The 53,710-nt window shown below is 65.2% G+C and carries 63 protein-coding genes, 1 tRNA gene and 1 pseudogene (1 of these 65 running past the window's edge); 14 read left to right on the top strand and 51 right to left on the bottom strand.

Annotation, left to right across the window (positions count from 1 at the left end; genetic code table 11):
* Window positions 1-505: the 5' portion of an aromatic ring-hydroxylating oxygenase subunit alpha gene (locus BN60_RS05785; RefSeq protein ID WP_020695055.1), read on the bottom strand. The gene continues 311 nt to the left of window position 1, outside the view; 505 of the gene's 816 nt are visible here — the first part of the coding sequence; the start codon lies at window positions 503-505; the stop codon falls past the left edge of the window.
* Window positions 506-601: 96 nt separating this feature from the next.
* On the opposite strand from BN60_RS05785, the gene BN60_RS05780 reads away from it, so the two are divergent.
* From BN60_RS05780 to BN60_RS05770, 3 genes are read left to right on the top strand one after another with little or no spacing between them, the layout of a single operon-like run.
* A complete protein-coding gene (locus BN60_RS05780) occupies window positions 602-1,339 on the top strand; it encodes an iron-containing redox enzyme family protein (RefSeq protein ID WP_020695054.1) in 738 nt (245 codons plus the stop codon).
* 27 nt (window positions 1,340-1,366) lie between these two features.
* Window positions 1,367-1,792 (top strand): GlcG/HbpS family heme-binding protein, encoded by a 426-nt coding sequence (locus BN60_RS05775; protein WP_020695053.1) that lies wholly within the window; start codon window positions 1,367-1,369, stop codon window positions 1,790-1,792.
* 2 nt (window positions 1,793-1,794) lie between these two features.
* Window positions 1,795-2,457 carry a GntR family transcriptional regulator gene (locus tag BN60_RS05770; protein ID WP_020695052.1) on the top strand — a complete coding sequence of 221 codons (663 nt, stop codon included), beginning with the start codon at window positions 1,795-1,797 and terminating at the stop codon, window positions 2,455-2,457.
* Window positions 2,458-2,471: 14 nt separating this feature from the next.
* On the opposite strand, the gene BN60_RS05765 is transcribed toward BN60_RS05770, so the two are convergent.
* Window positions 2,472-3,272 (bottom strand): SDR family NAD(P)-dependent oxidoreductase, encoded by an 801-nt coding sequence (locus tag BN60_RS05765; RefSeq protein ID WP_020695051.1) that lies wholly within the window; start codon window positions 3,270-3,272, stop codon window positions 2,472-2,474.
* Window positions 3,273-3,362: 90 nt separating this feature from the next.
* On the opposite strand from BN60_RS05765, the gene BN60_RS05760 reads away from it, so the two are divergent.
* Together BN60_RS05760 and BN60_RS05755 are read left to right on the top strand one after the other, a co-directional pair.
* The gene (locus tag BN60_RS05760) at window positions 3,363-4,127 is read left to right on the top strand and encodes an SDR family NAD(P)-dependent oxidoreductase (RefSeq protein WP_020695050.1); all 765 of its coding nucleotides are present in this window, start codon (window positions 3,363-3,365) and stop codon (window positions 4,125-4,127) included.
* A gap of 2 nt (window positions 4,128-4,129) precedes the next feature.
* A complete protein-coding gene (locus BN60_RS05755) occupies window positions 4,130-4,624 on the top strand; it encodes a hypothetical protein (RefSeq protein WP_020695049.1) in 495 nt (164 codons plus the stop codon).
* Window positions 4,625-4,630: 6 nt separating this feature from the next.
* Here the strand turns inward: BN60_RS05755 and BN60_RS05750 are convergent, their stop codons facing one another.
* Complete coding sequence (locus BN60_RS05750) at window positions 4,631-5,131, bottom strand: gluconokinase (protein ID WP_020695048.1); 501 nt, start codon at window positions 5,129-5,131, stop codon at window positions 4,631-4,633.
* 51 nt (window positions 5,132-5,182) lie between these two features.
* On the opposite strand from BN60_RS05750, the gene gnd reads away from it, so the two are divergent.
* Window positions 5,183-6,160 carry a phosphogluconate dehydrogenase (NAD(+)-dependent, decarboxylating) gene (gnd, locus tag BN60_RS05745; RefSeq protein WP_020695047.1) on the top strand — a complete coding sequence of 326 codons (978 nt, stop codon included), beginning with the start codon at window positions 5,183-5,185 and terminating at the stop codon, window positions 6,158-6,160.
* Here gnd and BN60_RS05740 read toward each other — a convergent pair whose 3' ends face one another.
* Window positions 6,161-6,892 carry an SDR family NAD(P)-dependent oxidoreductase gene (locus BN60_RS05740; RefSeq protein WP_043283657.1) on the bottom strand — a complete coding sequence of 244 codons (732 nt, stop codon included), beginning with the start codon at window positions 6,890-6,892 and terminating at the stop codon, window positions 6,161-6,163.
* Between the two features lie 2 nt (window positions 6,893-6,894).
* Window positions 6,895-7,740, bottom strand: a complete 846-nt coding sequence (locus BN60_RS05735) for an SDR family NAD(P)-dependent oxidoreductase (RefSeq protein ID WP_020695045.1) — start codon at window positions 7,738-7,740, stop codon at window positions 6,895-6,897.
* Window positions 7,741-7,798: 58 nt separating this feature from the next.
* On the opposite strand from BN60_RS05735, the gene BN60_RS05730 reads away from it, so the two are divergent.
* From BN60_RS05730 to BN60_RS05710, 5 genes are read left to right on the top strand one after another with little or no spacing between them, the layout of a single operon-like run.
* Window positions 7,799-8,671 (top strand): S-methyl-5'-thioadenosine phosphorylase, encoded by an 873-nt coding sequence (locus BN60_RS05730; protein ID WP_020695044.1) that lies wholly within the window; start codon window positions 7,799-7,801, stop codon window positions 8,669-8,671.
* Between the two features lie 4 nt (window positions 8,672-8,675).
* Complete coding sequence (cysQ, locus tag BN60_RS05725) at window positions 8,676-9,470, top strand: 3'(2'),5'-bisphosphate nucleotidase CysQ (protein WP_020695043.1); 795 nt, start codon at window positions 8,676-8,678, stop codon at window positions 9,468-9,470.
* A complete protein-coding gene (locus BN60_RS05720; protein ID WP_020695042.1) occupies window positions 9,467-10,444 on the top strand; it encodes an L-threonylcarbamoyladenylate synthase in 978 nt (325 codons plus the stop codon). Before cysQ ends, BN60_RS05720 begins: the two co-directional genes overlap by 4 nt.
* A 23-nt stretch (window positions 10,445-10,467) precedes the next feature.
* Window positions 10,468-11,937, top strand: a complete 1,470-nt coding sequence (locus tag BN60_RS05715; protein ID WP_020695041.1) for an FAD-binding oxidoreductase — start codon at window positions 10,468-10,470, stop codon at window positions 11,935-11,937.
* Entirely contained in the window at window positions 11,934-13,364 is a 1,431-nt protein-coding gene (locus tag BN60_RS05710) for an FAD-binding oxidoreductase (protein WP_020695040.1), read from the top strand. Before BN60_RS05715 ends, BN60_RS05710 begins: the two co-directional genes overlap by 4 nt.
* 29 nt (window positions 13,365-13,393) lie before the next feature.
* Here BN60_RS05710 and BN60_RS05705 read toward each other — a convergent pair whose 3' ends face one another.
* From BN60_RS05705 to BN60_RS05680, 6 genes are all read right to left on the bottom strand, one after another.
* A complete protein-coding gene (locus BN60_RS05705) occupies window positions 13,394-13,687 on the bottom strand; it encodes a hypothetical protein (protein WP_020695039.1) in 294 nt (97 codons plus the stop codon).
* A complete protein-coding gene (locus tag BN60_RS05700; protein WP_020695038.1) occupies window positions 13,684-14,550 on the bottom strand; it encodes an isocitrate lyase/PEP mutase family protein in 867 nt (288 codons plus the stop codon). The genes BN60_RS05705 and BN60_RS05700 overlap by 4 nt, the downstream gene beginning before the upstream one ends.
* Window positions 14,551-14,675: 125 nt before the next feature.
* Complete coding sequence (locus BN60_RS05695) at window positions 14,676-15,182, bottom strand: glycine zipper domain-containing protein (protein ID WP_177324766.1); 507 nt, start codon at window positions 15,180-15,182, stop codon at window positions 14,676-14,678.
* A gap of 44 nt (window positions 15,183-15,226) precedes the next feature.
* Window positions 15,227-17,113, bottom strand: a complete 1,887-nt coding sequence (locus tag BN60_RS28620; RefSeq protein WP_020695036.1) for a serine/threonine-protein kinase — start codon at window positions 17,111-17,113, stop codon at window positions 15,227-15,229.
* 15 nt (window positions 17,114-17,128) lie between these two features.
* Complete coding sequence (locus BN60_RS28615; RefSeq protein ID WP_051150091.1) at window positions 17,129-18,010, bottom strand: adenylate/guanylate cyclase domain-containing protein; 882 nt, start codon at window positions 18,008-18,010, stop codon at window positions 17,129-17,131.
* A 173-nt stretch (window positions 18,011-18,183) separates the two neighbouring features.
* Entirely contained in the window at window positions 18,184-18,954 is a 771-nt protein-coding gene (locus BN60_RS05680) for an enoyl-CoA hydratase/isomerase family protein (protein ID WP_043284889.1), read from the bottom strand.
* Between the two features lie 73 nt (window positions 18,955-19,027).
* On the opposite strand from BN60_RS05680, the gene BN60_RS05675 reads away from it, so the two are divergent.
* Window positions 19,028-20,818 carry an acyl-CoA dehydrogenase gene (locus BN60_RS05675; protein WP_020695033.1) on the top strand — a complete coding sequence of 597 codons (1,791 nt, stop codon included), beginning with the start codon at window positions 19,028-19,030 and terminating at the stop codon, window positions 20,816-20,818.
* 11 nt (window positions 20,819-20,829) lie between these two features.
* Window positions 20,830-22,089: a cytochrome P450 gene (locus BN60_RS05670; protein ID WP_051150232.1), complete on the top strand. Its 1,260-nt coding sequence runs from the start codon at window positions 20,830-20,832 to the stop codon at window positions 22,087-22,089.
* Between the two features lie 40 nt (window positions 22,090-22,129).
* Here BN60_RS05670 and rplQ read toward each other — a convergent pair whose 3' ends face one another.
* The 31 genes and pseudogenes from rplQ to rpsL form a co-directional block, all read right to left on the bottom strand.
* Window positions 22,130-22,552: a 50S ribosomal protein L17 gene (gene rplQ / locus BN60_RS05665; protein WP_020695031.1), complete on the bottom strand. Its 423-nt coding sequence runs from the start codon at window positions 22,550-22,552 to the stop codon at window positions 22,130-22,132.
* Window positions 22,553-22,574: 22 nt separating this feature from the next.
* Entirely contained in the window at window positions 22,575-23,591 is a 1,017-nt protein-coding gene (locus BN60_RS05660) for a DNA-directed RNA polymerase subunit alpha (protein ID WP_020695030.1), read from the bottom strand.
* Between the two features lie 107 nt (window positions 23,592-23,698).
* A complete protein-coding gene (rpsK, locus tag BN60_RS05655) occupies window positions 23,699-24,112 on the bottom strand; it encodes a 30S ribosomal protein S11 (RefSeq protein ID WP_020695029.1) in 414 nt (137 codons plus the stop codon).
* An 18-nt stretch (window positions 24,113-24,130) separates the two neighbouring features.
* Entirely contained in the window at window positions 24,131-24,508 is a 378-nt protein-coding gene (gene rpsM, locus BN60_RS05650; protein ID WP_043283654.1) for a 30S ribosomal protein S13, read from the bottom strand.
* A gap of 121 nt (window positions 24,509-24,629) precedes the next feature.
* Window positions 24,630-25,280, bottom strand: a complete 651-nt coding sequence (locus BN60_RS05645; RefSeq protein ID WP_020695027.1) for an adenylate kinase — start codon at window positions 25,278-25,280, stop codon at window positions 24,630-24,632.
* Window positions 25,277-26,623 (bottom strand): preprotein translocase subunit SecY, encoded by a 1,347-nt coding sequence (gene secY / locus BN60_RS05640; protein ID WP_020695026.1) that lies wholly within the window; start codon window positions 26,621-26,623, stop codon window positions 25,277-25,279. The genes BN60_RS05645 and secY overlap by 4 nt, the downstream gene beginning before the upstream one ends.
* A 59-nt stretch (window positions 26,624-26,682) precedes the next feature.
* Complete coding sequence (gene rplO / locus BN60_RS05635) at window positions 26,683-27,162, bottom strand: 50S ribosomal protein L15 (protein ID WP_020695025.1); 480 nt, start codon at window positions 27,160-27,162, stop codon at window positions 26,683-26,685.
* Window positions 27,163-27,193: 31 nt separating this feature from the next.
* Window positions 27,194-27,388, bottom strand: coding sequence for a 50S ribosomal protein L30 (gene rpmD / locus BN60_RS05630; RefSeq protein WP_020695024.1), 195 nt, complete (start codon window positions 27,386-27,388; stop codon window positions 27,194-27,196).
* Between the two features lie 11 nt (window positions 27,389-27,399).
* On the bottom strand, window positions 27,400-27,990 hold the full coding sequence (gene rpsE / locus BN60_RS05625; RefSeq protein WP_020695023.1) for a 30S ribosomal protein S5: 591 nt from the start codon (window positions 27,988-27,990) through the stop codon (window positions 27,400-27,402).
* A 16-nt stretch (window positions 27,991-28,006) separates the two neighbouring features.
* On the bottom strand, window positions 28,007-28,369 hold the full coding sequence (rplR, locus tag BN60_RS05620) for a 50S ribosomal protein L18 (protein ID WP_020695022.1): 363 nt from the start codon (window positions 28,367-28,369) through the stop codon (window positions 28,007-28,009).
* A gap of 14 nt (window positions 28,370-28,383) precedes the next feature.
* The gene (rplF, locus tag BN60_RS05615; RefSeq protein WP_020695021.1) at window positions 28,384-28,917 is read right to left on the bottom strand and encodes a 50S ribosomal protein L6; all 534 of its coding nucleotides are present in this window, start codon (window positions 28,915-28,917) and stop codon (window positions 28,384-28,386) included.
* Between the two features lie 2 nt (window positions 28,918-28,919).
* The gene (gene rpsH, locus BN60_RS05610; protein WP_043283652.1) at window positions 28,920-29,318 is read right to left on the bottom strand and encodes a 30S ribosomal protein S8; all 399 of its coding nucleotides are present in this window, start codon (window positions 29,316-29,318) and stop codon (window positions 28,920-28,922) included.
* Window positions 29,319-29,334: 16 nt separating this feature from the next.
* Entirely contained in the window at window positions 29,335-29,640 is a 306-nt protein-coding gene (gene rpsN, locus BN60_RS05605; protein WP_020695019.1) for a 30S ribosomal protein S14, read from the bottom strand.
* A 14-nt stretch (window positions 29,641-29,654) separates the two neighbouring features.
* Entirely contained in the window at window positions 29,655-30,197 is a 543-nt protein-coding gene (rplE, locus tag BN60_RS05600) for a 50S ribosomal protein L5 (RefSeq protein WP_020695018.1), read from the bottom strand.
* A gap of 11 nt (window positions 30,198-30,208) precedes the next feature.
* Complete coding sequence (rplX, locus tag BN60_RS05595; RefSeq protein WP_020695017.1) at window positions 30,209-30,532, bottom strand: 50S ribosomal protein L24; 324 nt, start codon at window positions 30,530-30,532, stop codon at window positions 30,209-30,211.
* 3 nt (window positions 30,533-30,535) lie between these two features.
* Window positions 30,536-30,904 carry a 50S ribosomal protein L14 gene (rplN, locus tag BN60_RS05590; protein ID WP_020695016.1) on the bottom strand — a complete coding sequence of 123 codons (369 nt, stop codon included), beginning with the start codon at window positions 30,902-30,904 and terminating at the stop codon, window positions 30,536-30,538.
* Between the two features lie 18 nt (window positions 30,905-30,922).
* Window positions 30,923-31,171, bottom strand: a complete 249-nt coding sequence (gene rpsQ / locus BN60_RS05585) for a 30S ribosomal protein S17 (protein ID WP_020695015.1) — start codon at window positions 31,169-31,171, stop codon at window positions 30,923-30,925.
* Window positions 31,172-31,181: 10 nt separating this feature from the next.
* Complete coding sequence (rpmC, locus tag BN60_RS05580; protein ID WP_020695014.1) at window positions 31,182-31,373, bottom strand: 50S ribosomal protein L29; 192 nt, start codon at window positions 31,371-31,373, stop codon at window positions 31,182-31,184.
* Between the two features lie 17 nt (window positions 31,374-31,390).
* A complete protein-coding gene (rplP, locus tag BN60_RS05575; protein WP_020695013.1) occupies window positions 31,391-31,804 on the bottom strand; it encodes a 50S ribosomal protein L16 in 414 nt (137 codons plus the stop codon).
* A gap of 6 nt (window positions 31,805-31,810) precedes the next feature.
* Window positions 31,811-32,530 (bottom strand): 30S ribosomal protein S3, encoded by a 720-nt coding sequence (rpsC, locus tag BN60_RS05570; protein ID WP_020695012.1) that lies wholly within the window; start codon window positions 32,528-32,530, stop codon window positions 31,811-31,813.
* On the bottom strand, window positions 32,530-32,916 hold the full coding sequence (gene rplV, locus BN60_RS05565) for a 50S ribosomal protein L22 (protein ID WP_020695011.1): 387 nt from the start codon (window positions 32,914-32,916) through the stop codon (window positions 32,530-32,532). Before rplV ends, rpsC begins: the two co-directional genes overlap by 1 nt.
* Window positions 32,917-32,922: 6 nt before the next feature.
* Window positions 32,923-33,201 carry a 30S ribosomal protein S19 gene (rpsS, locus tag BN60_RS05560; RefSeq protein WP_020695010.1) on the bottom strand — a complete coding sequence of 93 codons (279 nt, stop codon included), beginning with the start codon at window positions 33,199-33,201 and terminating at the stop codon, window positions 32,923-32,925.
* 10 nt (window positions 33,202-33,211) lie between these two features.
* A complete protein-coding gene (gene rplB / locus BN60_RS05555) occupies window positions 33,212-34,042 on the bottom strand; it encodes a 50S ribosomal protein L2 (protein WP_020695009.1) in 831 nt (276 codons plus the stop codon).
* Between the two features lie 16 nt (window positions 34,043-34,058).
* Window positions 34,059-34,382: a 50S ribosomal protein L23 gene (locus BN60_RS05550; protein WP_020695008.1), complete on the bottom strand. Its 324-nt coding sequence runs from the start codon at window positions 34,380-34,382 to the stop codon at window positions 34,059-34,061.
* Window positions 34,379-34,999, bottom strand: coding sequence for a 50S ribosomal protein L4 (gene rplD, locus BN60_RS05545; protein ID WP_020695007.1), 621 nt, complete (start codon window positions 34,997-34,999; stop codon window positions 34,379-34,381). Before rplD ends, BN60_RS05550 begins: the two co-directional genes overlap by 4 nt.
* Window positions 35,000-35,027: 28 nt before the next feature.
* Window positions 35,028-35,729, bottom strand: coding sequence for a 50S ribosomal protein L3 (gene rplC, locus BN60_RS05540; RefSeq protein ID WP_020695006.1), 702 nt, complete (start codon window positions 35,727-35,729; stop codon window positions 35,028-35,030).
* Between the two features lie 32 nt (window positions 35,730-35,761).
* Window positions 35,762-36,076 (bottom strand): 30S ribosomal protein S10, encoded by a 315-nt coding sequence (gene rpsJ / locus BN60_RS05535; RefSeq protein ID WP_020695005.1) that lies wholly within the window; start codon window positions 36,074-36,076, stop codon window positions 35,762-35,764.
* Between the two features lie 21 nt (window positions 36,077-36,097).
* A pseudogene (gene tuf / locus BN60_RS05530) lies at window positions 36,098-37,287 on the bottom strand (elongation factor Tu).
* A gap of 45 nt (window positions 37,288-37,332) precedes the next feature.
* Window positions 37,333-39,438, bottom strand: a complete 2,106-nt coding sequence (fusA, locus tag BN60_RS05525) for an elongation factor G (RefSeq protein WP_020695003.1) — start codon at window positions 39,436-39,438, stop codon at window positions 37,333-37,335.
* A 35-nt stretch (window positions 39,439-39,473) separates the two neighbouring features.
* A complete protein-coding gene (rpsG, locus tag BN60_RS05520; RefSeq protein WP_020695002.1) occupies window positions 39,474-39,944 on the bottom strand; it encodes a 30S ribosomal protein S7 in 471 nt (156 codons plus the stop codon).
* Window positions 39,945-39,959: 15 nt separating this feature from the next.
* Complete coding sequence (gene rpsL, locus BN60_RS05515; protein WP_020695001.1) at window positions 39,960-40,331, bottom strand: 30S ribosomal protein S12; 372 nt, start codon at window positions 40,329-40,331, stop codon at window positions 39,960-39,962.
* A 582-nt stretch (window positions 40,332-40,913) separates the two neighbouring features.
* Between rpsL and BN60_RS05510 the strand changes: the two genes are divergently transcribed.
* Entirely contained in the window at window positions 40,914-41,504 is a 591-nt protein-coding gene (locus tag BN60_RS05510) for a GNAT family N-acetyltransferase (RefSeq protein WP_202949786.1), read from the top strand.
* Window positions 41,505-41,570: 66 nt separating this feature from the next.
* On the opposite strand, the gene rpoC is transcribed toward BN60_RS05510, so the two are convergent.
* From rpoC to BN60_RS05465, 9 genes are all read right to left on the bottom strand, one after another.
* Window positions 41,571-45,743 (bottom strand): DNA-directed RNA polymerase subunit beta', encoded by a 4,173-nt coding sequence (gene rpoC / locus BN60_RS05505; RefSeq protein ID WP_020694999.1) that lies wholly within the window; start codon window positions 45,741-45,743, stop codon window positions 41,571-41,573.
* A gap of 77 nt (window positions 45,744-45,820) precedes the next feature.
* Window positions 45,821-49,990, bottom strand: a complete 4,170-nt coding sequence (rpoB, locus tag BN60_RS05500) for a DNA-directed RNA polymerase subunit beta (RefSeq protein ID WP_020694998.1) — start codon at window positions 49,988-49,990, stop codon at window positions 45,821-45,823.
* 186 nt (window positions 49,991-50,176) lie between these two features.
* Complete coding sequence (gene rplL, locus BN60_RS05495; RefSeq protein ID WP_020694997.1) at window positions 50,177-50,551, bottom strand: 50S ribosomal protein L7/L12; 375 nt, start codon at window positions 50,549-50,551, stop codon at window positions 50,177-50,179.
* A gap of 60 nt (window positions 50,552-50,611) precedes the next feature.
* On the bottom strand, window positions 50,612-51,139 hold the full coding sequence (gene rplJ, locus BN60_RS05490) for a 50S ribosomal protein L10 (protein WP_020694996.1): 528 nt from the start codon (window positions 51,137-51,139) through the stop codon (window positions 50,612-50,614).
* Window positions 51,140-51,477: 338 nt separating this feature from the next.
* A complete protein-coding gene (rplA, locus tag BN60_RS05485; RefSeq protein ID WP_020694995.1) occupies window positions 51,478-52,170 on the bottom strand; it encodes a 50S ribosomal protein L1 in 693 nt (230 codons plus the stop codon).
* 3 nt (window positions 52,171-52,173) lie between these two features.
* Window positions 52,174-52,602 carry a 50S ribosomal protein L11 gene (rplK, locus tag BN60_RS05480; protein WP_020694994.1) on the bottom strand — a complete coding sequence of 143 codons (429 nt, stop codon included), beginning with the start codon at window positions 52,600-52,602 and terminating at the stop codon, window positions 52,174-52,176.
* 209 nt (window positions 52,603-52,811) lie between these two features.
* Window positions 52,812-53,348 carry a transcription termination/antitermination protein NusG gene (gene nusG, locus BN60_RS05475; RefSeq protein WP_020694993.1) on the bottom strand — a complete coding sequence of 179 codons (537 nt, stop codon included), beginning with the start codon at window positions 53,346-53,348 and terminating at the stop codon, window positions 52,812-52,814.
* Window positions 53,349-53,350: 2 nt separating this feature from the next.
* Window positions 53,351-53,542, bottom strand: coding sequence for a preprotein translocase subunit SecE (secE, locus tag BN60_RS05470; RefSeq protein WP_020694992.1), 192 nt, complete (start codon window positions 53,540-53,542; stop codon window positions 53,351-53,353).
* A gap of 20 nt (window positions 53,543-53,562) precedes the next feature.
* Window positions 53,563-53,638 (bottom strand) — tRNA-Trp (locus BN60_RS05465).
* Between the last annotated feature and the right edge of the window lie 72 nt (window positions 53,639-53,710).

Raw genomic sequence — 53,710 nt, 5'->3', positions numbered from 1 at the left:
GATGCTCGACACAGACCTTCCAGTTGCAGGCGATGTCCGTCACCGACGTGCCGCCATAGGCCGGCACGTCCGCGTCGATCCCAGCGATGGCCGGCGGCGAACTCAGGCTGAAGAAAACAATGCCCGACACGGTCGTCGTCGCCAGGCTCGCGAGGTGCAGATCCGCCGACTGCGGATCCTTCGGTGCGACCGGCGCCGGGGCTCTGAGAAAGCGGCCCTGAAGATCGTAGGTCCAGCCGTGGAAGCGACAGCGAAAGCTTTGGCAGTTCCCCGACGGCGTCCCCACGACCTGCATGTTCTGGTGCCGGCAGGCGTTGCGCAGGACGCGCACGACACCTTCCCCGTCACGAACGCCAAAGACACTCCAGCCCCCAACACTCGCCGCCAGAAATTCCCCCGTACGCCCGATCTGGGCCGCCGCGCAGAGCGGCAGCCAGTTGCCCGAGAAGACAGTGTGCTTCTCAGTCTGGAAGGCCTCGCCGGCAGTGTAGTCCGGAGTTTTCATGTGCTTTAGTATACAATACTGCCGAATTCAGATTCAATTTTGACTCATACCTGCATAATTGTATACGATTTTGCTTCCAACCGAAGGAGGCCTCACATGGCAAAGAGTGCGTTCCGTCAGGCTCTCGAAGAAGCGATCGAACAGCGTCATTCGGCCGTGCATCCCTGGAGCGAGGCCTGGACCTCGGGCAAGCTCGACCGGCGGCTGCTGGGCGAATGGGTGAAGCAGCACTTCCATTATGTGAGCCACTTCTCGGAGTGGCTGGGAGTCGTCTACGCCTCCTGCCCGCACTGGGACGTGCAGCACTTCCTGCTGGAGAACATCACCGAGGAGGAAGGCTTCGTGGGCTCCGGCGACTTCGCGGCCGTGCGCCATTCCGATCTCCTGCTCGACTTCGCCGAGACCTGCGGCATGAAGCGCTCGGAAGTGCTGGCAGCCCAGACCAACGGCGAGCTGCTGCCCGAAACCATGGGGCTACAAAGCTGGTGCGCCATGCAGGCCCACAAGCCTTTCGTCGAAGCGCTGTCGGGCCTCTTGATTGGACTCGAAAGCCAGGTGCCGCGCATCTACAGCAAGACCACCCCGCCGCTCCTCGAGAAGTATGGCTTCGCCGAAGACGAGGTGACCTTCTTCACCCTGCATATCGTGGCCGATGCCGAGCACGGCGAGAAAGGCTTCGAGATCGTGGAAAAGTACGCCACCACCGACGAACAGCGCACCGCCTGCGTCCGGCTCGTCAAGGAAGCGACCATGATGCGCCGTCTCTACCTCGACGGCCTCTATCGCAAGTTCCTGGTGCAGCCGCAGGCCGAAGGTAAGAAGCTCGCGGCCTAACATTGTCGCGTAGCCAGGGATCGAAGCGTGCATACCTACAAGACCCTCACCCTCGCCGAGGCACATACCATCCTCGACGCGGCGCAGAAGAAGGCGGAGGAGCTCGGCATTCCCGAGGTCCTCTGCGTGGCCGACAATGCCGGCTATCCGATTGCGCTCCGACGGCTCGACGGCGGCAAGGTGACAAGCGTGCAGATCGCCATGAACAAGGCGTTCACCGCAGCGGGGCATCGGAAGCGCACCGACAACTACAAGAACGCCTATCCCGGTGAGGAGGCGTTCGGCATCTTCACCCAGCACGAAGGCCGCTTCACGGTGTTCGTGGGCGGCTTCCCGATCTTCGTGGATGGCCAATGCGTCGGCTCCGTCGCAGCCTCCGGCGGCAACGGCGAACAGGACATCGCCTGCTGCGAAGCGGGCATCGCCGCCTTCATGGCAACTTTGAAGGCCTGATCATGGCGGCCGACCGCACCTCCCTCAGCAAGGTCGTCAGCGACCAGATCCGCGGCCAGATCCTGGAAGGCAAGTTCCGTCCCGGCGAGCGTCTGGTCGAGGACAGGCTCTCCGCCGATCTCGGCGTGTCGCGCGTCCCGGTACGCGAGGCCCTGCTCGGCCTTTCCATCGAAGGGCTGGTGCGGCTGGAGCCGCGCCGCGGCGCCACCGTGGCCGAGATAACGCCGCAGATTGTGGCCGAGCTTGTCGAAGTTCGCGCCCTGCTGGAGGGCCAGAACGCCCGCCTGGCCGCGCGCCGTCACGATCCCGAGATCGTGGCCGAGCTACGCGAGACGCTGAAGCATGGCAACGAGGCCGCCGAAACCGGCACGCCCGAACAGCTCGCGCGGCTGAACGGCGAATTTCACGAGCGGCTGGCCGAGGCCAGTCGCAACTCGGTGCTGACGGAGATCATGCGCTCCCTGCGCGAACGCACCAGCATCGCCTTCGCCATCAACGGCCGCGACCGCGCCCGCGAGGACTGGAAGGAACATGCCGGCATCCTCGCCGCCGTGATCGACGGCGACGAGGAGTTGGCGGCTTTGCTGGCGACCCGCCATGTCCACAAAGCCGCCGAAGCCTTCGCACGTGCGCACGCCGCCGCGGCAAATGACGCGGCGGACTGACCGTCGGGCGCGGACTACCGGCCCTTCATCGGCAGGCCGCCGAGATGCGTGCCGGCATCGACGATCAGGAATTCGCCGGTGATGTTGCTGGCGCTGGTGAGGAAGAAGATCGCCGCTTCGGCCATCTGCTCGGGCGTGCCGGCCTGGCGCAACGGCGTTGTCTGTTCCTGGGCTTGCTTCAGCTTCTCGTAGTTCTCCTCTCCCAGGGCGCCCAGCAGCCAGCGTGTCTGGATGAAGCCGGGGCACACGGTGTTCACGCGGACCGCCGGCCCGAACCAGCGCGCCAGGGATAATGTCAGGGTGTTGAGCGCCCCCTTCGAGGCTGCATAGGGGATCGACGTGCCGACGCCCATCACGCCTGCAATCGACGAGATATTCACGATCGAGCCGCGATCCTGGTTCTCGTCCCACTGCTTCTTCATCGTGGGATAGACCGCGCGGCTCATCATGTAGGGGCCGGTGACGTTGACGCGCAGGATGCGGTCGAAGTCTTCCGGCGTCACGCCGTCAAGGTCGCCCTGGTTCTGGAACTTGGTCGTGCCGGCATTGTTGATCAGGCCGTCGATGCGACCCCACTTCTTCATCGTCTCGGCGGCGAGCTTCTTGCAGTCCGCATCTTGGCCCATATCGGCCTGCACCAGGATGGCCCCGACGCCCTTGGCCTTCACCGCCTCGTAGGTCGCGTCGGCTTCCTTCTTGCTCTTGGTGTAGTTGATCACGACGTTCCAGCCGCGGCCCGCCAGATCGACCGCGCATGCAGCGCCCAGCCCTGTTGCCGAGCCCGTCACGATTGCGACCTTGTTCGATTTCGCCATGCTTCTCTCCCGATATCTCGCGGCCCCTTTCATAGGCTAGGATCGGCCACCAAGGCAAAGCAACGAGAGCAACGGGAGCGCGGGCGAAACATGGCCGATCTGTTTTCGATGAAGGGGCGCGTCGTTCTGTTGACGGGTGCCTCGCGCGGGCTGGGCCGCGACATGGCGCAGACCCTGGCGGGTGCAGGCGCCACCGTGCTCTGCGCCGGCCGCACCGTGAAGGAACTCGAGACCACCGTGCGGGCGATCACGCGCAAGGGCGGCAAGGCCCACGTCGTGCCGCTCGATATCACCGACGAGGCGGCCGTTTGCCAGCAGGTCGATGCAATCGTGCGCCGGCATCGACGCATCGACGTGCTGATCAACAATGCCGGCATCCTCTATCGGCAGGATGCCGTCGACACGCCGACCGAGACATTTCGCAAGACGGTCGAGACCGACCTCGTCGCCCAGTTCGTCGTGGCGCGCGAAGTCGGGCGCCACATGCTGAAGCGTAAGTACGGCCGCATCGTCAACATCTCCTCGGTCATGGCGATCCTCGGCCGCGCCTCGGTGGCGGGCTATGTCGCGGCCAAGCATGGTGTCGTCGGCCTCACCAAGACGCTGGCAGCGGAACTCGGTCCGAACATCACTGTGAACGCCATCGCACCGGGCTACATCCGCACGGAGATCAACGTGGCGCTGCAGAAGAACAAGGACTTCAGCGACATGCTTGAGCGCCGTACCGCCGCCAGCCGCTGGGGCAAGCCCGAAGACCTGCGCGGGGCGCTGCTGCTCCTGGCCTCCGACGCCGGCGCCTACATCACCGGCCATACGCTGGTGGTCGACGGTGGCCTGACGACGATCCTGGCCTGACCATGCATCTCACCTCGATGCCCCGTTGGGCGATCCTGTTGCTCGGTGTCGTGCTGCTTGGCCTAGGGTTCGCGGCTCACAAAGGCTGGCTGCGCGATCCATCGCTGGCGCGGACCGACTATATCGGCGGCACTGACGTGTCGGTCGAAGACGCGAAGCTCTATCGCGCCGTGCCCTTCGAATGGCGGGTGAATACGGCCGGCGGCTCGTTCAAGGGCGACGACCGGGCCTATGTGCGTATCGACCCATCGGGGGAGAGCACCCTGCTCTGCGGCTGGATCCGGCTCGACAAGGGCGGCGCCTCGATGCGCGCCACGCGATGGCTGAGCGAAGCGCGCCTCAAGATCGGTGAACTGAAAGTCTCTGCGCTCTTCATCGCGCCGGTCGAGAAGACACCGGGCGATGGGCTGAGCGCGGGCTGCGCCCGCCTCGATCCCGGCGTGAAGCCCGCCGTCGATGCGCCGTTGGTGCTGGAGGGTCCTCCCGTTCGAGAGTGACGAGCGTCACGCCCCCAGCCGGCGCATGATCTCCGCAACGATGTCGGACGGCCCGCCGTGGACGTCGACGATGATCGGATGCTCGTCGGGCTCGGGTTGCTGGAGGGTCGCGAACTGGCTGTCGAGCAGGCCCACCGGCATGAAGTGTTCGTGTCGGGCCGCCATGCGGTGCTGGATGAGTTCCCTCGAACCTCTGAGATAGACAAGCGCCACCTCCGGCCGATCACCGACGATGATCGCGCGATAGGCCCGTTTCAGCGCCGAGCAGGTGACCACGCCCTTCTCGCCCTGGGCCCGCCAGTCGTCGATCTCGCGTGCAATCGATTGCAGCCAGGGCAGCCGGTCGGCATCCGTGAGCGGCGTGCCGCTCTTCATCTTCTCGACGTTGGCGCGCGGGTGCACGTCGTCGCCTTCGAGGAAACGCGCACCCAGCGCCCCTGCCAGCATGGCAGCGACGGTCGTCTTGCCCGAACCCGACACGCCCATGACGACGATGATGGTCTTCATTGGCGGCGAGCCTATCATGGGCCCGGCTCGGAAAACGAACGGGAGAGACGGATGCAGCTTGGCATGGTCGGCCTGGGACGCATGGGAGGCAATCTCGTGCGGCGCCTGGCGCGGCAGGGACACGAATGCATCGTGTTCGACGAAAATCCGGCGGCGGTCGCCTCTCTGGCTGACGAACCTGTCCAGGGTGGCGCCGATCTCGCCGACCTGGTGCGGCGCCTCGCCACGCCGCGGGCCGTCTGGGTGATGCTGCCGGCGGGCGAGATCACCGAGCAAACCGTCGCGCGACTGGGCGCGTTGCTCGAACCCGGCGATACGATCATCGACGGCGGCAACACGTTCTTTCAGGACGATGTGCGCCGCGCCGGCGCTATGAAAGCCAAGGGCATCCACTATCTCGACTGCGGCACCAGCGGCGGCGTCTGGGGTCTGGAGCGCGGCTACTGCCTGATGATCGGCGGCCCCAGGGAAGCCGTCGACCGGCTCGACCCGATCTTCCGTGCCCTGTCCCCGGGAGAAGGCACGATCGCCAAGACCTCGCATCGCGAGGACCGCGACCCCCGCGTCGAGCGCGGTTACCTGCACTGCGGCCCGAGCGGCGCCGGCCACTTCGTGAAGATGATCCATAACGGCATCGAGTACGGCATGATGCAGGCCTTCGCCGAAGGCTTCGAGATCCTGAAGAAGGCCTCCTCCCCGCACATACCCGAGGAGCGGCGCTACGACTTCGATCTCGCCGACATTGCCGAGGTCTGGCGGCGTGGCAGCGTGGTCAGCTCCTGGCTGCTCGACCTCACGGCATCGGCGCTGGCCGAGGATCCGGCGCTCGGCAGATATTCGGGCTTCGTCGAGGATTCGGGCGAAGGTCGCTGGACGATCAATACCGCCATCGAGGAGGCCGTGCCCGCGGACGTGCTGTCGGCGGCGCTCTACGCCCGGTTTCGTTCACGCGACAAGGAAGGCACGGCGAACAAGCTGCTGTCCGCCATGCGCCACGCCTTCGGCGGCCACGTGGAGCCGAAGGCATAGCTAGAGAAACGATAGGCCGCCGCTCAGCGCCACCGTCTGGCCGGTCATGTAGGCGTTGCCGATCACCATCAGCACGGCCTGGGCGCATTCCTCCGCCGTGCCGAAACGGCCCAGCGGAATGCGATCCGGCGACGAGGCGAGACCGGCACGCACCATGTCGGTCTCGATCAGCGAGGGCGCCACGGCGTTGACGGTGACGCCGTCCTTCACGACGCGGGCGGCGTAGCCGCGGGTCAAGCCTTCCATGCCAGCCTTGGAGGCATTGTAGTGCGGCCCGATGCCTCCCGCGCCGCGTGCTGCGCCGGAAGAAATGTTGACGATGCGGCCCCACTTTCGCGCCCGCATGCCGGGCAGGACGGCCTTGGTGCAGAGAAAGGCCGATTTCAGGTTCACCGCAATCGTGCGGTCGAACTCCTCCTCGGTGAGATCGTCGATGCTTCGGATGATCGCGAGGCCGGCATTGTTCACCAGCACGTCGACCGGCCCCAGCTCGTGCTCCACTGCTGCTACCATCTCGGCAACGGCGCGGGCATCGGACACGTCGGCGGCGACGTCCATGGCCTTGCCGCCATTGCGCCGGATCGCAGCAACGACGTCGCGCGCGTCGGCGGCTCGTTCGCGGTAGTTCACGGCGACGGCCGCCCCCGCTTCCGCCAGCGACAGCGCGACCGCGCGACCAATGCCCCGCGAGGCGCCGGTGACCAAAGCCGTCCGGCCGGCCAGCGTTTTCAAGGTCAAACCTCGTCGACGCCGAAGGCCTGACGCATGGCCTTCACGCCCTCCTGGTGCGGCGTCCACAGGCGACCGCCGACCAGGCCGCCATCGACCACGAGGTCGTGGCCGTTGATGAAGGTCGAGTCGTCGGAGGCCAGGAACACGGCCGCGTGGGCAATGTCGTCGGTGAGGCCGGCGCGCGGGATCGGCTGGTTCTTGGCCATGCTGGCCTTTACCGCCTCCGCGTAGCCGTCGGCCTTGTCGGCGGGCAGTCCGAGCGCCTTGGCGAAGATGCCGGTGGCGATTCCGCCGGGCGAGATCGAATTCACCCGCACCCCCTTCTCGCCGAGCTGCATGGAAACGCAGACCGTGAGATGGACCACGGCGGCCTTGGCGGCGCTGTAGATCATCGATGTGGAGTAGCCCGCCCGGCGGGCGGCAACGCTGCCATTGTTGATGATGCTGCCCGAACCCTGCTTCATCATGATCGGGGCGGCATGCTTCATGCCGAGCATCACGGAGCGCACCAGAGTGGCCATGGCGGCGTCGAAGCCATCCACCGGCACGGTTTCGATGCCACCGACCGGCGCCGGACCGCCAGCATTGTTGAACAGGCAGTCGAGCCGACCCCACTTGGAGAGGCAGGTATCGAGCACCTTCTTCACATCGTCTTCCTGCGTGGCATCTGCTTGTACGAACACGCAGCGGTCCTTGCCCAGCGCCTCCTCCAGGGAACGGCCGAGCTCAGCACGCCGGCCGGTGGCCACCACGCGGGCGCCCTCCGCGACGAAAAGCTCGACCGTGCGGCGTCCGATGCCGCTGGTCGCGCCCGTCACGATGGTGATCTTGCCGTCGAGCTTGCCCATGAAAATCTCCCCTTTTTGCAGGATGGGATGATACACCAACGGCCACGAGGAGAAGCGCATGACGGTGTTGGGCATTCTGGGCGGAAGTGGCGTCTACGATATCGCCGGTCTTGAGAAGGCCGAGTGGCGGCGGGTGGCCTCGCCCTTCGGCCAGACGTCCGACGAGTTCCTGTTCGGCGTCCTCGACGGGCTCGACGTCGTGTTCGTGCCGCGTCACGGCCGCGGCCATCGCCATTCGCCGACCTCGATCAACTACCGGGCGAACATCGACGCCCTGAAGCGCGTGGGTGTCACCGACATCCTCTCGCTGTCGGCCTGCGGCTCGCTGCGCGAGGACCTGCCGCCGGGGCACTTCGTCGTCGTCGACCAGTTCATCGACCGCACCTTCGCACGCGAGAAGAGCTTCTTCGGCGAAGGGCTGGTGGCCCACGTCTCGATGGCGCAACCGACCTGCAATCGCCTGGCGCAGGCCGCCTACGATTGCGCCAAGGAAGCGGGTTTCCCCGTGAAGCTCGGCGGCACCTACATCGCGATGGAAGGTCCGCAGTTCTCGAGCCTCGCCGAGTCCAAGCTCTATCGGAGCTGGGGTTGCGACGTCATCGGCATGACCAACATGCCGGAGGCCAAGCTCGCCCGCGAGGCGGAGATTTGCTACGTCACCGTCGCCATGGTCACCGACTTCGACTGCTGGCATCCCGACCATGACCACGTGCAGGTGGCCGACATCGTGCGCGTCCTGCTCGACAATGCCGAGAAGGCCAAGACGCTGGTCACCATGATCGCGCCGCGCCTCAAGAAGACACGGCCTGAAGTATGCCCCGCCGGCTGCGACCGGGCCCTGGAACATGCGCTGATCACGGCACCGGCCGCACGGTCAGGCGAACTCGTCGCGAAGCTGGATGCCGTCGCCGGTCGCGTGCTGAAGCAGTGACCCAGTGACCCGTTCCCTTCCTGCGTATTCCGTCCTTCGCGAGAGCTGCACCGAGATTGCGGAAGCAGCCGCCGCCGAAATCATGCGCATCTATGCCGGCGATCTCGGCGTGCGTAACAAGGCCGACAAGAGCCCTGTCACCGATGCAGACCACGCGGCAGAGGCGGTCATCCTGGCGGGCCTGCGCGAGCTCACGCCCGGCATCGCCATCGTCGCCGAAGAAGAGATGGCAGCCGGCCGCAAGCCCACACTCGATGGCGGGCCGTTCTGGCTGGTCGATCCGCTCGACGGCACCAAGGAATTCATCAAGAGGAACGGCGAGTTCACCGTGAACATCGCCCTGATCGAGGAGGGACGGCCGACGCTCGGCATCGTGCTCGCGCCGGCGACCGGCCTGCTGTGGCGCGGCGTGGCCACTCTGGGGGCTGACAAGCGCGAGCGCGGCGGCGCCTTCACCGCGATCGCCACGCGCTCGCCACCACCCCAAGGCCTCACGGCCTGCGCCAGCCGCAGCCACGCCATCTACAGCGACCTCGACATCTGGTTCCGCAATCAAGGCCTCACGGTCGCCGAGCGGCTGGAGGCAGGATCGTCGCTCAAGTTCTGCCTGATCGCCGAAGGCAGGGCCGACATCTATCCCCGCTTCGGACCTACCAGCGAATGGGATACGGCAGCCGGCCAGGGCGTCCTTGAGGCGGCCGGCGGCGAAGTCGTGACGGTCAACGGCAAGCCCCTGACCTACGGCCATCCGCCGTTCCTCAATCCGCATTTCATCGCCCGCACCAAGGCGGCGCGATGAAGGTCGTCGAGCCGACAGCGCAATCGGTTGCCGAAGCGGCGACACTTCTGCGCGACGGCAAGCTGGTCGCGTTCCCGACCGAGACGGTCTACGGCCTGGGCGGCGACGCGACCAACGAACGTGCGGTTGCCGCGATCTTCGAGGCCAAGGGCCGGCCGCAGTTCAATCCTCTGATCAGCCACGTGCTGGATGCGGCCGCAGCCCGGCAGTTCGTGCGCTGGAGCGAGACCGCGGACAAGCTCGCCGCCCGATTCTGGCCCGGCCCCCTGACCCTGGTGCTGCCGCGTGCCGAAGGATCGCCGATCTCGCTTCTGGCGACGGCTGGTCTCGATACGGTGGCGATCCGTGCGCCTTCGCATCCCGTGGCGCAGGCGCTGATCCGTGCCGCCGGCCGTCCCATCGCGGCGCCATCGGCAAACCGCAGCGGCGCCATAAGCCCGACGCGGGCCGAACATGTCGCGGAGTCGCTGGGCGACAAGGTGCCGATGATCCTCGATGGCGGCCCCTGCCTGGTCGGCGTCGAGTCGACCGTGCTCGATCTCTCGACGGCGACGCCCACGCTCCTGCGCCCCGGCGGCGCGACGCGCGAAGCGATCGAGGCGGTGATCGGCCCGATTGCCCTCAGCCATGCGATCCCGACCGGCGAGGCGTCGCACAAGTCGCCCGGCCAGATGCAGAGCCACTACGCACCGGAGCGGCCGGTGCGGCTGGAGGCGACCAGCGTTGCGGCCGACGAGGGGTTGCTGGCGTTCGGTCCGACCGTGCCCACAGGCGCCATGCTGACCTACAATCTCAGCCCGACCGCCGATCTCGGCGAAGCAGCAGCCAACCTCTTCTCCATGCTGCGCGCGCTCGACCGGCCCGGGATCGGCCGCATCGCGGTCATGCCCATTCCGCAAACGGGCCTCGGCCTTGCGATCAACGACAGGCTCCGTCGTGCCGCCGCGGATGACGGCACCAACCAGCGCGGCTAGTCTGCAGCAAACTAGAGGAAACGATGCCCGATACCGTCATCCCGCCCGTCATTCCGACCACGCCGGTCACGCCCGCCCTCCTGGAGGCGCTGCGCGCCATCGTCGGCGACAAGGGCCTCATTCAGGACGAACCGGGCAAGCAGCCCTTCGTCACCGACTGGCGCGGCTCAATCGTGGGCAATGCAGCCGTCGTGGTGCGCCCGGCGACCGTCGAGGAAGTCTCCAAGGTCGTGAAGCTCTGCTACGACAACGGCATCGCCATCGTGCCCCAGGCCGGCAACACCGGCCTGATGGGCGGCGCCACGCCCTACCCGTCCCACACCGGCATCGTTCTGTCGGTCGGCCGCATGAACAAGGTCCTGAACGTCGACCCGGTCGGCTATTCAATGACCGTCGAAGCCGGCTGCATCCTGCAAACCCTGCAGGAGACGGCAGCCAGCCACGACCGTTTCCTGCCGCTCAGCCTGGGCGCCCAGGGCTCGTGCATGATCGGCGGCAATCTCTCGACCAACGCCGGCGGCGTGCAGGTGCTGCGCTACGGCAATGCGCGCAATCTGGTGATGGGCCTCGAAGTCGTGCTGCCGAACGGCGACATCTGGAACGGGCTGCGGGCGCTGAAGAAGGACAATACCGGCTACGACCTCAAGCACCTGTTCATGGGCGCCGAAGGCACGCTGGGAATCATCACCAAGGCCGTGCTGAAGCTGTGGCCTGCCCCCAAGGACGTGGCCACTGCCTGGCTCGCCATCCGCGATCCGCAGGCCGCCATTGAAATCCTCTCTGAAGCGCATGCCGCTTCGGAGGACAATGTCGGCTCCTGTGAGCTGATGAGCCGCGCCTGCACCGACATGGTGCTGCGGCACATCCCGGGCACCCAGGACCCGCTCAAGGCCGATACGCCGTGGTTCCTGCTACTCGAATGGTCCTCGTCGCGGCCTAAGGCCGATGGCGCCGAGGGCATGTCGGAGAAGATGGAGCAGTTCCTCGCCGACCAGATGGAAGCCGGCCGCGTCCTCGATGCCGTGATTGCACAGAACGAGGCGCAGTCGCGCAACATGTGGGTGATCCGCGAGTCCGTGGCGCCGGCCTCGCGCGCCGAAGGGCCGGGCCTCAGTTACGACATCTCGGTTTCGATCTCCAAGATCCCCGACTTCATCGAGAAGGGCATCAAGGCGGCCTGCGACGTCCTGCCGTCGATCCGCCCCTATCCGCTCGGCCATATCGGCGACGGCAACCTGCACTTCTCCTTCATGGGCCCGGTGGGCATGGACCGTCAGACGCTGCACCAGTATTCGCCGGCCATCACGCGCGGCGTGAACGATCTGGTGCGCGACATGGCAGGCTCGATCTCGGCCGAACACGGCATCGGCATCGAGAAGATCGACGAGCTGGCGCACTACCGCTCCAAGATCGAGCTCGACACGATGCGCTCCATCAAGCGCGCGCTCGATCCGAAGAACATCATGAACCCTGGCAAGATCCTGCGACTGTGACCGACCTCATTGAACGCCTGCGGGCCATCGTCGGCGACAAGGGCCTCATCCTCGACGAGGAAGGCAAGCACCCCTACCTCACCGACTGGCGCGAGACCTATCTCGGCAAGGCGCTGGCCATCGTGCGGCCGGCCACCACCGAAGAGGTGGCGGCCGTCGTGAAGCTCTGCGCGGCCGAGAAGGTCGCGATCGTGCCCCAGGGCGGCAATACCGGCATGATGGGCGGCGGCACGCCGCACGAGGACGGCCACGAGATCGTGCTGTCGCTCAACCGCATGAACCGCATCCTCGACATCGACACGATCGGCTACACGATGACCGTCGAGGCCGGCGTCATCCTGAAGACCATCCAGGAGACCGCCGCACAGAACGACCGCCTCTTTCCCCTGAGCCTCGGTGCCGAGGGAAGCTGCACCATCGGCGGCAACCTCTCGACCAATGCCGGAGGCGTGCAGGTGCTGCACTACGGCAACGCGCGTCAGCTCGTGCTGGGGATCGAAGTCGTGACGCCTCAGGGCGAGGTATGGGATGGTCTGCGGGCCCTAAAGAAGGACAATACCGGCTACGATCTGCGCGACCTCTATCTCGGCGCCGAGGGCACTTTGGGCATCATCACCAGGGCGGTGCTGAGGCTCTGGCCCAAGCCAAAGGATGTCGCGACGGCCTGGATCGCCGTCCCCTCGCCGGAGGCTGCCGTCGAACTGCTAAGCGGCGCGCATGCCGCCTCCGAGGACAACGTCACTTCCTGCGAGTTGATGGCGCGCCAGGGCATCGACTTCGTGCTCGATCACATCCCCGGTTCCACCGATCCCCTGCAGGAGAAGTACGACTGGTACGTTCTTCTCGAATGGTCGTCGACGCGCGCCCGCCGGCCCGGCACCAACGAGACCGGGCTTGCCGAGAAGATGGAAACCTATCTCGGCGAAGCGATGGAAAAGGGCCTCGTGCTCGACGCCGCCCTCGCCCAGAACGAGGCGCAGGCGCGGGCCTTCTGGGCGATCCGCGAGAACCATTCGGAAGGCCAGAAGCGCGAAGGCCCGTCGATCAAGCACGACATCTCGGTGTCGGTGAGCCGCATCGCCGGCTTCATGGCCGAAGGTCTTGCCGCCATGAAGAAGGCCCTGCCCGACTGCCGGCCCGTGGTCTTCGGCCATGTCGGTGACGGCAACCTGCACTTCAACTGCCAGTCGCCGCCGGGCTGGGACAAGGCGCAGTTCATGGCCTACCACCATGCCATCAGCGGCCCCGTCTACGACCTCGTGGTGAGCCACGGCGGCTCGATCTCGGCCGAGCATGGTATCGGCCGCCTCAAGGTCGAGGACCTCGCCCACTACCGCAGCAAGGTCGAACTGGACACGATGCGCACCATCAAGCGCGCGCTGGATCCGCAGAACCTCATGAACCCGGGGAAGATCCTCCAAGTCTGAAAGCTGCGCGGCTCCGCGACGCTCTAATTCTAGTTCCGGGGTGTCCGGTCGTTGCTGCGATCGACGATTTCGTACTGCACGTCGATCACCTTGCGGTCCTGCCGCGCCGGCGGTTCGGGCGGCGGTGGCCGGCGAAACAGGTTCAGGATCCAGGCCTTGGCCTTGAAGCCCAGCAGCGCGATCAGCACGACCGCGGCGACGCCGGCGATCACGGCGAAGCCCAGCACCGCCAGTATGACAAAGCCGATCAGCGCAAGGATCGCCTGCAGCCAGACGCGGGCCGGCAGGCGCGACAGCATTTCCAGAAACTGCTTGCCGTTCATGTCGCCCAGCGCTTCTCGAAATCCCAGACTTCGGCGAAGCCCATCAGCTCGTGCATGTCGCGATACTGCGGGACTTCGACGCCGTTGCTGGTGCCGCGATCCTTGAGATGCGTCCAGGCGAGCCGCATCGCCTCGGCGGCGACGCTGAATCCCAGGCCGGGATAGATCGCGAGGTCGAACCCCCACTTCTTCAGCCGGTCGACTTCGACCCGCGGCGTCTTGCCGAACTCGACCATGTTGGCCAGCAGCGGCTTGGAGACTTCGCGGCCGATCCGCTCAAGTTCCGCCTCGGACTCCGGCGACTCGACGAAGATCACGTCGGCACCCGCCTCGTCGTAAAGCCGCGCCCGGCGCAGCGCTTCGTCGAGACCGTGCGCAGTGCGCGCATCGGTGCGCGCCACGATCAGCGTCTCCTCGTGGCGGCGCGAATCGGCGGCGACCTTGATCTTGAGCGCCATCTCCTCGGCCGGCACGACCCGCCGGCCCGGCGTGTGCCCGCACTTCTTGGGCATCTCCTGATCCTCGATCTGGATTGCGGCAACGCCCGCCGCTTCATAACCGCGGATCGTGCGCTGCACGTTCAACAGCCCGCCGTATCCGGTGTCGGCATCGGCGATCAGCGGCGTCTCGACCACGGAGCAGATCATCTCGGCGCGGCCGACCATGTCCGAATAGGTCGCGAGCCCGGCATCGGGCAGGCCCAGCATCGAGGCCGTAGCGCCATAGCCGGTCATGTAGAGCGCGGGAAAGCCCATGCGATCCGCGACGCGCGCCGAAATGCCGTCGTAGATGCCCGGCGCCAGGATGAACTCGCCCTGCGCCAGAAGCTGCCTGAGCTTCGCTGCCTTCTGATTGCCTGCCATGCCCTACTCCTTACCCGGAAACATGTCGGAGTTGTGTCGCCGTTGCCAGCATCGAGACGTCGATACCTGAAATGGAAACGGCCGGCGATCAGGGACCGCCGGCCGTTTCTTTCGACTGTGGTGGATCAGACCGAGACGGGCTTCAGCTCCTGCGAGCCCGCCGACTTGCAGAAGGTCGTGGTCTCGGTCGTGGTCTGGCCGTTCTTGGTGGCCGTCAGCTCGATCGGGCGGCAGGTGCTGCCGTCGGCGCGCGTGCTGGCCGGCGCGACCGGCTTGGCCGCCACAATGGTCGGTGGAGCCGAGGTCGACGAAGAGGACGAGGTCTTGGTCGGCTCGACCGTATAGGACGTCGGCACGTTGGTTTCGGCGACGAAGGCGTTCTGGGTCGCCTCCGCGAGGCGACGGCGCTCCTGGTCGTCCAGAGCCTTGCCGACGAGGTTGCCGGCCAGAGCGCCAACCAGCGCACCGCCGACGACGCCGCCAACCGAACCGAAGGCGAGGCCGCCAACCACGCCACCCAGCGCCGCACCCATGAAGGTGCCGGTCGCCTGGTTCGACGGCCGACCCTGGTCGTCGGACATGCAACCAGTGGCAATACCCAAGGCGGCAATCATGCCGACAACGCGAACCACGATTCTCCTGAACGAGTGTGCTGCTGTATCGGCAGTCAAGGCAGTCATCTGGTACATCTCCGTTTGTACTCTGGAACGTTTACTCTACCCCAAAGGTACAGTTTCCGGCCACGGGCATCATCTTCGGCCTCTGAATAAGACCGCGGGGCATCGCACGACGCCAGCAGCAGGCCCGTCTTGATCAAGGTGAGCGCGAGGTCGTCGCGGTCGGAGTCCGGCGCGTCGGCCAGCGGCTCCTTGGCGGTGCGCTTGGTGATGAGGCAGCGGTAGAGCGGCGTTCCGTCGGTCAGGCGGTCGGTCTGGCGGCACCGCACATTGCGCGCCTGCTCCGCCAGCGCATTCACCGCCAGCTTGTGCAAATCGGGATCGTCGACCGAATCCGCGCCCTGCAGCCTGATGTCGCCCGGCCGGTCCTTGATGACAATCAGGTTCAGCGTCTTGCCGAAATGATCGAAGTTGCCGGCGGCGAATTCGGCGGCCTTGCGTGCCTCTTCGGCGGCCTTCCGGCGGGCGGCTTCCTCGGCTTCGGCCTTCTGCCGCGCCTCGTCTTCGGCCCGCTTCTTCTCGGCGAAGGCTGCTTCGGCGCGGCGCAGAGCGTCCTCTTCCATCTTGCGCTGTGCCTCGGCCTTGTCCTTGGCCTCCTGCTCGGCCCTGGCCTTGGCTTCCTGCTGTGCCTTCTCGGCGCGGAGTTTTTCTGCCTCCGCCTGTGCCTTGTTCGCGTCTGCCTGTGCCTTGCGCTTGGCCTCTTCGGCGGCCTCGGCTGCAGCCTTCGCCCTCACTGTCTCCGGATCGGGACCACGCGTCGCCATGGCGTAGTAGCCACCGCCCCCCAGGGCCAGAACCAGTACCGCCGCAAGCGCTACCCACAGGCCGGTCTTCTTTTTCGGTTCTTCCGACACCCTATCGGGCGAGGGTTCCGCGACCGTCGGCGCGCCGAGCACAGAAACGCGCGCAGCAGGCGCAACCGTATCCTTGCCCATGACGACTGTGGCGCCTGCCTCGGGGGCGGACGTCATGCCGAGAACGGGCCGCCAGCCTGCAATCGACTGCGGCCGGTCGCGCGCTGCCACTGCCAGGCCGGCATCGACGCCGGCCAGAAGCCCCGGCGAAAAGCCCACTGGCGCGAACTTGGTCAGAGGCTCGTACGAGTCGTCCAGCATGCGATCGAAGGCGTTGGGCGGCGCCTTGCCCATGATCGCGTGGTAGATCGTGGCGGCAAGGCCATAGATGTCCGACCAGGGGCCCTGCTTGGCCGAGGTCATCTGCTCGGCCGCCGCATAGCCCGGCGTGAAGATGGCCGTCATCGCCGCCGTGCGGCCAACCATCGCCGCGCGCGACGCACCGAAATCGATCAGCGTCGGGTTGCCGGCAGCATCGAGCAGGATGTTGGCCGGCTTGATATCGCGGTGCAGGAAGCCGGCGCTGTGTACCTGCTCCAGCCCATCGAGCAGCGGCCACAGGATGCGGTCGACCTCTTCCGGCGTGAGCTTGCCGTTCTTCTTGATGCGATCCTCGAGCGTTTCACCGCTCAGGAGCTCCATGACGATATAGGCCGTGCCGTTGGCTTCGAGGAAGTCGAAGACCTGCACGATGGCCGGCACACGGTGCAGACTGGCAAGCGTGCGCCCCTCGGTGACGAAGCGATCGCGACCCCATCCGAAATCGTCGGCCATCCGGGTGGAGCGCGGCAAGACCGTCTCCCCGTCCTGACGCACGGCGAGCGCCGACGGCAGATATTCCTTGATCGCGACCTCGCGGTCGAGCTGGACATCCCGGGCGCGATAGGTGATGCCGAAGCCACCTTGTCCCAGCACCGCCAGAATTTCGTAGCGTCCGATCGTCTGACCGGGCTTCAGCGCGACGTAGTCGACATCCTGCGGCTGGTCAGCCGGACTGCTGCCGATCTGCGTATCTGAGCTGTCATCGGTCATGGCGCCGGGCTCCAGCTAGATGTGCTGGATGAGCAGCTCGACATCGCCGAGCCGTAACTTGGAGCCGGCCTGCAAGGCCATTGGAGCGCCCGCCTTGAGCACCACACCGTTCACCGCAGTGCCATTGGTCGAGCCGAGATCCTCGACCTGCAGCGCCTCGCCTGCGAGCGAAAGTTTGGCGTGCCGGCGCGAGACAGTGGGATGCGGCACGACGAGTTCGCACTGATCGGCGCCACGGCCGATGAACAGGCCCTGCGGCTGACCGACCAGCTTGTCCAGCGCCACTTCGAAGAGATGCTTGCGGCCCGCGGAGTCGGGCCCCTCGAAGCGCAGCGTGATCTGCGGGACCATGCGCGTCGTCGTCCCCGGCGCCTGGCGTGCCGGGCGGACGTGGAACACCTGTACGGAGCGGCTCACGTTCTTGAGCTGGTGCTCGCCTCCGTCATGGAAGGCGTATTCGACACGCAGCTCCACCAGGTCGCGCACAGCACGCGACACCGCAATACCGCCCGGCTCTGCGATCGCCTGAATACGGGCAGCGAGATTGACGCCATCGCCGAAGATGTTCTGGTCTTCGTCGTCGATGATGACTTCACCGAGATGCACGCCGATACGGAACAGCATGCGCTGGTCTTCGTTCAACGCCTCGTTGAAACGCGCCATGCGCTCCTGGATGTCGATGGCGGCGCCGACGGCGGAGACGGCCGAGCCGAACTCCGCGAGCATGGCATCTCCTGCCGTGCCGACGAGGCGGCCGCGACCGACGTCGATCGCCGGACGCCAGACCTCGATCTGGGCTGACTTGAGGTGGCGGAAAGTACGGGTCTCTGCGCCTTCCATCATCCGGGTGAACCCGGCGAGGTCGGCGTGGACGATAGCGGCTAAGCGGCGTTGCATGATCTGTTTAGTAGAGCGGCCTTATCTCGGTATCACGGCCGTTAGCAACATACTTCAGTCGCCTGGGATAAACATGGCCGATCGTAAGAAAGAAAAAAGCCGGATGCCTCCAAAACGACAAATTGCCGAGCCGGTGCACCCTCAATCAAGGGATGTTCACATGGATCCGCGGGTCAACGGCCCTTGAAGGCGGGAGCCCTGCGCTCACTGAGGGCGGCCAGCCCTTCACGCAGATCTTCCGACGTGGCGCAGACTTTTGCGCTCTGCCGGATTGACGGGACGTCGGGCGAAGCCTGGGCAAACTGCTCGATGGCACGCTTCATGCCGGCCATTGAGAGCGGCGCCAGATTGGCGAGCCGGACGGCCTTTTCGTCCACCTTGGACTTGAACTCGGCGCGCTCGACCAGCCAGTCGAGGTAGCCCACGGCCAGAAGCTCGGCGTCGTGGAAATCCTCCGACAGCAGGAAGGCGCGCTTGGCAAAGCTCGGGCTCACCTTCTGGGTGTAGCGGCGCAGTCCGCTCGGATAGTAGTGCAGGCCAAAGCGCGCGGCCGGCATGAAAAAGCGCATTCCCTTGACGCCCAGCCGGAAGTCGCAGGCCAGCGCCAGGTCGGTAGCACCGCCATAGACACCGCCGTTCAGCGCGCAGAGCGTCGGCATACGCATGGCCTCGATCCGGTCCATGACCTTCTCGAAACTGTCGTCGCTGCCTTCGTCGCGGCGCTCTCCGGCTGGGATAGAGCCCAGGTCGTAGCCGGAGCAGAAGGTCTTGTCGCCGGCGCCGGTGATCACCGTGACGCGGACGTTCGGATCGGCGTCGGCCTTTTCGACAGCCTCCCGCAGGAGTCGCAGCCCGGCCGGGTCGAGACGATTGTGCTTGGCTGGGTCGTTGAGGGTGATAGTCGCGCGAGGGCCATCGATGGCAAGCAAAACTGATGCGGTCATGTTGGCTTCAAAATAGCCGAGCCGGTCGCCAAAAGCGACCAATCGCGGCATATTGCGGCCCGGAGGAGTACACATGACTTATACAGCCCCCCTGGCCGACATGCGTTTCGCGCTGCGCGAGGTGGCCGGTCTTTCCGGCGTCTCGGCCTTGCCGGGCTATGAGCATGCGACCGACGACACGATCGACGCCGTGCTCGAGGAAGCCGCCAAGCTCGCCGGCAACGGCCTGGCGCCGCTCAACCGCGACGGCGACAAGGTGGGTGCCAAGCTGGAGAACGGCGTGGTCCGCACCGCTCCCGGTTTTGCCGGCATCTACAAGGAATTCGTCGAAGGCGGCTGGAACTCCCTGCCCTTCGATCCGGCCTTCGGAGGCCAAGGCATGCCCTGGCTGCTCGCCACGACGGTGCAGGAGATGTGGCAGGCGGCGAACATGGGCTTCGGTCTCGTGCTGCTGCTGAACCAGGGCGCAATCGACGCCATCCATCATCACGGCTCGGAGCAGCAAAAGGCCACCTATCTGCCCAAGATGATCTCGGGCGAATGGACCGGCACGATGAACCTCACGGAGCCACAGGCGGGTTCCGATCTCGGCCAGCTCAAGAGCCGTGCCGTGAAGAGCGGCGATCATTATCTCGTGACCGGCCAGAAGATCTTCATCACCTACGGCGAGCACGACATGGCCGAGAATATCGTGCACCTCGTCCTGGCTCGCACACCGGATGCACCGGCGGGCGTGCGCGGCATCTCGCTGTTCATCGTGCCGAAGTTCCTCGTCGATGCCGATGGCAAGCCCGGGAAGCGCAACGATTTGCGCTGCGTGTCGCTGGAACACAAGCTCGGCATCCATGGCAGCCCGACCTGCGTGATGTCCTTTGGCGACGATGGCGGCGCGGTGGGCTATCTGGTCGGCGAGGAAGGCCGCGGCCTCTCCTATATGTTCACCATGATGAACAACGCCCGGCTCTCGGTCGGCGTCCAGGGGCTGGCGATCGCCGAGCGGGCCTACCAGCAGGCCGCCGCCTTTGCCCGCACCCGCGTCCAGTCCAAGGACGATGGCAGCCCCCAGCCGCAGCCGGTTTCCATCGTCCATCATCCCGACGTGCGGCGCATGCTGATGTCCATGCGGGCCCAGATCGAGGCCATGCGGGCACTGGGTTACTACACTGCCGCCGGCATCGACGGCGCCCTGAAGCACCCGGACAAGGAGACCGCGCGCAGGACGCAGGACCGCGTCGACCTCCTGATCCCGATCGTGAAGGCCTGGTTCACGGACCTCGGCAACGAGATCGCCTCGACCGGCGTGCAGATCCACGGCGGCATGGGCTTCATCGAGGAGACCGGCGCCGCCCAGCACCTGCGCGACGCCCGCATCCTGCCGATTTACGAGGGCACAAACGGCATCCAGGCACGCGACCTGGTCGGCCGCAAGGTCGCCAAGGACGGCGGCGAGACCATGCTGGGCCTGGTGGCGGAGATGCGTGCCGTGGTGCAGGAAATGAAGTCGGCGCCCGGAGACGATCTGGCGGCCATTGCGAGCGGCGTAGCCGCCGCTGCGGAGGCGCTGGAGGACGCCACCAAATGGGTGGCCCAGTCGGTCAAGGCCGAGCTGGTGAATGCCCTGGCGGGCTCCGTCCCCTTCCTGCGGCTGGCCGGTACGGCGCTGGGTGGCTGGCTGCTGGCCAAGAGCGCCCTCGTCGCCCAGGCCAAGCTTGCGGCCCGCGATGGCGATCCGGCCTTCCTCGAAGCCAAGCTGGTCACGGCGCGCTTCTATGCCGAAGTCCTGCTGCCGCCGGCGCTGGCCCAGTTGGGACCGCTCAAGGCCGCGGGCCGCACGGTCTTTGCGCTCACGGAGGAGCAGTTCTGACTGCGGGCCTGATCGAACTCCCTCCGGACGAGGCCCGGGCGTTCGCCGAACGCTTCGACCTCGCCGCCCTCGACCGCGCCTTCCTCGACGATCCGTTCCCCCGCTATCACGCGCTGCGCCGCTTCGCGCCCGTGAAGCGGCTGCCGGACGGCAGCGTGTTCCTATCGCGCTACGCCGACGTCGCGGTTTGCTATCGCGACGCCCGCATGAGCTCCGACAAGAAGGCGGAGTTCGGCCCCAAGTTCGGTGTCGGCACCCCGCTCTACCGCCATCACACGACCAGCCTGGTCTTCAACGATCCGCCGCTGCACACCCGTGTGCGCAAACTCCTCGCGGCAGCCTTCACACCGCGTGCATTGGCTGCCTTGCAGCCGCGGATCGAAGCCATCGTCGACGGGCTGATCGCCCGGCATGCCGACGATGGACACATGGACCTGGTCGAGGATTTCGCCTTCCAGCTCCCCGTCGAAGTTATCTGCGATATGCTGGGCGTGCCGGCCGGCGAGCGCTCGCCGTTCCGACGCTATTCGCTCGCCATCCTGGGGGCCCTGGAGCCCGTCGCGGGACCGGAGCGGCAGGCGGCCGGCAATGCCGCCGTCGTGGAGTTTTCAGCCTATCTGGACGAGCTCGTGGCAGCGCGGCGCAAGCGGCCGGCCGACGACCACGATGTGCTCGGGACCTTGATCCATGGCGAGATCGACGGCGAGCGGCTGAGCCACGAAGAGCTGGTGCAGAACTGCATCTTCCTGCTGAACGCCGGCCACGAGACGACGACCAACCTGATCGGCAACACGATAGACGCGCTGCTGCGCTTTCCCGACGAACTTCGGCGCCTCAAGGAAAACCCCGGGCTGCTGAAGAGCTGCATCGAGGAAGGGTTGCGCTTCGAGAGTTCCAACCAGCTCGGCAATCGCCGCCTGACGGCCGACCTCGAGATCGGTGGCGAGCGGCTCGCCGCGGGAACCTATCTCCATATCGGCATTGGTGCGGCCAACCGCGATCCGGCACAGTTTCCCGAACCGGATCGCTTCGACGCCGGCCGCGAACCCAACCGGCACTTCGCCTTCGGGTCGGGGGTTCATATGTGCCTCGGCGCCGTACTGGCCCGCCTGGAGGGCACGATTGCCGTTGGCCGCCTGATCGACAGTCTGGACGGGCTGGCGCGCGACGGCACGCCGGAACGCGGCGGTCGTGCCCGCTTCCGCGGCTTCAATCGCTACCCGGTCGCTTGGGCAAGGAAGAACAGCGACAAAAGAAAAACGCCCGGCTGAACCGCCGGGCGTTTTCTATTCGGTCGAGGCAGGAAACGGCTTACGCCGCGGCCTGCTGCTCGGCGTTCTCGGCCGACGGGCCGCTGTCCTGACCCTTGGCGTCGGCGTTGCGCTCGACGAACTCGATCACGGCCATCGGCGCGGCATCGCCGAAGCGGTAGCCCGCCTTCAGCACGCGCAGGTAGCCGCCGGCGCGCTTGGAGTAGCGCGGACCGAGGGTCGAGAAGAGCTTGTCCGCGACGTAGGGGTCGCGCAGGAAGCCGATCGCCTGACGGCGCGCGTGCAGGCCGCCCTTCTTGCCGAGCGTGACCAGCTTCTCGACGATCGGACGCAGGTCCTTCGCCTTGTGCAGCGTGGTCGTGATCTGCTCGTGCTTGATGAGAGCACCGGCGAGATTGGAGAACATCGCCTTGCGATGCTCTGCCGTGCGGTGGAATTTCCGGCCGCGATTTCCGTGACGCATGTCCTAGTTTCCTTCTGTCGGCCTAGTACGGCTCTTCCAGCCGCTTGGCCATCTCTTCGATGTTGTCCGGCGGCCAGCCCGGGATTTCCATGCCCAGGTGGAGGCCCATGCCGGCCAGCACTTCCTTGATCTCGTTCAGCGACTTGCGGCCGAAGTTCGGCGTACGCAGCATCTCCGCTTCGGTCTTCTGCACGAGATCGCCGATGTAGATGATGTTGTCGTTCTTCAGGCAGTTGGCCGAGCGAACCGAGAGTTCGAGTTCGTCGACCTTGCGCAGCAGGTTGCGGTTGAACGGGAAGTCGTCCTGCTGCTCTTCCTTGCGGACTTCGCGCGGCTCCTCGAAGTTGATGAAGAGCTGGAGCTGGTCCTGGAGGATGCGCGCAGCCAGCGCCACGGCGTCGTCCGGACGGGTCGTGCCATTGGTCTCGACCGTCATCGACAGACGATCGTAGTCGGTGACCTGACCGACGCGGCTGTTCTCGATCTTGTAGGAAACGCGCTTGACCGGGCTGAACACCGAGTCAATCGGGATCAGGCCGATCGGCGCGTCTTCCGGACGGTTCGCCGAGGCCGGGATGTAACCCTTGCCGGTGGCGACCATCAGTTCCATCGAGATCGACGCGCCGTCGTCGAGCGTGCAGATCAGGTGCTTGGGATCCATGATCTGGACGTCGCCCGGAAGTTCGATCATGCCGGCGGTCACTTCGCCCGGGCCGACGGCACGGAGGTAGAGACGCTGCGCACGATCGCCCTGCATTTTGACGGCCATCGCCTTGATGTTCAGGACGATGTCGACCACATCCTCACGGACGCCCGGGATGGAAGAGAACTCGTGCAGCACGTTGTCGATCTTGATCGACGTGACGGCGGCACCCTGAAGTGAAGACAAGAGAACGCGGCGCAGAGCGTTGCCGAGCGTGAGACCGAAGCCACGCTCGAGCGGTTCCGCGACGATGGTCGCGGTACGACCAGGATCAACGCCGGCTTCGGTGACAAGCTTTTCCGGCTTGATCAGGTCCTGCCAGTTCTTCTGAAGCACGGGGGCTACCTCTCTAGACCGGGTGGTTTCAGCGACTCCCTCGGGAATCGCGACACATTCCTCACGAGCGGGCGGCGCCGAAAGCGCCGCCTCCACTCAAATCGAACTCAAACGCGACGACGCTTCGGCGGGCGGCAGCCATTGTGGGGGATCGGCGTCACATCGCGAATCGCGGTGACGGCGAGACCCACGGCCTGCAGCGCACGCAGCGCCGACTCGCGCCCCGAACCGGGACCACGCACTTCGATCTCCAGCGTGCGCATGCCGTGTTCCATCGCCTTGCGGCCGGCATTCTCGGCGGCCATCTGGGCAGCGAACGGCGTCGACTTGCGCGAGCCCTTGAAGCCCTGCTGGCCCGACGACGACCAGGAGATCGTGTTGCCCTGCGCGTCGGTGATCGTGACGATCGTGTTGTTGAACGAGGCGTTCACGTGCGCGACGCCCGCGATGATGTTCTTGCGTTCCTTGCGGCGAGGACGCGCGCCGGCGGTGGCGCCCGAAGAGGCTGCAGCCTTGGCCATGATCCGGTTCCCCTCGACTTACTTCGTGACTTTCTTCTTGCCGGCAATCGGCTTGGCCGGCCCCTTGCGGGTGCGCGCATTGGTATGCGTGCGCTGGCCATGGACCGGCAGACCGCGGCGATGCCGCAGGCCGCGATAGCAGGCGAGGTCCATCAATCGCTTGATGTTCATCGCCACTTCGCGACGCAGGTCGCCCTCGACCGTGTAGTCGCGGTCGATAGTCTCGCGGATGCGGATGACCTCGTCGTCGCTCAGCGTGTTTACCCGCCGCGACTGCTCGATCCCGACTTTTCCACAGATCTCCTTGGCCTTCGCCAGACCGATCCCGTGGATGTACTGGAGCCCGATCACCACGCGCTTGGCGGTCGGAATGTTCACACCGGCTATACGAGCCAAAGTTCTAACTCCTTCAAAGACTTATGGCGCGCTCGCGCGCGCCCGTCACATGTTCCGCTGGCCCCGGAAAAGCGCGCGATTATATGTACCTGCGCTCCCGAGTCAACGGAACTCCCTCTTGTCAAGTCCCCACCAAAACCCCTGAAATCTGGCGGTAAACTTCGTCCATCTGAGCCATCCCGTCGACCTTCCGCAGCACCCCGCGAGCGCTGTAGTACGGCAGCAGGGGCTCCGTCTGGGCCCTGTAGGCGACCATACGTGTCTTCATGGTCTCTGCATTATCGTCCTTGCGACGGCTGAATTCCGTCGAGCCACAGACGTCGCAGACCCCATCGACCTTGGGCCGCTTGAACTTGTCGTGGTACCCCGCGCCGCACTTGGCGCAGGAGAACCGGCCGACGATGCGCTCGGTCAGCGCCTTCTCGTCGACTTCCATTTCGACCACCCGGTCGAGCTTCTTGCCCGTCTTGTCGAGCATCTTGTCCAGCGCCCTGGCCTGGGCCTCGGTCCGCGGGAAGCCATCCAGAATAAAGCCGTTGGCGCAGTCCGGCTGGGCAATGCGATTCTCGATCAGGCCGACGATCAGCTCGTCCGGCACCAGCTCGCCCCGCTCCATCAGGCCCTTGGCCTTCTGTCCGAGCTCGCTGCCCGACGCCACGGCCGCCCGCAACATGTCGCCCGTCGAGAGCTGAACCATGCCGCGATCCTGCTGCAGCCGCTGGGCCTGGGTGCCCTTGCCGGCCCCTGGCGGTCCCAGAAGGATGATGTTCATCGTCCCTTGCCCCGTAGACGGGCCTTCTTGATGAGGCCCTCGTATTGATGCGCCAGCAGATGCGCCTGGATCTGCGTGACCGTATCGAGCGTCACCGAGACCACGATCAGGAGGCTGGTGCCGCCGAAGTAGAACGGCACGCCGCCGCGGGCGATCAGCAGCTCGGGGAGGATACACACCGCCGAGAGATAGAGCGCGCCGATCACGGTCAGGCGGTTGAGGATGTACTCGAGATATTCAGCAGTGTTCTTGCCAGGACGGATGCCGGGCACGAAGCCGCCGTTCTTCTTGAGGTTGTCGGCCGTGTCGTTCGGGTTGAAGACGACGGTCGTATAGAAGAAGCAGAAGAAGACGATCAGGGCGATATAGGCCAGCAGATAGAGCGGCTGGCCGTGGCCCAGATAGGTCGACATCCACTGCATCCAGCCCGGCTCAGCAGTATTGCCCTGGAACGAGGCAATGGTCGCGGGGAAGAGCAGCAGCGACGACGCGAAGATCGGCGGGATGACGCCGGCCGTGTTGATCTTGAGCGGCAGGTGCGAGGCCTCGCCGCCATACATGCGGTTGCCGACCTGGCGTTTGGGATACTGCACGACGATGCGCCGCTGGGCCGTCTCGACGAACACCACGACCGCCACGACCAGCACGACGCCCACGATCAGGGCGATGATGAACAGCGCCGACAGGGCGCCCGTGCGGCCGAGTTCGAGGGTCTGGATCATGGCGTCGGGCAAGGCCGCGACAATGCCGGCAAAGATGATGAGCGACACGCCGTTGCCGACGCCGCGCGCGGTGATCTGCTCGCCCAGCCACATCAGGAAGAGCGTGCCGCCGACCAGGGTTACGGTCGTGACGAAACGGAAGAAGATGCCTGGATCGACCACCACAGGCCCGGCCGAGGCCACCTGGCTCTCCAGTCCGATCGCGATGCTGTAGGCCTGGAAGGCCGCCAGAATCACCGTGCCGTAGCGGGTGTACTGGTTGATCTTCTTGCGGCCGGCCTCGCCTTCCTTCTTCAGCGCTTCGAGCGACGGCACGACCGTCGTCAGGATCTGCATGATGATGGAAGCCGAGATGTACGGCATGATGCTGAGGGCCAGCACCGACATGCGGCCGATCGAGCCGCCGGAAAAGACGTCCAGAAGGCCTGCAATGCCGCCCGCGTTCTGACGGAAGATCTCCGCCAGCGCATGCGGGTCGACACCGGGAACCGGAACGTAGGCGCCGATACGGAACACGACGAGCGCGGCCACGGTGAACCACAGACGCTTCTTGAGCTCGGTCGCCTTACCGATAGCGCCCCAGTTCAGATTGGATGCAAGTTGCTCGGCGGCGGATGCCATGGAACCTCACGCGTGAACGACACAAAGGGGGCACGACGCCCCCATTGACGCCGTCCGGTTCAGGCCGCCTCGGCCACGGGCTTGGGCGGGAGTTCGACCTTGCCGCCGGCCTTCTCGACCGCGGCGATCGCCGACGCCGAGGCGCCCGCGACCTTCACTTCGATCTTGGTCTTGATCTCGCCCTTGCCAAGCAGGCGCACGCCATCTGCGGCATTCTTAAACAGACCGGCGGCCTGCATGGCGGCAGCGTCGATCACCTGGCCGGCGTCGAGCTTCTTGTCGTCGATCGCCTTCTGCAGCGTGCCGAGGTTCACCACCTGGAAGATCTTCTGGTGCGGCGGACGGAAGCCGCGCTTCGGGATCCGGCGATAGAGCGGCATCTGGCCGCCCTCGAAGCCCTTGATGGCAACGCCGGTACGCGACTTCTGGCCCTTGACGCCACGGCCCGCCGTCTTGCCCTTGCCCGAGCCGATGCCGCGGCCGACGCGCATGCGCGCCTTGCGGGCGCCCGGATTGTCGGAGATCTGGTTCAGTCTCATCGTTCTCTACCTCCGCGCCAAAGCCTGCTGCTCAGCGCGTTTCCTCGTCGATGCGCACCAGGTGCTGCACCTTGTTGATCATCCCGCGCACCTCGGGCGTATCCACGAGTTCGCGGCTGCGATGGCGCTTGTTCAGGCCCAGGCCGATCAGCGTCGCGCGCTGGTCCTCGGTACGGCCAATGTGGCTGCCCGTCTGGGTGATCTTGATCTTCTTGCCTTCGGCCATTGTCCGGCTCCTTAAGCGGCCGCTTCGGCGACGGCATCCTCGCGACGGCCGAGCAGGTCACCGACCTTCTTGCCACGGCGGGTCGCCACCATGCGCGGCGAGTTGAGCTGCTCAAGCGCCTTGAAGGTCGCCTTGATCATGTTGTGCGGGTTGGACGTGCCGACCGACTTGGCGACAATGTCCTTGATGCCCAGCGTCTCGAAGATGGCGCGCATCGGGCCACCTGCGATGATGCCGGTACCGGCCGGGGCGGCGCGCAGCGTTACCTTGCCGGCGCCGAAGCGGCCGCGCACGTCGTGATGCAGCGTGCGACCGTCACGCAGCGGTACGCGGATCAGCCCGCGTTTCGCGGCTTCGGTGGCCTTGCGGATCGCCTCGGGAACCTCGCGTGCCTTGCCGGCGCCGTGGCCGACGCGGCCGCGCTGGTCGCCGACGACAACGATCGCCGCGAAGGCGAAGCGCCGACCACCCTTCACCACCTTCGCGACGCGATTGATGGTGACCAGCTTGTCGGTCAGTTCGTTTTCCTCGTCGCGATCGCGATCGCGGCCCCTCTCGCGCTCGCGCGGGGGACGGCCGGAACCACCGGGTGAACGAGCCATGTGCACTAACTCCCGATCAGAACGACAGGCCGCCCTCGCGGGCGGCATTGGCCAGCGCTTCCACGCGGCCGTGATAGATGTAGCCGCCGCGGTCGAAGACCACTTCCTTGACGCCGGCCGCGATGGCGCGCTGAGCGATCAGCTTGCCCACTTCGGCGGCCGCACCCTTGTCGGCGCCGGTCTTGATCTTGCCCTTGACGTCCTTGTCGAGGGACGAGGCGGCAGCCAGGGTCAGGCCCTTCCGGTCGTCGATGACCTGGGCATAGATGTGCTTGCCCGAGCGGAACACGCTGAGGCGCGGGCGACCACCGCCAGCCTGGCGCAGCGCGTAGCGCGTGCGCCGCTGACGGCGGGCGAAAAGAGCGTTGCGATCGGACATGATGGATCTCGCCTTTACTTCTTCTTGCCTTCTTTGCGCCGGATCGTCTCGGTCGAGTACTTGATACCCTTGCCCTTATAGGGCTCCGGCGGACGCAGGCCGCGGATCTCGGCCGCAATCTGCCCGACGCGCTGACGGTCGGCGCCGCTGATTTCGATCTCGGTCGGCTTCACCGCCTTGATCTGGATGCCGGCCGGAATGGGAATCTCGACATCGTGGCTGAAGCCGAGCTGCATCTTCAGCATCTTGGCATCGGCCTGAGCGCGATAGCCGACGCCGTTGATCTCGAGGTTGATGGTGAAGCCGTCCGACACGCCGCGGACGACGTTGCTCACCATGTTGCGCGCCGTACCCCACTGCATGCGGGCGCGGCGGGTCTCGGTACGCGGCTTGAAGACGAGAGCATCGCCTTCACGGGCGATCGACACGTCGTCGTGCACCGTGAACTGCAGCTCGCCCCGCTTGCCCTTGGCCTTGAGGTGCTGGCCCTTGAGGTCGATGGTGACCCCGGCCGGAATCGGAACCGGATGTTTGCCGACGCGCGACATGGTTAGAACACCTTGCAGATAACTTCGCCGCCGACATTGGCAGCGCGCGCCTCGGCGTCGGACATGACGCCGCGCGGCGTGGAGAGGATCGAGATACCGAGCCCGTTGAAGTGGCGCGGCAGCTCACGGATCTTCGAGTAGACGCGGCGGCCCGGGGTGGAGACGCGCTTGATCTCCTTGATGACCGGACGGCCGTTGTCATACTTCAGCTCGACGCGAAGCTCCTTCACGCCAGGCCGCAGTTCTTCTTCGAACCAACCGCGGATATAGCCTTCGCGCTGGAGCACATCGAGCACACTCGACCGCAGACGCGAGGCCGGAACGGTCACGCTGTCGAGACGTGCCGACTGGCCGTTGCGGATGCGGGTCAGCAAATCGCCGACGGGATCTGTCATTGCCATAGTTCTACGGCCCCCGTTACCAGCTCGACTTCACGACGCCGGGCAGAGCGCCCAGCGAGGCGAGCTGACGCAGCGCAAGGCGCGACAGCTTGAACTTGCGATACACGGCCCGCGGACGGCCCGTGAGTTCGCACCGATTGCGAATGCGCGTCGGCGAGGAGTTGCGCGGCAGCTTGGCGAGCTTGAGACGCGCCCCGAACCGCTCCTCCGGCGTCAGCTTGTCGTCGACAGCCATCGCCTTGAGCATGGCGCGCTTGGCAGCGTACTGCTTCGCCATCTTGGCGCGCCGGTTGTTCTTCTCGACTGAACTTGTCTTGGCCATATTCTTCTCCGGCCTCAGTTCACGAAGGGGAAGTCGAAACCGCGGAGAAGCGCCTTGGCTTCCGCGTCCGTCTTCGCCGTCGTGCAGATGATGATGTCCATGCCACGGACCATGTCGACCTTGTCGTACTCGATCTCCGGGAACACAATCTGCTCCTTGAGACCCATCGCGAAGTTGCCACGACCGTCGAACGACTTGCCGTTTAGCCCGCGGAAGTCGCGGACGCGCGGCAGGGCGATGTTCACGAGGCGGTCGACGAACTCGTACATGCGGTCGCGACGCAGCGTGACCTTGGCGCCGATCGCCATGCCTTCGCGCAGCTTGAAGGTCGCGATCGAAATGCGCGACTTGGTGACGACCGGCTTCTGGCCGGTGATCGCCGCCAGGTCGGCCACGGCGCCGTCGACGGCCTTGCGGTCGTTGACCGCCTCGCCGACGCCCATGTTAATCACGATCTTGTCGAGCTTCGGCACTTCGAAGGCGTTCTTGTAAGCGAACTCCTTCGTGAGGGCCTCACGGATCGTCTCTTTGTAGCGTTCTTGCAGTCGCGCGGGCATTGACCCGTCTCCTACCGGTCTATGGTCTCGCCGGAGGCGCGCGCAAAGCGCACCTTACGGCCGTCTTCCAGGAACTTGAAACCGACCTTGGTCGGCTTGTCGGACTTCGGATCGAGCAGGGCCACGTTCGACACGTGGATCGCGGCTTCGCGCTCGATGATGCCGCCGGACTCGGCCCGGCTCGGCTTGGTGTGGCGCTTGATGACGTTCACGCCCGACACCACGACGCGGTTTTCCTCGGGCAGTACGCGCAGGACGTCGCCCACCTTGCCCTTGCTGCGGCCAGTGATGACCTTGACGCGGTCACCCTTCCGGATCTTGAGCTTGTTGGCCATGGCTTAGAGCACCTCCGGCGCAAGCGAGATGATCTTCATGAACTTCTTGGCGCGCAGCTCGCGGGTCACCGGCCCGAAGATACGGGTGCCGATCGGCTCGTCCTGCTTGCTGATCAGGACCGCGGCGTTGCGATCGAAGCGGATGGCGCTGCCGTCGATACGACGCAGCGGGAACGACGTCCGCACGACGACGGCGCGATGGACTTCGCCCTTCTTCACGCGGCCGCGCGGAATGGCTTCCTTGATCGACACGACGATGATGTCGCCGACACTGGCGTACTTGCGGCGAGAGCCGCCCAGCACCTTGATGCACTGGACTCGACGGGCACCCGAATTGTCGGCGACCTCGAGGTTGGTTCGCATCTGAATCATGACTTCTGCTCCGACCGCTTAAGCCTTCGCGCCTTCGACAAGAACTTCCCAGCTCTTGGTCTTGGACAGCGGGCGGCACTCGCGGATACGCACGATCTCGCCGATCTTGCCCTTGAAGGCATTGGCTTCGTCGTGCGCGTGATACTTCTTCGACCTACGGATGAACTTCTTGTAGATCGGGTGCTGAACGCGCCGTTCGACCTTGACGACGATGGTCTTGTCCATCTTGTCGCTGACGACGACACCTTCGAGAATTCGCTTCGGCATTTACGACTCCTTAACCCGCGGCCTTCTCGCCCTGCACCGTCTTGATGCGAGCGATGTCGCGGCGCACCTGGCGCGCGCGGGCTGTCTTCTGAAGCTGGCCCCCGGCCTTCTGGAAGCGCAGGTTGAACGCTTCCTTGCGCAGGTTCCCGAGCTCGGCCTTGAGCTCATCCTTGGTCTTGGGGCGCAGATCGCTGGCTTTCATGTCAGTCTCCCTCGTCCCTAGGCGCCGACGCGCGCAACGAAGCGCGTCTTGATCGGCAGCTTGGCGGCAGCGAGTGCCAGAGCCTCGCGGGCCACCGTCACCGGCACGCCGTCGAGCTCGAACAGAACGCGGCCCGGCTTGACGCGCGCCGCCCAGAATTCCGGCGCGCCCTTGCCGGAGCCCATGCGGACTTCGGCCGGCTTCTTCGACACCGGAACGTCGGGGAACACGCGGATCCACACACGGCCGGCACGCTTCATGTGACGCGTGATGGCACGGCGGGCCGCCTCGATCTGGCGCGCGGTCAGGCGATCCGGCTCCATCGCCTTCAGCCCGTAGGCGCCGAAGTCGAGGTTGAAGCCGCCCTTGGCCACGCCGTGAATGCGGCCCTTGAACGCCTTGCGGTACTTGGTGCGCTTGGGTTGCAGCATGATGACTTACGCGTCCCTCTGCTCGGTGCGCTCGACGCGCGCCGGCGTGCGTTGCGGCGCAGCTTCCTCGGCGCGCTTGTCGTGCGCCATCGGGTCGTGCGCCATGATCTCGCCCTTGAACACCCACACCTTCACGCCGCAGGTGCCGAAGGTGGTGAAGGCCGTGGCGGTCCCGTAATCGATGTCGGCGCGCAGCGTGTGCAGCGGCACGCGACCTTCGCGGTACCATTCCATGCGGGCGATTTCCGAACCGCCGAGGCGGCCCGAGCAGTTGATGCGGATGCCCTGGGCGCCCAGGCGCATCGCCGACTGCACGGCGCGCTTCATGGCGCGGCGGAAGGCGACGCGGCGCTCGAGCTGCTGCGCGATGTTCTCGGCGATCAGCGTGGCGTCGATCTCGGGCTTGCGGATCTCGACGATGTTCAGGGCCACTTCGCCCTTGGTCATCTTGGCGAGGTCGCCACGCAGCTTCTCGATGTCGGCGCCCTTCTTGCCGATCACCACGCCCGGACGGGCCGTGTGGATCGTGACGCGCGCGCGCTTAGCCGGACGCTCGATGACGATCTTCGCGACACCCGCCTGGGCAAGCCGCTCGCGCAGCACCTTGCGGATGTGGATGTCCTCATGGAGCATCTTCGAATAGTCGCCGCCTTCGGCGTACCAGCGGGAATCCCACGTCCGGTTGATGCCGAGCCGCAGGCCGATCGGGTTGACCTTCTGACCCATTACTTGTCCTCCGCCTCGGCGCGCTCGCGCACCACGATGGTGAGATGAGCGAAAGGCTTGACGATACCGGCCGCGCGGCCGCGGCCACGCGTCTGGAAGCGCTTCATGACCAGCCCCTTGCCAACCGACGCCTCGGCAACGACCAGACGGTCGACGTCGAGGTTGTGGTTGTTCTCGGCATTGGCGATGGCCGAATTCAGGGCCTTCTTCACGTCGCGGGCGATCCGCTTCTTGGAGAAGGTGAGTTCGTTGACCGCGGTTGCGGCCTTCTTGCCGCGGATCGTGGCGGCGACGAGGTCGAGCTTGCGCGGGCTGATGCGCACGGCGCGCAGCACGGCCTTGGCCTCGTTGTCCGCCTCGCGGCGGGGAGCGGATGGCTTGCTCATCGCGCGTTACTCCTTCGACACCTTCTTGTCACCGGCATGGCCGGTGAAGGTGCGGGTCGGCGAGAATTCGCCGAGCTTGTGACCGACCATTTCCTCGGTGACGTTCACCGGGATGAACTTCTTGCCGTTGTAGACGCCGAACGTCAGACCGACGAACTGCGGCAGGATCGTCGAACGCCGCGACCAGGTCTTGATGACCTCGCTGCGGATGTTGCCGCGCGACTTCTCGGCCTTCTTGATCAGGCTGCCTTCTACGAAGGGACCCTTCCAAACGGAACGTGCCACTGTCTATCTCCTAGCGCGTCGCATGCCGGCGGCGGATGATGTACTTGTCCGTCGCCTTGTTCTTGCGCGTCTTCTTGCCCTTGGTCGGCTTGCCCCACGGCGTGACCGGATGACGGCCGCCCGAGGTACGGCCTTCGCCGCCGCCGTGCGGATGGTCGACCGGGTTCATGGCGACGCCACGGACGACCGGACGGATACCCAGCCAACGGGCACGGCCGGCCTTGCCGATCACGATGTTCTGGTTGTCGGGGTTCGACACGGCGCCGACGGTGGCCAGGCATTCGCCCGGCACCAGACGCAGCTCGCCCGAGTTCAGCTTGATCTGGGCATAGCCCGCATCCTTGCCGACGAGCTGGGCGTAGGTGCCGGCGGAACGCGCCAGCTGGCCGCCACGGCCCCTCTTCAGCTCGACGTTATGCACGATCGTGCCGACCGGCATGTTACCGAGCGGCATGGCGTTGCCCGGCTTGATGTCGACGCGCTCGCCCGACACGACCTCGTCGCCCGCCTTCAGGCGCTGCGGCGCCAGGATGTAGGAGAGCTCGCCGTCAGTGTACTTGATCAGCGCGATGAAGGCCGACCGATTGGGGTCGTACTCGAGGCGCTCGACCGTCGCGGCGACGCCGAACTTGCGGCGCTTGAAGTCGACCAGACGCAGACGGCGCTTGTGACCGCCGCCCATGTGGTTGCTGGTGATGCGGCCATGGTTGTTGCGTCCGCCGGTGTTGCTCTTACCGCGCGTCAGCTCCTTGACCGGCTTGCCCTTCCACAGGCCCGTACGGTCGACGATGACCAGCTGTCGCAGCGACGGCGTGATCGGCTTATATGTCTTCAAAGCCATTGCTGTTTCCCCCGTCCTACAGGCCCGTGGTCACGTCGATCTTGTGACCATCGACCAGCGAGACGATCGCCTTCTTCCAGTCGCTCCGCACGCCCGGACGGCCGCGGAAAACTTTCGTCTTGCCCTTCACCGTCACGGTGTTGATCGCCTTGACCTTGACCTTGAACAGACCTTCGACGGCCTGCTTGATCTCGGGCTTGGTGGCGTCCATCGAAACACGGAACGTCACCTGGCTGTGCTCGGAACCGTTGGTGGTCTTTTCCGTGATCAGCGGCGCGCGGATGACTTCGTACATCCGTGCGCGCGAGACGGTCTCGGCCGGATAGCGCTTGGCGCTCATTGCAGACGCTCCTCGAGATGCTTCACAGCGTCCTTCGTCAGCACCAGCGTGTCGCGACGCAGGATGTCGTAGACGTTCGCACCCTGCTGCGGCAGCACATCGACATGGGCGATGTTGGCCGCCGCGCGGGCGAAGTTGGTGTCGACCTCGGCGCCGGCGATGACCAGGACGCTCGAAATGCCGAGCTTGCCGAAATGGCCCTTGAGCTTGGCCGTCTTGGGCTCCGGCAGGGTAGCCGCATCGACCACGATCAGCTTGCCTTCGGCGGCCTTGGCCGACAGCGCGGTACGCAGCGCGAGCTGGCGGACCTTCTTCGGCAGGTCGCTGGCATGGCTGCGCACGACCGGACCGAACGCCTTGCCGCCACCACGGAACTGCGGAGCAGCTTCGTTGCCGTGACGGGCGCGGCCGGTGCCCTTCTGGGCATACATCTTCTTGGCCGTCGCCGTGATCTCGGAGCGGCCCTTGGTCTTGTGCGTGCCCTGCTGGCGGCGCGACAGCTGCCACACCACGCAACGCTGCAGGATGTCCTTGCGGACGGGGACGGCGAACACGGCGTCGGCGAGATCGAGCTCACCGGCGCTGCCGCCTTCAATGGTCTTAACGGAGATCTTCATGATCCTACCTTGCCCTACCCTTCGCCGCTCAGGCCGCCGGTGCAGCCGCTTCGGCAGCCTTGCGCAGGCCGGCCGGGTACGGTGCATCCTTGGGGCGGGCGCGCTTGGACGCGTCCTTGACGATGATGTAGCCGTTGGCCGGGCCGGGAACGGCGCCGGACACCAGCAGCAGACCCTTTTCGTCGTCGACGGCGACGATCTTGAGGTTCTGCGTGGTCACGCGCTCGCTGCCGTAGTGGCCCGCCATCTTCTTGCCGGGGAACGTACGGCCGGGATCCTGACGGTTGCCGGTCGAACCGTGACTACGGTGCGAAACCGACACGCCGTGGCTGGCTTCGAGGCCACGGAAGTTCCAGCGAACCATCGACCCCGTAAAGCCGCGGCCGATGGTGGTGCCGATGACATCGACGAACTGACCCGGCACGAAGTGGCTGGGCACCAGCTCGGCGCCGACTTCGAGGACCGCATCCTTGGCGACCCGGAATTCGACGAGCTTCTTCTTCGGCTCGACCTTGGCCTTGGCAAAGTGACCGCGCATCGGCTGGGTCACGTTCTTCACCTTGGCCTTACCATAGCCGAGCTGCACGGCAACGTACTTGTCCGTCTCTTCCGAGCGGACGGCGACGACCTGCAGATTGTCTACCTTCAGAACGGTGACGGGCACATGTTCTCCGGCGTCGTTGAAGACGCGGGTCATGCCGACCTTCTGAGTGACGAGACCGCAACGCATGGTCCTGTTCCTTCTTTCCTTGTCCGCTCGCCTTAGGCGCCGAGCTTGATCTCGACGTCCACGCCGGAGGCGAGGTCGAGCTTCATCAGCGCGTCCACCGTCTGCGGCGTCGGATCGACGATATCGAGCACGCGCTTGTGCGTGCGCACTTCGAACTGCTCGCGCGACTTCTTGTCGATGTGCGGCGAACGGTTGACCGTGAACCGCTCGATCCTGGTCGGCAGCGGGATCGGACCACGCACCTGCGCGCCCGTCCGCTTGGCTGTGCTCACGATCTCGCTCGTCGACGTGTCGAGCACGCGATGATCGAAGGCCTTGAGCCGGATGCGGATGTTGGTGCTGTCCATGATCTACTCGCTCGTCGCCAGTTACTTAACGACTTTGGTGACGACGCCGGCGCCGACGGTGCGGCCGCCCTCGCGGATGGCGAAGCGCAGGCCCTCGTCCATCGCGATCGGCTGGATCAGCTCGACCACCAGACGCGCATTGTCGCCCGGCATCACCATCTCCGTGCCTTCCGGCAGGGTCACCACGCCCGTCACGTCCGTCGTCCGGAAGTAGAACTGCGGACGGTAGTTCGTGAAGAACGGCGTATGACGGCCGCCCTCTTCCTTCGTCAGGATGTACGCCTCGGCCTCGAAGTTCGTGTGCGGCGTGATCGAGCCCGGCTTCGCCAGGACCTGACCGCGCTCCACGTCCTCGCGGCCCACGCCGCGCAGCAGCGCGCCGATGTTGTCGCCCGCCTCGCCGCTGTCCAGCAGCTTGCGGAACATCTCCACACCCGTAACCGTCGTCTTCGTCGTCGCCTTCAGGCCGACGATCTCGACTTCCTCGCCGACCTTCACGATGCCGCGCTCGACGCGACCCGTCACCACCGTGCCGCGGCCCGAGATCGAGAACACGTCCTCGATCGGCATCAGGAACGGCTTGTCCTTGTCGCGCGTCGGCTGCGGAATGTAGCGGTCAACTTCCGCCATCAGCTTCAGCACAGCCTGCTCGCCCAGCTCCGGGTTCTTGTCTTCCAGCGCCATCAGCGCCGAGCCCCGCACCACCGGAAGGTCGTCGCCCGGGAACTGGTAGCTCTTCAGAAGCTCGCGCACCTCAAGCTCGACCAGGTCCAGAAGCTCCGGATCGTCAACCATGTCGCACTTGTTCATGAACACAACCAGCGCCGGAACGCCGACCTGGCGCGCCAGCAGGATGTGCTCGCGCGTCTGCGGCATCGGGCCGTCCGCCGCAGACACAACCAGGATCGCCCCGTCCATCTGCGCCGCGCCCGTGATCATGTTCTTCACGTAGTCCGCGTGGCCCGGGCAATCGACGTGCGCGTAGTGGCGGTTCGCCGTCTCGTACTCAACGTGCGCCGTCGAGATCGTGATGCCGCGCTCACGCTCCTCAGGCGCCTTGTCGATCTGGTCGTACGCCGTGAACGTCGCTCCGCCGCCTTCGCCAGGATCTTCGTGATCGCCGCCGTCAGAGACGTCTTCCCGTGGTCAACGTGACCGATCGTTCCGATGTTGCAGTGCGGCTTGCTCCGCTCAAACTTCACCTTCGTCATGGTCTTTGGTCCCTGGTCAAATCAGTTCTGGTTCGGTCGGCGGCGTCAGCCTGCCAGCTTGGCGACAACTTCGTCCGCGACGGCCTGCGGAACAGGCGCGTAATGGTCGAACGTCATGGTGTAGGCGGCCCGTCCCTGCGTCATCGACCGCAGCGTGTTCACGTAGCCGAACATGTTGGCGAGCGGCACCATCGCGTTGATGACCTGTGCGTTGCCGCGAGCTTCCATGCCCTGGATCTGACCGCGACGGCTGTTCAAGTCGCCGATGCAGTCGCCCATGTAGTCTTCCGGCGTCACGACCTCGACCTTCATGATCGGTTCGAGGAGTTTGCACTGGGCCTTCGCCAGGCCTTCCTTGAACGCCGCGCGGGCAGCGATTTCGAAGGCCAGTACGCTCGAGTCAACGTCATGATAGGCGCCATCGATCAGCGAGACCTTGAAGTCGATCACGGGGAAGCCGGCAAGCACGCCGGTCTCGCGCGAGGCCTCGAGGCCCTTCTCGACACCCGGGATGAATTCCTTCGGAATCGAGCCGCCGACGATCTTGCTTTCGAAGCTGTATCCCGAGCCGGGTTCGCCCGGTTCGAAGACCAGCTTGACGCGGGCGAACTGACCCGAGCCACCGGACTGCTTCTTGTGCGTGTAGTCGATCTCCGCCTTGCGGCCGAGCGTCTCGCGATAGGCCACCTGCGGCGCGCCGACATTGGCATCGACCTTGTAGGTACGCCTCAGGATGTCGACCTTGATCTCGAGATGGAGCTCGCCCATGCCCTTGATGACGGTCTGGCCGGTCTCCTGGTCGGTGGTGACGCGGAAGGTCGGGTCTTCCTGGACGAGACGGCCCAGAGCCTGGCCCATCTTCTCCTGGTCGGCCTTCGACTTCGGCTCGATCGCCAACTCGATAACGGGCTCGGGGAAGTCCATCTTCTCGAGGATCACCGGGTTCTCGGGCGCGCACAGCGTGTCGCCAGTGGTGACGCTCTTGAGACCCGCCAGGGCGATGATGTCGCCGGCGCGAGCTTCCTTGATGTCTTCACGGTTGTTGGCATGCATCAACAGCATGCGGCCGATACGCTCCTTGCGATCCTTCGTGCTGTTCAGCACGCCGGTCGAGGATTCGAGCACACCCGAATAGACACGCGCGAAGGTGAGCGAGCCGACAAACGGGTCGGTCATGATCTTGAACGCCAGAGCCGACAGCGGCGCGTCGTCACTCGACGGCAACGAAATCGCCTCGTCCGAGCCCATCTTCACGCCCTTGACGTCCTCGACGTCGGTCGGCGCCGGCAGGTAGTTCACGACGGCGTCGAGCATGGGCTGCACGCCCTTGTTCTTGAACGACGAACCGCAGAGCACCGGAACGAAGGCGTAGGAGATCGTGCCCTTGCGGATGCACTTGATCAACGTGTCGTAGTCCGGCTCTTCGCCGCCCAGGTACTTCTCGAGAGCGACATCGTCCTGCTCGACGGCCATCTCGATCAACTTGGTGCGGTACTCGGCTGCCTTTTCCTTCAGGTCGGCCGGAATGTCGGTGATCTCGTACTTCGCGCCGAGCGTCTCCTCGAGCCAGATGATCGCCTTGTTCGCGACCAAGTCGACGACGCCCTTGAACTCGGATTCCACGCCGATCGGCATCTGGGTCACGAGCGGCTTGCTGCCCAGGCGATCGACGATCATGTCGACGGTGCGCCAGAAGTTGGCACCCGTGCGGTCCATCTTGTTGACGAAACACATGCGCGGCACGCCGTACTTGTCGGCCTGACGCCACACGGTCTCGGACTGCGGCTCCACGCCGGCCACCGAATCGAATACGCAAACCGCGCCGTCGAGCACACGCAGCGAACGCTCAACTTCGATGGTGAAGTCGACGTGACCAGGCGTGTCGATGATGTTGATGCGGTAGCTCGGACCGGCGAACGGCCCCGTCTCGGCCTTCCAGAAGCAGGTCGTCGCAGCCGAAGTGATCGTGATGCCGCGCTCCTGCTCCTGCTCCATCCAATCCATGGTCGCGGAGCCGTCGTGCGTCTCGCCGATCCTGTGCGACTTGCCGGTATAGTAGAGGATGCGCTCGGTAGTAGTCGTCTTACCGGCGTCGATATGCGCCATGATACCGATGTTGCGGTAATGCGCGATGGGAGTGGTACGAGCCATGGAGGGGGCTTTCTCGAAGGGGATCTAGAGGACGCTTACCAGCGGTAGTGCGCGAACGCCTTGTTGGCGTCGGCCATCTTGTGGGTGTCCTCGCGCTTCTTCACGGCATTGCCGCGGCGATTGAAGGCGTCGAGCAGCTCGGCGGAGAGCTTCTCCTGCATGCTGTGACCCGAGCGATCGCGCGCCGCCTGGATGATCCAGCGGATGGCGAGAGCCTGGCGGCGCTCCGGACGGACTTCGACCGGCACCTGGTAGGTCGCACCGCCGACGCGGCGCGAACGCACTTCGACCGCCGGCTTCACGTTTTCCAGCGCCTCGTGGAAGGCCGGAACCGGGTCCTGCTTGAGCTTGGTCTCGATCTCGTCGAGCGCGCCGTACACGATGTGCTCGGCGACCGACTTCTTACCGCGCTCCATCAGCGTGTTCATGAACTTGCTGAGAACGATATCGCCGAACTTGGCGTCCGGCAGGACTTCACGCTTTTCTGCTGCGCGACGACGGGACATGGCTTCCTCCGCGCCTTACTTCGGGCGCTTCGCGCCGTACTTCGAACGGCGTTGCTTGCGGTCTTTGACACCCTGCGTATCGAGAGTGCCGCGAATGATGTGATAGCGGACGCCCGGAAGATCCTTCACGCGGCCACCGCGGATCATGACAACCGAGTGCTCCTGCAGGTTGTGGCCTTCGCCCGGAATGTAGCTCACCACTTCGTAGGCATTGGTGAGGCGCACCTTGGCGACCTTACGCAGCGCCGAGTTCGGCTTCTTCGGGGTCGTGGTGTAGACGCGGGTGCACACGCCACGCTTCTGCGGGCAGGCCTGCAGCGCGGGGACCTTGTTGTGCGACTTGAGGCCGTGGCGCTGCTTGCGGATCAACTGGTTGATAGTCGGCATCGATTTCGGTTTCCTTACCGCCGTCTCGTGTCCGCCCAATATCGACCCTGTGGCGCAAAGCGAATGCGCGCGGGCATGGCGGCAAAAGCGCAGCCCCGCGCAAGGAAAAAGCTTTGCGGCCGGATGGCCTGACTTGTAGCGGTCCTCGGCGTCAGGCTGCGTCTTGGCTTACGCCAACCACCAGCCCCTCGACGAGGTGGCGCGCTTATATGGCCGCGTCAGTTGCAGGTCAAGCGCGCTGCACCGCTTTTCGCGTTGATTTTGTTGGTTATTCTCGGCTTGGCGGACTCGACTCGTTCCTGACTCGCAATCCTTGCGAGACGCAAGAATCTAACAACCATATCTTGTGGGTCCCGCCTCTCCCTGGGCACAAGTTTACTTCCGCCAATATGTCCTGTATGTGCAAGGACATGTTGCGTCAGACCCCGCGTATGACCTCGGCTACCAAAGCATGCTTTGGGGCGGGGAAAGTCGTGTGTGATCGTCTGATCTAGTCGTCGACTTGGAAACCCTGACCCCGCCGCGACGGTCGGGGTCAAACGCAACAGGTCCCGCCCTCCGGCCAACGGAAGCGAGACCTCGATGCCACCCGCCTACCCCATGCCGCCAACGCCGGTGCTCCAAACGCCGCGCCTCATCCTGCGCCCGGTGCGCAGCAAGGACGCCCCGGTCATCCAGCGCCGCTTTCCGCGCTGGGAGGTCGTTCGGTGGCTGAATGCCCGGATCCCCTGGCCCTACCCTGCCGACGGCGCCGCCGCCTATGTCGCAAGCTGCCTCGAGGAAATGTCCCGCGGGGAAAAAGCCCACTGGGCCATCATCCCGAAGTCCGGTCCCGCCGATTTGATCGGGGTCATCGACCTCTGGCCCGACGACGGCGATAGCCACGACCAGCGGGGCTTCTGGCTGGATCCCGAGTTCCAGGGGAAGGGCCTCATGACCGAAGCGGCGGAGCGGGTGACGGACTACGCCTTTCGCACGCTCGACTGGCCGCATCTGTGGCTGACGAACGCCCAGGACAATCATGCCTCGCGGCGCATCAAGGAGAAGCAGGGCGCCCGGCTGGTCGACCTCAAGATCGGCGAATACGTCGGCGGTCGTGGCCCTCTCATGGTGTGGCAGTTGACGCAGCAGAACTGGCTCGTCCGCCAGGCCGCGTCCTCCGCAGCGGCATGAGGACAACCCCAAAGAGAAAGGCCGTCATCTTGCGATGACGGCCTTTGATTTTCAGGCGTCGGAGCCTCAGTCGGCCGCGCGCTCTTCCTCCAGCGTCGGGACCGGCTGGTCCTCGCCGTCGGCACCGGCCGCCAGGATGGCGCGGTCGCGCTGGGCGGCGATCGCCTTCAGACGGTTCACGACTCCGCCAGTGCCCGCCGGGATCAGGCGGCCGACGATGACGTTCTCCTTCAGGCCCTGAAGGCTGTCGACCTTGCCCGAAACCGCCGCCTCGGTAAGCACGCGGGTGGTCTCCTGGAAGGAGGCCGCCGAGATGAACGACTTGGTCTGCAGGCTGGCCTTGGTGATGCCGAGCAGCACCGGATCCGCCTTGGCAGGCTTCATCTTCTCGACCAGCAGCTTGGCGTTCTCCGCGTCGAACTCCTGCTTGTCGACCTGCTCGCCGATCAGGAACGTCGAGTCGCCGGCGTCGGTGATCTCGACCTTCTGCAGCATCTGACGCGCGATCGTCTCGATGTGCTTGTCGTTGATCTTCACGCCCTGCAGTCGATAGACCTCCTGGATCTCGTTCACGAGATATTCGGCCAGCTTCTCGATGCCCAGCACGCGCAGGATGTCGTGCGGCACAGGGTTGCCGTCGATCAGGAGATCGCCGCGTTCCACGTAGTCGCCTTCCTGGACCGCGATGCGCTTGCCCTTCGGGATCAGATACTCGACCGGCTCCGCATTCTCGCCTTCCGGCACGATCAGGATGCGGCGCTTGCTCTTGTAGTCCTTGCCGAACTCGATGCGGCCGGCGATGTCGCAAATGATCGCGAAATCCTTCGGCTTGCGGGCTTCGAACAGCTCCGCCACGCGCGGCAGACCGCCCGTGATGTCGCGGTTCTTGCCACCCTCACGCGGGATGCGCGCGAGGATGTCGCCGGCATGGACGTCCTGGCCGTTCTCGACCGAGAGCACCGAGTCGAGCGACAGCAGGTACCGAGCCTCCTGGCCGTTGGCCAGCATGATCGGGTTGCCGTCGGCATCGTGGATGGCGATGCGCGGACGCAGATCGCCACCGCGCGGCTGGCCCTTCCAGTCGACGACGACGCGGTTGGAGATACCCGTCGAGTCGTCGATCACTTCGCGCATCGACACGCCTTCGACGAGGTCGACGTAAACCGCCTTGCCGGCCTTTTCGGTGATGATCGGCAGGGTGTACGGATCCCACTCGGCGAGCTTCTGGCCCTTCGAGACGGGTGTGTCGCTGTCGACCAGCAGGCGCGCGCCGTAGGGCACGCGATGCTTGGCACGCTCGCGCTGGGCGCCGTCGATCAGCACCAGCTCGGTGTTGCGGCCCATCACGACCGGAACGCCCTGGCTGTTGATCACGACGTTGCGGTTGCGCACCTGGATGGTGCCGTCGTGACTCGCTTCGATGTTCGACTGCTCCGCACCACGCTGCGCGGCGCCGCCGATATGGAAGGTACGCATGGTGAGCTGCGTGCCCGGCTCGCCGATCGACTGGGCGGCGATGACGCCCACCGCTTCGCCGATATTGACCGGGGTACCGCGGGCCAGGTCGCGGCCGTAGCACTTGCCGCAGACGCCGATCTTGGTATCGCAGGTCAGCACCGAGCGGATGCGGATCTCCTCGATCCCCGCCTTCTCGATCTGCTCGACCTTGACCTCGTCGATCAGTTCGCCGGCCTTGCTGATCAGCGTGCCGTTCACCGGATCGACGATGTCGTCCAGCGCCGTACGGCCCAGCACCCGCTCCGAGAGCGGCTCGATCACGTCACCGCCATCGACGACGGCGCGCATGGTGAGGCCACGCTCCGTTCCGCAATCTTCCTCGACGATGATGCAGTCCTGCGCCACGTCGACCAGACGGCGGGTCAGGTAACCCGAGTTCGCCGTCTTGAGCGCCGTGTCGGCCAGGCCCTTACGCGCGCCGTGGGTGGAGTTGAAGTACTCCAGCACCGACAGGCCTTCCTTGAAGTTCGAGATGATCGGCGTCTCGATGATCTCGCCCGACGGCTTGGTCATCAGGCCGCGCATGCCGGCGAGCTGCTTCATCTGCGTCGCCGAACCACGCGCGCCGGAATGGGCCATCATCCACACCGCGTTGACCGGACGGCCCGGCCGCGGCGTTGAAATGCCCTTCATCATCTCCTCGGCCACGCGATCCGAGCAGCGCGACCAGGCGTCGACGACCTTGTTGTACTTCTCACCGGAGGTGATCAGGCCGTCCTGGTACTGCTGTTCGTATTCCTTGACCTCCTTCTGGGTCTGGGCGACCAGCTTTTCCTTGGCCGCCGGAATGACGAGATCGTCCTTGCCGAACGAGATGCCGGCGCGGCAGGCGTGATAGAAGCCGAGGCCCATCAGGCGATCGGCGAAGATCACCGTCTCCTTCTGGCCGCAGTGGCGGTAGACGGAGTCGATGACGTTCTGCAGATCCTTCTTGGTCAGCAGTCGGTTGATCAGCGAGAACGGCAGGTTCTCGTGCTTGGGCAGGATCTGCGCGAGCAGAATGCGGCCCGGCGTGGTCTCGACCACGCGCTGGGCCAGCACACCCTTGTCGTCATAGGCCTCCAGCCGCATCTTGATCTTGGCGTGCATCGACAGCGTACGGCTGTGCAGCGCATGCTCGAGATCGCCGATGTCGGAGAACAGCGAGCCTTCGCCGGGCTCACCCTCGCGCTCGAGCGTAATGTAGTAGATGCCGAGCACGATGTCCTGCGACGGCACGATGATCGGCTTGCCGCTGGCGGGCGAGAGGATGTTGTTGGTCGACATCATCAACACGCGCGCTTCGAGCTGGGCTTCCAGCGACAGCGGCACGTGCACCGCCATCTGGTCGCCGTCGAAGTCGGCATTGAAGGCCGTGCAGACCAGCGGATGGAGCTGGATCGCCTTGCCCTCGATCAGCACCGGCTCGAAGGCCTGGATGCCGAGGCGGTGCAGGGTCGGCGCGCGGTTCAGCAGGACGGGATGCTCGCGGATGACCTCCTCGAGGATGTCCCACACCTCCGGCCGCTCCTTCTCGACCATGCGCTTGGCGGCCTTGATGGTGTTGGCCATGCCGTAGTTCTGCAGCCGCGAGTAGATGAACGGCTTGAACAGTTCGAGCGCCATCTTCTTGGGCAGGCCGCACTGGTGCAGCTTGAGCTCCGGACCGACCACGATGACCGAGCGGCCCGAGTAGTCGACGCGCTTGCCGAGCAGGTTCTGACGGAAGCGGCCCTGCTTGCCCTTGAGCATGTCGCTGAGCGACTTCAGCGGACGCTTGTTGGCGCCCGTGATGACGCGGCCGCGACGGCCGTTGTCGAACAGCGCATCGACCGACTCCTGCAGCATGCGCTTCTCGTTGCGCACGATGATGTCGGGAGCGCGCAGCTCCATCAGGCGCTTCAACCGATTGTTGCGGTTGATCACGCGACGATAGAGGTCGTTCAGGTCGGACGTGGCGAAGCGGCCACCGTCGAGCGGCACCAGCGGGCGCAGTTCGGGCGGGATCACCGGCACCAGCTCGAGGATCATCCACTCCGGACGCGCGCCGGACTCGATGAAGTTCTCGCAGAGCTTCAGGCGCTTCACGAGCTTCTTGCGCTTGGCCTCGGAGGTCGTCTCGCGCAGCTCCTCGCGCAGCCGCGGGCGCTCCTCGTTGAGGTCGATCGCCTGCAGCATGGCGCGGATCGCCTCGGCGCCGATCTCGGCCTCGAACGAACCGTCGCCGTACTCGTCGAGCGCGTTGAGGTACTGGTCCTCGTTCAGGAGCTCGCGATACTTGAGGGCGGTCAGGCCGGGGTTGGTGACGACGTAGTTCTCGAAGTAGAGGATCTTCTCGAGATCACGCAGCGTCATGTCGAGCAGCAGGCCGATGCGGCTCGGCAGCGACTTCAGGAACCAGATGTGCGCGACCGGCGAGGCGAGCTCGATGTGGCCCATCCGTTCGCGGCGCACCTTGGTGAGCGTCACCTCGACGCCGCACTTCTCGCAGGTGATGCCGCGGAACTTCATGCGCTTGTACTTGCCGCACAGGCACTCGTAGTCCTTGATCGGTCCGAAGATGCGGGCGCAGAACAGCCCGTCACGCTCCGGCTTGAACGTGCGGTAGTTGATGGTCTCCGGCTTCTTGATCTCGCCGTGGCTCCAGGTGCGGATGCGCTCTGGGCTGGCGATCGAGATGCGGATCTCGTCGAAGGTCGGCGTGCCCTGCGGCTGGCCTAGTACGTTGATGAGGTCGGTCATCTTTATGGTCCTCATTTCCCCCCTTTTGGGGGTTCGTTGGACTTAATTCGCGAAAGCAGAGAAGTCGTCGGCCACGCTCACGTGACCGACTGGTTCAGTTCGACGTTGAGGCCGAGCGAGCGCAGCTCCTTGACCAGAACGTTGAAGGATTCGGGGATGCCCGCTTCGAAGGTGTCGTCGCCGCGCACGATGGCCTCGTAGACCTTGGTACGGCCGGCAACGTCGTCCGACTTGACGGTAAGGATCTCCTGCAGCGTGTAGGCAGCGCCGTAAGCCTCGAGCGCCCACACCTCCATTTCGCCGAAGCGCTGACCGCCGAACTGGGCCTTGCCGCCCAGCGGCTGCTGGGTAACGAGGCTGTAGGGGCCGATCGACCGCGCGTGGATCTTGTCGTCCACGAGATGGTGCAGCTTCAGCATGTAGATGTAGCCGACGGTCACCTTGCGATCGAACGGCTCGCCCGTGCGGCCGTCGATCAGGGTGACCTGGCCCGACTTGTCGAGGCCCGCCATCTCCAGCATGCCGACGATGTCGGCCTCGTGCGCGCCGTCGAACACCGGCGACGCGAAGGGCACACCCCTCGAGAGGTTGCGGGCGAGCTCGATCACATGCTCGTCGTCGAGATCGGCGATGTCGTTCTTGAAGGTCTTCTCGCCGTAGATGTCGCGCAGATGCTTCCTGATCTGCGCCGCCGAAGCCTCCCGGGCATTCGCCAGCATCTCGCCGATCTTCTTGCCGAGACCCGCCGCGGCCCAGCCGAGATGGGTTTCGAGAATCTGACCGACGTTCATGCGCGACGGCACGCCGAGCGGGTTCAGCACGATGTCGACCGGGCCGCCCTCTTCGAGATACGGCATGTCCTCGAGCGGCATGATGCGCGAGATCACGCCCTTGTTGCCGTGACGGCCGGCCATCTTGTCGCCCGGCTGCAGCTTGCGCTTGGTCGCGACGAAGACCTTGACCATCTTCATCACGCCCGGCGGCAGCTCGTCGCCGCGCTGCAGCTTGTCGACCTTGCTGTCGAAACGGTCCTGCAGACGCTTCATCGATTCGTCGAACTGCTTGTTCAGCGCCTCGATCTCGGACTGCTTCTTGTCGGTCTTGACCGCAATCTGCCGCCACTGGCCGGGGGTGTACTCGCCCAGCACTTCGTCGGTGATCCGCGTGCCCGGCTTGAGGCCCTTCAGACCGCCGGCCACGACCTGGTTGAGCAGCATTTCCTGGATCTGGCTGTAGAAGCTGCGCTCCAGGATGGCCTTTTCGTCGTCGCGGTCCTTGGCGAGACGCTCGATCTCGTCACGCTCGATGGCGAGCGCGCGCTCGTCCTTGTCGACGCCGCGGCGGTTGAAGACGCGGACTTCGACAACCGTGCCCTCGACGCCCGGCGGCACCTTCAGCGAGGTGTCGCGCACGTCGGCCGCCTTCTCGCCGAAGATAGCGCGCAGCAGCTTCTCTTCCGGCGTCATCGGGCTCTCGCCCTTCGGCGTGACCTTGCCGACGAGGATGTCGCCTGCCTTCACCTCGGCGCCGATGTAGACGATGCCCGCCTCGTCGAGGTTCTTGAGCGCTTCCTCGCCGACGTTGGGGATGTCGCGGCTGATCTCTTCCTGGCCGAGCTTGGTGTCGCGGGCCATGACCTCGAACTCCTCGATATGGATCGAGGTGAAGACGTCATCGCGCACGATGCGCTCGGAGAGCAGGATCGAGTCTTCGAAGTTGTAGCCATTCCACGGCATGAACGCGACGAGCACGTTGCGGCCGAGCGCCAGCTCGCCATCGCGGGTCGACGGACCGTCGGCCACGATGTCGCCCCTCTTCACGTGGTCGCCGACGCGGACGAGCGGCTTCTGGGTGATGCAGGTGCTCTGGTTGGAACGCTGGAACTTCAGCAGGTTGTAGATGTCGACCGCCGGCCGGTTCGGGCCGACGTCTTCCGTCGCACGCACGACGATACGCATGGCGTCGACCTGGTCGACGATGCCGGTGCGGCGCGCCGCGATGGCAACGCCGGAGTCACGGGCGACGACCTCTTCCATGCCGGTGCCGACCAGCGGCGATTCGGCCTGGATGAGCGGCACCGCCTGGCGCTGCATGTTCGAGCCCATCAGCGCGCGGTTGGCGTCGTCGTTCTCAAGGAACGGGATCAGCGCCGCGGCGACGGAGACGATCTGCTTGGGCGAGACGTCGACGAAGTCGATAGTCTCGGGCCGGCCGAGAATGTACTCGCCGCCCTTGCGGCACTGCACCAGCTCGGACACGAACTTGCCCTTGGCGTCGATCTCGGCGTTGGCCTGGGCGACCGTGTAGCGGCCCTCCTCCATCGCCGAAAGATAGACGACCTCGTCGCTGACGCGGCCGGCCGTCACCTTGCGGTACGGGCTCTCGATGAAGCCGTACTGGTTGACGCGGGCGTAGGTCGCCAGCGAGTTGATCAGGCCGATGTTCGGGCCTTCCGGCGTTTCGATCGGGCAGATGCGGCCGTAATGCGTCGGATGCACGTCGCGCACCTCGAAGCCGGCGCGCTCGCGCGTCAGACCGCCCGGTCCAAGCGCCGAGAGGCGACGCTTGTGCGTCACTTCGGAGAGCGGGTTGGTCTGGTCCATGAACTGGCTGAGCTGGCTCGAACCGAAGAACTCGCGCACCGCCGCCGCCGCCGGCTTGGCGTTGATCAGGTCGTGCGGCATCACGGTGTCGATGTCGATCGAGCTCATGCGCTCGCGGATCGCCCGCTCCATGCGCAGCAGGCCGACGCGATACTGGTTCTCCATCAGCTCGCCGACCGAACGGACGCGGCGGTTGCCGAGGTGATCGATGTCGTCGATTTCGCCACGGCCGTCCTTGAGGTCGTGCAGGACCTTCACGACGGCGAGGATGTCCTCGCGGCGCAGCGTACGCTGGCTGTCGGGTACGCCCTCGAAGCCCAGACGCATGTTCATCTTCACGCGGCCGACCGGCGAGAGGTCGTAGCGCTCGATGTCGAACAGCAGGCCCTGGAACAGGGTCTCGGCCTGCTCCAGCGTCGGCGGCTCGCCCGGACGCATGACACGGTAGACGTCGAGGAGCGCCTCTTCACGGTTCGAGTTCTTGTCGGCCGCCAGCGTGTTGCGGATGTAGGGGCCGACGTTGACGTGATCGATGGCGAGCGTCGGCAGGACATCGATCTCGTTTTCGTCGAACAGCTCGAGGACGGCCTCGGTGATTTCCTGGCCGGCTTCGACGTAGATCTCGCCCGTCTTCTCGTTGATGACGTCGAGCGCGGCGTAGCGGCCGATCAGCTCCTCCGGCGAGACGCGCATTTCCTTGAGGCCGGCTTCCTTGAGCTTGGCCAGCAGGCGCGGCGTCATCTTGGTGCCGGCATCGGCGACCGACTTGCCGGTCTTGCCGTTGATAAGATCGTGCGTCAGCTTCACGCCGCGCATCGACTCGCCGTCGAACGGCGTGTTCCAGCCGTCCTTCTCGCGCTTGTAGACGACCTGGCCGTAGAACGCGGCGAGAATCTCCTCAGGCGACAGGCCCTGGGCGTCCGCCGGATCGAGCGGCTGATTCTTGGCGGCTGCCGAGGCGCGCTTCTTCCAGGTGGCGTCGTTGTCGAGCGCCAGCAGGAGCGTCGTCACCGGGATCTTGCGGCGACGGTCGATGCGCACGTGGATCAGGTCCTTGGCGTCGAACTCGAAGTCGAGCCAGGAACCGCGATAGGGGATGATACGGGCGGCGAACAGATACTTGCCCGAGCTGTGGGTCTTGCCCTTGTCATGATCGAAGAAGACGCCCGGCGAACGGTGCATCTGGCTCACGATCACGCGCTCGGTGCCGTTCACGATGAAGGTGCCGTTGTCGGTCATGAGCGGCATGTCGCCCATGTAGACGTCCTGCTCCTTGATATCGCGAATCGAACGCGAACCGGCTTCCTCGTCGATGTCCCACACGACGAGCTGCAGAGTGACCTTGAGCGGCGCTGCATAGGTGATGCCGCGCTGCTGGCACTCTTCGACGTCGTACTTGGGCTCCTCGAACTCGTACTTCACGAACTCCAGGCTGGCGCGCTCGGCGAAGTCCTTGATCGGGAACACGCCCCGGAAGACTTCCTGGAGGCCCGACTGGGTGCGCTTGGCTGCCGGCGTGACACGCTGCAGGAAGCTCTCATACGAGCTCTTCTGGACCTCGATGAGGTTCGGCATCGGCGCCACCGATTCGATGTGGCCGAAGAAACGACGAATCCTTTTCCGCGTATTGAAGGCCGTGGCCATCCTGCGTCCTCGAAGGTTCAAGGGCGGAGAAAATACCCGCTGCTTTCTCGGAGCTCCCGGCCCGCCAGCCGTTCGCCCCATCCGTCGCAGAGGGCCACTTGTCGGAACGGACCACGATCGAGTCCGCTCGGAGAAGAGGCCCGATAGGGCTGGCTCCTTGCGGAACCAGCCCGATCGGTACACGCTTTACTTGAGCTCGACCTTGGCGCCTTCCGCCTCGAGCTTCGCCTTGAGCTTCTCGGCGTCGGCCTTCGGCACGGCTTCCTTGACCGGCTTCGGAGCGGCTTCGACCAGGTCCTTGGCTTCCTTGAGGCCGAGGCCGGTGATCTCGCGCACCACCTTGATGACGTTGATCTTCTTGTCGCCGGCGGCGGCGAGAACGACGGTGAACTCGTCCTTCACCTCGGCCGGAGCGGCAGCGGCACCACCGCCAGCGGCGGCGACGGCGACCGGAGCGGCGGCGCTGACGCCCCACTTCTCTTCCAGCAGCTTGCTGAGCTCAGCGGCCTCGAGGACCGTCAGGGCCGAAAGCTCTTCGACCAGCTTCTCAAGATTTGCCATTTTAACTCTCCTGATATCCCGAACTTCGTTGAACGTAACTTGGATAGCTTGACGCGCGGCTTACGCCGCCTTCGCGCCGTCTTCCTTGGCTCCGTACGCACCGAACACACGAGCGAGCTGGCCGGCCGGCGCCTGGAGAACACCCGCCACCTTGGTGGCCGGGGCCTGCAGGAGACCGATGATCTTGCCGCGCAGCGCATCGAGGGAGGGCAGCGTGGCAAGAGCCTGAACGCCAGCGACGTCCAGAACTTTCTCGCCCAATGCACCGCCGACGATGGTCAGCTTCTCGTTAGTCTTGGCGAACGCCGCAACGACCTTCGCCGCTGCGACCGGATCCTCGGAGTAGGCAATGGCAGTCGGCCCCGAAAAAAGGGAGCCGAGCGCCGTGAAGGACGTACCCTCGAGGGCACGCAGCGTGAGCCTGTTCTTCGTGACCTTGTAGCTTGCACCGGCTGCCCTGATCTTGCGACGCAGGTCCGTGACCTCCGCGACCGTCAAACCTGTCTGGCGGGTGACCACCACCAGGTTTGCGCCCTTGAAGGTCTGGTTCAGCTCGGCGATCGCTTCGGCCTTTTCCGAACGATTCACGGCTTTCTCCAAATAAGGCCCAACCCAGAGGATCCAGGTCGGACCGGCTGCGGTACAGACTGCGCAGCCTCCGTTGGCGGGTTAGCGCGAACGGAGACCTTGCGGTCCGGTTCGCCTGCCCCGGAAGTTCGGGCGCGTGCGCGCACCAGAAGGTGCAGCGTCGATTCCCTTGCCCCCGTCTGCGCTGGCGGGTTTCCCCATTACGTCCACCCGAAGGTGGTCACCGGCGGTCTCGGACAGGTGGAGCTCGGAGCCTTGCGGCCCGTCGCTCCCTCCTCCGCCGGCCCCTGCAATCGAGGGGCCGACGTCGGAAACTCTAAAACTCTCTGCCGCCGCGCCTAGCTCAGCGCGGAAGCCGGGTCGAGCTTGATGCCCGGACCCATCGTCGAACTCAGCGACACCTTCTTGATGAAGGTGCCCTTGGCGCCGCTCGGCTTGGCGCGGTTGATCGCGTTCACCAGCGCCTTCACGTTGGCGACGATCGCCTCCTCGCTGAACGAGGCCTTGCCGACGCCGGCATGCACGATGCCGGCCTTTTCGGCGCGGAACTCGATCGAGCCGGCCTTGGCCGCCTTCACGGCCGCGGCGACATCCTGCGTCACGGTGCCGAGCTTCGGGTTCGGCATCAGGCCGCGCGGGCCCAGCACCTTACCGAGACGGCCGACCACGCCCATCATGTCCGGCGTGGCGACGCAGCGCTCGAAATTCATCTCGCCGGCATTGATCTTCTCGGCGAGGTCTTCCGCACCGACCAGATCGGCACCGGCTGCCTTGGCCTCGTCGGCCTTGGCGCCCCGCGCGAACACCGCGACGCGCACCGACTTGCCGGTGCCGTTCGGCAGCTCGATCATGCCGCGCACCGCCTGGTCGGCGTGGCGCGGGTCGATGCCGAGGTTCATCGCGACCTCGATGGTCTCGTCGAACTTCGCCTTGGCGTTCGCCTTGACGATCTTCACCGCCTCATCGAGGGGGTACATCTTCTCGCGGTCGACCGTGGTGACCGCCGCCTTGTAACGCTTGCCCTGGGTCATAGCTTACTCCACCACCTGGAGGCCCATGGAGCGGGCGGAGCCCACGATCTGCGCCATCGCCGATTCAACCGTATCGCAGTTGAGATCCGGCATCTTCTGCTTGGCGATCTCCTCGATCTGCTTCGTCGTGACCTTGCCGACGATCTGCGTGCCGACCGTCTTGGCGCCGGACTCGACGCCCGCGGCCTTCTTCAGGAAGTAGGTCACCGGCGGAGTCTTGGTGATGAAGGTGAAGCTGCGGTCCTGGAACACGGTGATGACCACCGGAATCGGCATGCCCGGTTCCATCTTCTGCGTCTTCGCGTTGAACTGCTTGCAGAATTCCATGATGTTGACGCCCTGCTGACCGAGCGCGGGCCCGATCGGCGGCGACGGATTTGCCTTGCCAGCCGGCACTTGCAGCTTGACGTAGGCCTGAATTTTCTTGGCCATGCCTGCCCCTCCTATGGGCGGCGCGGTACGGCCATGGCCGGCCTCCCGCACCCTATGTTAAGGTTAAGTCCTTGATCCTCATGGATTTTGGAACTTAACCAGCCTCACGAGAAAAGGCCGGCGCACGGCCAGCCCTCCCAAGGGCGCGCGGTCTACCAAATCCAACCGCCCGCCACAAGCCTGAATTTGTCCCCCAATATGGGGGTGAATCAGATCTTTTCCACCTGCGCGTAATCGAGTTCGACGGGGGTCGACCGGCCGAAGATCGACACCGCCACCTTCAGGCGTGCCCGCTCCTCGTCGACATCCTCGACCGTGCCGTTGAACGAGGCGAACGGGCCGTCGGCCACCTTCACCTGCTCGCCGATTTCGAAGCTGACGGCGGGCTTGGGTCGCTCCACGCCCTCCTGCACCTGCTTCAGAATGCGGCCGGCTTCGGCTTCGGAGATCGGCACCGGCTTGCCACGGCCACCGCCGCCCAGGAAGCCCGTCACCTTGGCCGTGTTCTTGACCAGATGCCAGGAGTCGTCGGTGAGATCCATCTTCACGAGCACATAGCCCGGGAAAAACTTGCGCTCCGTCTGCACCTTGGCGCCGCGGCGCACCTCGACGACCTCTTCGGTCGGCACGATGACCTCGGTGATTTCCTCGGCCAAGCCCTTCTTTTCGGCCTGCTCGCGGATCGACTGGGCGACCTTGTTCTCGAAGCCCGAATAGGCGTGAACGACGTACCAGCGATGGGCCATGGTCAGGAAACCCCGAGCAGCAGCTTGATAACGAAGCCGATGAGCTTGTCGGCCACCAGGAAGAACAACGCCGCGATCACGACGAAGATGAACACCATGCTGGTGGTGATCATGGTCTCACGCCGGGTCGGCCAGGTGACCTTGGCCACCTCGGCGCGGACTTCGCGGGCGAATTCTATCGGATTCTTCGTCATGCTCGCTTTTCTTCAGAAAATGGCAGGAGTGGAGGGACTCGAACCCCCGGCCCTCGGTTTTGGAGACCGATGCTCTACCAACTGAGCTACACTCCTACGTGCCGCCAGCGGTCTCATAGACTGCCGGCGGCATAATCGCTAGAGCATTACTTAACGACTTTGGTGACG

Origin of the sequence: Reyranella massiliensis 521, assembly GCF_000312425.1 — a bacterium.
Taxonomy (GTDB): Bacteria; Pseudomonadota; Alphaproteobacteria; order Reyranellales; family Reyranellaceae; genus Reyranella; species Reyranella massiliensis.
Note: the sequence above shows the minus strand (reverse complement) of the source record. Positions and strands in the feature narration are given on the sequence as shown.

Excerpts from the sequence above, each read along its gene's own strand:
- rplO (WP_020695025.1), bottom strand. The coding sequence starts at position 27,162 with ATGAGACTGAACCAGATCTCCGACAATCCGGGCGCCCGCAAGGCGCGC.
- BN60_RS05730 (WP_020695044.1), top strand. The coding sequence starts at position 7,799 with ATGACGGTGTTGGGCATTCTGGGCGGAAGTGGCGTCTACGATATCGCC.
- rpsH (WP_043283652.1), bottom strand. The coding sequence starts at position 29,318 with ATGGCAATGACAGATCCCGTCGGCGATTTGCTGACCCGCATCCGCAAC.
- secY (WP_020695026.1), bottom strand. The coding sequence starts at position 26,623 with ATGGCATCCGCCGCCGAGCAACTTGCATCCAATCTGAACTGGGGCGCT.
- BN60_RS05755 (WP_020695049.1), top strand. The coding sequence starts at position 4,130 with ATGCATCTCACCTCGATGCCCCGTTGGGCGATCCTGTTGCTCGGTGTC.
- rplL (WP_020694997.1), bottom strand. The coding sequence starts at position 50,551 with ATGGCAAATCTTGAGAAGCTGGTCGAAGAGCTTTCGGCCCTGACGGTC.
- BN60_RS05770 (WP_020695052.1), top strand. The coding sequence starts at position 1,795 with ATGGCGGCCGACCGCACCTCCCTCAGCAAGGTCGTCAGCGACCAGATC.
- rpsJ (WP_020695005.1), bottom strand. The coding sequence starts at position 36,076 with ATGGACAGCACCAACATCCGCATCCGGCTCAAGGCCTTCGATCATCGC.
- rplK (WP_020694994.1), bottom strand. The coding sequence starts at position 52,602 with ATGGCCAAGAAAATTCAGGCCTACGTCAAGCTGCAAGTGCCGGCTGGC.
- rpoC (WP_020694999.1), bottom strand. The coding sequence starts at position 45,743 with ATGACCGACCTCATCAACGTACTAGGCCAGCCGCAGGGCACGCCGACC.
- BN60_RS05765 (WP_020695051.1), bottom strand. The coding sequence starts at position 3,272 with ATGGCGAAATCGAACAAGGTCGCAATCGTGACGGGCTCGGCAACAGGG.
- BN60_RS05675 (WP_020695033.1), top strand. The coding sequence starts at position 19,028 with ATGACTTATACAGCCCCCCTGGCCGACATGCGTTTCGCGCTGCGCGAG.
- rplN (WP_020695016.1), bottom strand. The coding sequence starts at position 30,904 with ATGATTCAGATGCGAACCAACCTCGAGGTCGCCGACAATTCGGGTGCC.
- rpsL (WP_020695001.1), bottom strand. The coding sequence starts at position 40,331 with ATGCCGACTATCAACCAGTTGATCCGCAAGCAGCGCCACGGCCTCAAG.
- BN60_RS05705 (WP_020695039.1), bottom strand. The coding sequence starts at position 13,687 with ATGAACGGCAAGCAGTTTCTGGAAATGCTGTCGCGCCTGCCGGCCCGC.
- rplR (WP_020695022.1), bottom strand. The coding sequence starts at position 28,369 with ATGTCCGATCGCAACGCTCTTTTCGCCCGCCGTCAGCGGCGCACGCGC.
- nusG (WP_020694993.1), bottom strand. The coding sequence starts at position 53,348 with ATGGCCCATCGCTGGTACGTCGTTCACGCCTATTCGGGCTTCGAGAAC.
- BN60_RS05680 (WP_043284889.1), bottom strand. The coding sequence starts at position 18,954 with ATGACCGCATCAGTTTTGCTTGCCATCGATGGCCCTCGCGCGACTATC.
- BN60_RS05720 (WP_020695042.1), top strand. The coding sequence starts at position 9,467 with ATGAAGGTCGTCGAGCCGACAGCGCAATCGGTTGCCGAAGCGGCGACA.
- rpoB (WP_020694998.1), bottom strand. The coding sequence starts at position 49,990 with ATGGCCACGGCCTTCAATACGCGGAAAAGGATTCGTCGTTTCTTCGGC.
- BN60_RS05510 (WP_202949786.1), top strand. The coding sequence starts at position 40,914 with ATGCCACCCGCCTACCCCATGCCGCCAACGCCGGTGCTCCAAACGCCG.
- rplQ (WP_020695031.1), bottom strand. The coding sequence starts at position 22,552 with ATGCGTCACGGAAATCGCGGCCGGAAATTCCACCGCACGGCAGAGCAT.
- rplA (WP_020694995.1), bottom strand. The coding sequence starts at position 52,170 with ATGACCCAGGGCAAGCGTTACAAGGCGGCGGTCACCACGGTCGACCGC.
- BN60_RS05780 (WP_020695054.1), top strand. The coding sequence starts at position 602 with ATGGCAAAGAGTGCGTTCCGTCAGGCTCTCGAAGAAGCGATCGAACAG.
- rpsC (WP_020695012.1), bottom strand. The coding sequence starts at position 32,530 with ATGGGTCAGAAGGTCAACCCGATCGGCCTGCGGCTCGGCATCAACCGG.
- rpsG (WP_020695002.1), bottom strand. The coding sequence starts at position 39,944 with ATGTCCCGTCGTCGCGCAGCAGAAAAGCGTGAAGTCCTGCCGGACGCC.
- BN60_RS05760 (WP_020695050.1), top strand. The coding sequence starts at position 3,363 with ATGGCCGATCTGTTTTCGATGAAGGGGCGCGTCGTTCTGTTGACGGGT.
- BN60_RS05550 (WP_020695008.1), bottom strand. The coding sequence starts at position 34,382 with ATGAGCGCCAAGCGCTATCCGGCCGAGACCGTCTCGCGCGCACGGATG.
- rplB (WP_020695009.1), bottom strand. The coding sequence starts at position 34,042 with ATGGCTTTGAAGACATATAAGCCGATCACGCCGTCGCTGCGACAGCTG.
- BN60_RS05735 (WP_020695045.1), bottom strand. The coding sequence starts at position 7,740 with ATGGGCAAGCTCGACGGCAAGATCACCATCGTGACGGGCGCGACCAGC.
- BN60_RS05715 (WP_020695041.1), top strand. The coding sequence starts at position 10,468 with ATGCCCGATACCGTCATCCCGCCCGTCATTCCGACCACGCCGGTCACG.
- BN60_RS05700 (WP_020695038.1), bottom strand. The coding sequence starts at position 14,550 with ATGGCAGGCAATCAGAAGGCAGCGAAGCTCAGGCAGCTTCTGGCGCAG.
- rpsE (WP_020695023.1), bottom strand. The coding sequence starts at position 27,990 with ATGGCTCGTTCACCCGGTGGTTCCGGCCGTCCCCCGCGCGAGCGCGAG.
- secE (WP_020694992.1), bottom strand. The coding sequence starts at position 53,542 with ATGACGAAGAATCCGATAGAATTCGCCCGCGAAGTCCGCGCCGAGGTG.
- rplC (WP_020695006.1), bottom strand. The coding sequence starts at position 35,729 with ATGCGTTGCGGTCTCGTCACTCAGAAGGTCGGCATGACCCGCGTCTTC.
- BN60_RS28615 (WP_051150091.1), bottom strand. The coding sequence starts at position 18,010 with ATGCAACGCCGCTTAGCCGCTATCGTCCACGCCGACCTCGCCGGGTTC.
- rplD (WP_020695007.1), bottom strand. The coding sequence starts at position 34,999 with ATGAAGATCTCCGTTAAGACCATTGAAGGCGGCAGCGCCGGTGAGCTC.
- rpsK (WP_020695029.1), bottom strand. The coding sequence starts at position 24,112 with ATGGCCAAGGCTGCAGCCTCTTCGGGCGCCACCGCCGGCGCGCGTCCT.
- rplF (WP_020695021.1), bottom strand. The coding sequence starts at position 28,917 with ATGTCGCGCGTCGGCAAACATCCGGTTCCGATTCCGGCCGGGGTCACC.
- rpsN (WP_020695019.1), bottom strand. The coding sequence starts at position 29,640 with ATGGCCAAGACAAGTTCAGTCGAGAAGAACAACCGGCGCGCCAAGATG.
- BN60_RS05645 (WP_020695027.1), bottom strand. The coding sequence starts at position 25,280 with ATGAACATCATCCTTCTGGGACCGCCAGGGGCCGGCAAGGGCACCCAG.
- rpmC (WP_020695014.1), bottom strand. The coding sequence starts at position 31,373 with ATGAAAGCCAGCGATCTGCGCCCCAAGACCAAGGATGAGCTCAAGGCC.
- fusA (WP_020695003.1), bottom strand. The coding sequence starts at position 39,438 with ATGGCTCGTACCACTCCCATCGCGCATTACCGCAACATCGGTATCATG.
- rplP (WP_020695013.1), bottom strand. The coding sequence starts at position 31,804 with ATGCTGCAACCCAAGCGCACCAAGTACCGCAAGGCGTTCAAGGGCCGC.
- rplX (WP_020695017.1), bottom strand. The coding sequence starts at position 30,532 with ATGGCCAACAAGCTCAAGATCCGGAAGGGTGACCGCGTCAAGGTCATC.
- rplE (WP_020695018.1), bottom strand. The coding sequence starts at position 30,197 with ATGCCCGCGCGACTGCAAGAACGCTACAAAGAGACGATCCGTGAGGCC.
- rplV (WP_020695011.1), bottom strand. The coding sequence starts at position 32,916 with ATGAGCAAGCCATCCGCTCCCCGCCGCGAGGCGGACAACGAGGCCAAG.
- rpmD (WP_020695024.1), bottom strand. The coding sequence starts at position 27,388 with ATGGCCGAAGGCAAGAAGATCAAGATCACCCAGACGGGCAGCCACATT.
- BN60_RS05750 (WP_020695048.1), bottom strand. The coding sequence starts at position 5,131 with ATGAAGACCATCATCGTCGTCATGGGCGTGTCGGGTTCGGGCAAGACG.
- gnd (WP_020695047.1), top strand. The coding sequence starts at position 5,183 with ATGCAGCTTGGCATGGTCGGCCTGGGACGCATGGGAGGCAATCTCGTG.
- rpsQ (WP_020695015.1), bottom strand. The coding sequence starts at position 31,171 with ATGCCGAAGCGAATTCTCGAAGGTGTCGTCGTCAGCGACAAGATGGAC.
- BN60_RS28620 (WP_020695036.1), bottom strand. The coding sequence starts at position 17,113 with ATGACCGATGACAGCTCAGATACGCAGATCGGCAGCAGTCCGGCTGAC.